At 63.8% G+C, this 57,671-nt stretch carries 40 protein-coding genes, 2 pseudogenes and 2 riboswitches (2 of these 44 cut by a window edge); of the genes and pseudogenes, 22 read left to right on the forward strand and 20 right to left on the reverse strand.

The features are described 5' to 3' along the window. Window positions 1-113: the 5' portion of a TrmH family RNA methyltransferase gene (locus CGZ88_RS02925; RefSeq protein WP_101671028.1), read on the reverse strand. It extends 757 nt beyond the left edge of the window; the window shows 113 of its 870 coding nt (coding positions 1-113); it begins with the start codon at window positions 111-113; its stop codon lies off the left edge, out of view. A 1,074-nt stretch (window positions 114-1,187) separates the two neighbouring features. Here CGZ88_RS02925 and CGZ88_RS02930 point away from each other — a divergent pair. Both CGZ88_RS02930 and CGZ88_RS02935 read left to right on the forward strand, forming a co-directional pair. Then, complete coding sequence (locus CGZ88_RS02930; RefSeq protein WP_101671029.1) at window positions 1,188-2,927, forward strand: ABC transporter permease; 1,740 nt, start codon at window positions 1,188-1,190, stop codon at window positions 2,925-2,927. Between the two features lie 231 nt (window positions 2,928-3,158). Then, entirely contained in the window at window positions 3,159-3,908 is a 750-nt protein-coding gene (locus CGZ88_RS02935; RefSeq protein WP_051198397.1) for an ABC transporter ATP-binding protein, read from the forward strand. A gap of 285 nt (window positions 3,909-4,193) precedes the next feature. On the opposite strand, the gene CGZ88_RS09080 is transcribed toward CGZ88_RS02935, so the two are convergent. Both CGZ88_RS09080 and CGZ88_RS02950 read right to left on the reverse strand, forming a co-directional pair. After that, the gene (locus CGZ88_RS09080; RefSeq protein WP_243390053.1) at window positions 4,194-7,070 is read right to left on the reverse strand and encodes an ATP-binding cassette domain-containing protein; all 2,877 of its coding nucleotides are present in this window, start codon (window positions 7,068-7,070) and stop codon (window positions 4,194-4,196) included. 825 nt (window positions 7,071-7,895) lie between these two features. Next, a complete protein-coding gene (locus CGZ88_RS02950; protein ID WP_026644383.1) occupies window positions 7,896-8,531 on the reverse strand; it encodes an ECF transporter S component in 636 nt (211 codons plus the stop codon). A 493-nt stretch (window positions 8,532-9,024) separates the two neighbouring features. Between CGZ88_RS02950 and CGZ88_RS02955 the strand changes: the two genes are divergently transcribed. Further along, window positions 9,025-9,669 carry a LuxR C-terminal-related transcriptional regulator gene (locus CGZ88_RS02955; protein ID WP_026644384.1) on the forward strand — a complete coding sequence of 215 codons (645 nt, stop codon included), beginning with the start codon at window positions 9,025-9,027 and terminating at the stop codon, window positions 9,667-9,669. A 376-nt stretch (window positions 9,670-10,045) separates the two neighbouring features. On the opposite strand, the gene CGZ88_RS02960 is transcribed toward CGZ88_RS02955, so the two are convergent. The 3 genes from CGZ88_RS02960 to CGZ88_RS02975 are packed head-to-tail and all read right to left on the reverse strand — an operon-like array spanning window position 10,046 to window position 12,851. Further along, window positions 10,046-11,134 (reverse strand): hypothetical protein, encoded by a 1,089-nt coding sequence (locus CGZ88_RS02960; protein ID WP_026644385.1) that lies wholly within the window; start codon window positions 11,132-11,134, stop codon window positions 10,046-10,048. Further along, window positions 11,131-11,763: an ATP-binding cassette domain-containing protein gene (locus CGZ88_RS02965; protein ID WP_034523286.1), complete on the reverse strand. Its 633-nt coding sequence runs from the start codon at window positions 11,761-11,763 to the stop codon at window positions 11,131-11,133. The genes CGZ88_RS02960 and CGZ88_RS02965 overlap by 4 nt, the downstream gene beginning before the upstream one ends. A 2-nt stretch (window positions 11,764-11,765) precedes the next feature. Continuing rightward, a complete protein-coding gene (locus CGZ88_RS02975) occupies window positions 11,766-12,851 on the reverse strand; it encodes a hypothetical protein (protein WP_243390039.1) in 1,086 nt (361 codons plus the stop codon). 209 nt (window positions 12,852-13,060) lie between these two features. Here CGZ88_RS02975 and CGZ88_RS08825 point away from each other — a divergent pair, with 209 nt between their 5' ends. From CGZ88_RS08825 to CGZ88_RS02995, 4 genes are all read left to right on the forward strand, one after another. Then, window positions 13,061-13,243, forward strand: a complete 183-nt coding sequence (locus tag CGZ88_RS08825; protein ID WP_133120879.1) for a hypothetical protein — start codon at window positions 13,061-13,063, stop codon at window positions 13,241-13,243. A gap of 311 nt (window positions 13,244-13,554) precedes the next feature. Continuing rightward, window positions 13,555-14,346: a hypothetical protein gene (locus tag CGZ88_RS02985; RefSeq protein WP_101671031.1), complete on the forward strand. Its 792-nt coding sequence runs from the start codon at window positions 13,555-13,557 to the stop codon at window positions 14,344-14,346. A gap of 89 nt (window positions 14,347-14,435) precedes the next feature. Further along, window positions 14,436-15,221, forward strand: coding sequence for a ribonuclease H family protein (locus CGZ88_RS02990; protein ID WP_133120880.1), 786 nt, complete (start codon window positions 14,436-14,438; stop codon window positions 15,219-15,221). A 174-nt stretch (window positions 15,222-15,395) separates the two neighbouring features. Further along, window positions 15,396-16,028 carry a response regulator gene (locus tag CGZ88_RS02995; protein WP_165778694.1) on the forward strand — a complete coding sequence of 211 codons (633 nt, stop codon included), beginning with the start codon at window positions 15,396-15,398 and terminating at the stop codon, window positions 16,026-16,028. Here CGZ88_RS02995 and CGZ88_RS03000 read toward each other — a convergent pair. From CGZ88_RS03000 to CGZ88_RS03005, 3 genes are read right to left on the reverse strand one after another with little or no spacing between them, the layout of a single operon-like run. Then, window positions 16,003-17,202 (reverse strand): sensor histidine kinase, encoded by a 1,200-nt coding sequence (locus CGZ88_RS03000; protein ID WP_101671032.1) that lies wholly within the window; start codon window positions 17,200-17,202, stop codon window positions 16,003-16,005. The two genes, CGZ88_RS02995 and CGZ88_RS03000, sit on opposite strands and share 26 nt — an antisense overlap. A gap of 17 nt (window positions 17,203-17,219) precedes the next feature. Next, a complete protein-coding gene (locus CGZ88_RS08935) occupies window positions 17,220-17,384 on the reverse strand; it encodes a hypothetical protein (RefSeq protein WP_155802698.1) in 165 nt (54 codons plus the stop codon). Between the two features lie 51 nt (window positions 17,385-17,435). Then, window positions 17,436-18,803, reverse strand: a complete 1,368-nt coding sequence (locus tag CGZ88_RS03005) for a dipeptidase (protein ID WP_026644391.1) — start codon at window positions 18,801-18,803, stop codon at window positions 17,436-17,438. A 322-nt stretch (window positions 18,804-19,125) separates the two neighbouring features. Between CGZ88_RS03005 and CGZ88_RS03010 the strand changes: the two genes are divergently transcribed. The 7 genes and pseudogenes from CGZ88_RS03010 to CGZ88_RS03040 form a co-directional block, all read left to right on the forward strand. Further along, window positions 19,126-19,764: a DUF3043 domain-containing protein gene (locus tag CGZ88_RS03010; protein WP_026644392.1), complete on the forward strand. Its 639-nt coding sequence runs from the start codon at window positions 19,126-19,128 to the stop codon at window positions 19,762-19,764. Window positions 19,765-20,606: 842 nt separating this feature from the next. Then, the gene (locus CGZ88_RS03015) at window positions 20,607-22,088 is read left to right on the forward strand and encodes a dihydrolipoyl dehydrogenase family protein (protein WP_026644393.1); all 1,482 of its coding nucleotides are present in this window, start codon (window positions 20,607-20,609) and stop codon (window positions 22,086-22,088) included. 425 nt (window positions 22,089-22,513) lie between these two features. Beyond that, a complete protein-coding gene (locus CGZ88_RS03020; RefSeq protein ID WP_026644394.1) occupies window positions 22,514-23,302 on the forward strand; it encodes a DUF4191 domain-containing protein in 789 nt (262 codons plus the stop codon). Between the two features lie 800 nt (window positions 23,303-24,102). Beyond that, a complete protein-coding gene (glnA, locus tag CGZ88_RS03025) occupies window positions 24,103-25,539 on the forward strand; it encodes a type I glutamate--ammonia ligase (protein WP_026644395.1) in 1,437 nt (478 codons plus the stop codon). A gap of 363 nt (window positions 25,540-25,902) precedes the next feature. Beyond that, window positions 25,903-26,010, forward strand: a riboswitch (TPP riboswitch). 48 nt (window positions 26,011-26,058) lie between these two features. Continuing rightward, window positions 26,059-26,664 carry an ECF transporter S component gene (locus tag CGZ88_RS03030; protein WP_051198265.1) on the forward strand — a complete coding sequence of 202 codons (606 nt, stop codon included), beginning with the start codon at window positions 26,059-26,061 and terminating at the stop codon, window positions 26,662-26,664. A 265-nt stretch (window positions 26,665-26,929) separates the two neighbouring features. After that, a pseudogene (locus tag CGZ88_RS09230) lies at window positions 26,930-27,034 on the forward strand (iron-sulfur cluster assembly protein); the annotation flags it as partial. 354 nt (window positions 27,035-27,388) lie between these two features. Then, window positions 27,389-28,396 (forward strand): annotated as a pseudogene (locus tag CGZ88_RS03040) (Mrp/NBP35 family ATP-binding protein); the annotation flags it as partial. Between the two features lie 260 nt (window positions 28,397-28,656). Here the strand turns inward: CGZ88_RS03040 and ligA are convergent. Then, window positions 28,657-31,254 (reverse strand): NAD-dependent DNA ligase LigA, encoded by a 2,598-nt coding sequence (gene ligA, locus CGZ88_RS03045; protein ID WP_243390041.1) that lies wholly within the window; start codon window positions 31,252-31,254, stop codon window positions 28,657-28,659. 118 nt (window positions 31,255-31,372) lie between these two features. Further along, window positions 31,373-34,891, reverse strand: coding sequence for a tetratricopeptide repeat protein (locus CGZ88_RS03050; protein WP_133120881.1), 3,519 nt, complete (start codon window positions 34,889-34,891; stop codon window positions 31,373-31,375). Window positions 34,892-34,946: 55 nt separating this feature from the next. Between CGZ88_RS03050 and CGZ88_RS03055 the strand changes: the two genes are divergently transcribed. Continuing rightward, window positions 34,947-37,115, forward strand: coding sequence for a hypothetical protein (locus CGZ88_RS03055; protein ID WP_133120882.1), 2,169 nt, complete (start codon window positions 34,947-34,949; stop codon window positions 37,113-37,115). Window positions 37,116-37,736: 621 nt separating this feature from the next. Continuing rightward, entirely contained in the window at window positions 37,737-38,543 is an 807-nt protein-coding gene (locus CGZ88_RS03060) for an ATP-binding cassette domain-containing protein (protein WP_026644398.1), read from the forward strand. On the opposite strand, the gene CGZ88_RS03065 is transcribed toward CGZ88_RS03060, so the two are convergent. After that, the gene (locus CGZ88_RS03065; RefSeq protein WP_034523290.1) at window positions 38,522-39,952 is read right to left on the reverse strand and encodes a pyridoxal phosphate-dependent aminotransferase; all 1,431 of its coding nucleotides are present in this window, start codon (window positions 39,950-39,952) and stop codon (window positions 38,522-38,524) included. The two genes, CGZ88_RS03060 and CGZ88_RS03065, sit on opposite strands and share 22 nt — an antisense overlap. A gap of 484 nt (window positions 39,953-40,436) precedes the next feature. Beyond that, the gene (gene ppgK, locus CGZ88_RS03075; RefSeq protein WP_026644400.1) at window positions 40,437-41,216 is read right to left on the reverse strand and encodes a polyphosphate--glucose phosphotransferase; all 780 of its coding nucleotides are present in this window, start codon (window positions 41,214-41,216) and stop codon (window positions 40,437-40,439) included. Between the two features lie 330 nt (window positions 41,217-41,546). Next, a riboswitch (FMN riboswitch) is annotated at window positions 41,547-41,692 on the forward strand. Between the two features lie 420 nt (window positions 41,693-42,112). Here ppgK and CGZ88_RS09085 point away from each other — a divergent pair. The 4 genes from CGZ88_RS09085 to CGZ88_RS03105 all read left to right on the forward strand — a co-directional run bounded on the left by CGZ88_RS09085 (window position 42,113) and on the right by CGZ88_RS03105 (window position 47,501). After that, window positions 42,113-42,691, forward strand: coding sequence for an ECF transporter S component (locus CGZ88_RS09085; protein ID WP_026644401.1), 579 nt, complete (start codon window positions 42,113-42,115; stop codon window positions 42,689-42,691). Window positions 42,692-42,717: 26 nt separating this feature from the next. Beyond that, window positions 42,718-45,498 carry an energy-coupling factor transporter ATPase gene (locus tag CGZ88_RS09090; protein WP_243390054.1) on the forward strand — a complete coding sequence of 927 codons (2,781 nt, stop codon included), beginning with the start codon at window positions 42,718-42,720 and terminating at the stop codon, window positions 45,496-45,498. Window positions 45,499-46,249: 751 nt separating this feature from the next. After that, window positions 46,250-47,080, forward strand: a complete 831-nt coding sequence (locus tag CGZ88_RS03100) for an aldo/keto reductase (RefSeq protein WP_243390042.1) — start codon at window positions 46,250-46,252, stop codon at window positions 47,078-47,080. Between the two features lie 115 nt (window positions 47,081-47,195). Then, window positions 47,196-47,501 (forward strand): YhbY family RNA-binding protein, encoded by a 306-nt coding sequence (locus tag CGZ88_RS03105; RefSeq protein WP_026644403.1) that lies wholly within the window; start codon window positions 47,196-47,198, stop codon window positions 47,499-47,501. Window positions 47,502-47,808: 307 nt separating this feature from the next. On the opposite strand, the gene tenA is transcribed toward CGZ88_RS03105, so the two are convergent. Further along, window positions 47,809-48,558: a thiaminase II gene (tenA, locus tag CGZ88_RS03110; RefSeq protein WP_026644404.1), complete on the reverse strand. Its 750-nt coding sequence runs from the start codon at window positions 48,556-48,558 to the stop codon at window positions 47,809-47,811. 769 nt (window positions 48,559-49,327) lie between these two features. Between tenA and CGZ88_RS03115 the strand changes: the two genes are divergently transcribed. Next, window positions 49,328-49,687, forward strand: coding sequence for a YccF domain-containing protein (locus tag CGZ88_RS03115; protein WP_026644405.1), 360 nt, complete (start codon window positions 49,328-49,330; stop codon window positions 49,685-49,687). A gap of 131 nt (window positions 49,688-49,818) precedes the next feature. Here CGZ88_RS03115 and CGZ88_RS03120 read toward each other — a convergent pair whose 3' ends face one another. The 4 genes from CGZ88_RS03120 to CGZ88_RS03135 form a co-directional block, all read right to left on the reverse strand. Continuing rightward, window positions 49,819-50,187, reverse strand: a complete 369-nt coding sequence (locus CGZ88_RS03120) for a metallopeptidase family protein (protein WP_026644406.1) — start codon at window positions 50,185-50,187, stop codon at window positions 49,819-49,821. Then, window positions 50,174-50,959 carry a MazG nucleotide pyrophosphohydrolase domain-containing protein gene (locus CGZ88_RS03125; RefSeq protein ID WP_051198280.1) on the reverse strand — a complete coding sequence of 262 codons (786 nt, stop codon included), beginning with the start codon at window positions 50,957-50,959 and terminating at the stop codon, window positions 50,174-50,176. Before CGZ88_RS03125 ends, CGZ88_RS03120 begins: the two co-directional genes overlap by 14 nt. 3 nt (window positions 50,960-50,962) lie before the next feature. After that, complete coding sequence (locus CGZ88_RS03130) at window positions 50,963-51,685, reverse strand: GNAT family N-acetyltransferase (RefSeq protein ID WP_026644407.1); 723 nt, start codon at window positions 51,683-51,685, stop codon at window positions 50,963-50,965. 106 nt (window positions 51,686-51,791) lie between these two features. After that, the gene (locus CGZ88_RS03135; RefSeq protein WP_026644408.1) at window positions 51,792-53,357 is read right to left on the reverse strand and encodes a DUF6508 domain-containing protein; all 1,566 of its coding nucleotides are present in this window, start codon (window positions 53,355-53,357) and stop codon (window positions 51,792-51,794) included. Between the two features lie 307 nt (window positions 53,358-53,664). Here CGZ88_RS03135 and CGZ88_RS03140 point away from each other — a divergent pair, with 307 nt between their 5' ends. Continuing rightward, window positions 53,665-55,542 carry an AMP-dependent synthetase/ligase gene (locus tag CGZ88_RS03140; protein WP_101671038.1) on the forward strand — a complete coding sequence of 626 codons (1,878 nt, stop codon included), beginning with the start codon at window positions 53,665-53,667 and terminating at the stop codon, window positions 55,540-55,542. A gap of 103 nt (window positions 55,543-55,645) precedes the next feature. Here CGZ88_RS03140 and CGZ88_RS03145 read toward each other — a convergent pair whose 3' ends face one another. Further along, window positions 55,646-57,079, reverse strand: coding sequence for an MFS transporter (locus CGZ88_RS03145; RefSeq protein ID WP_026644410.1), 1,434 nt, complete (start codon window positions 57,077-57,079; stop codon window positions 55,646-55,648). A gap of 244 nt (window positions 57,080-57,323) precedes the next feature. After that, window positions 57,324-57,671, reverse strand: the final stretch of a protein-coding gene (locus tag CGZ88_RS03150; RefSeq protein ID WP_101671039.1) for a replication-associated recombination protein A. It continues 1,068 nt past the right edge of the window; the window shows 348 of its 1,416 coding nt (coding positions 1,069-1,416); its start codon lies off the right edge, out of view — the gene reads right to left on this strand; it ends in the stop codon at window positions 57,324-57,326.

The following is a 57,671-nucleotide window of genomic DNA, read 5'->3' on the forward strand; positions in this document are numbered from 1 at the left end:
CCTTCGATGATGAACCGTCCGCTTCGTTCCCTATGCTTACGGGATGCAAGCTCGACGAGCCTGCGCACGCGTTCTGACTTCGTGTTCGTGATTACATGGTTGTCGATCGGCATACCCGCCACCCTACCGCGATACCCAGTCCTGCCCGTAGGCTTCCCACCACCGTCTCCACCTGCGAATCCTTACGGGCAGCATCTCCACGTACGTCTCCTTACGGGCAGCGTTCTCCTATACACGATTCCCTATGGGCAGCATCGGTATCGGTATTGCTTACGGGCAGTCCCCTCTTATGCTTATGCAGACGTCATCCATGACATGCACGATTGCTTACGGGCAGCACGTTCCCCTTTGCCGATATCGGTCTCTATTTACGCGCGGCATCAGCACTTGCGCAATCTTACGGGAAGCATCAGCGTTCCTTACGGGCAGCACGTCCCTCTTATCGCACTATCGGCCGTCCTCTTCCTTGATGGGCTGTGTTTTACAGGTAGCTGTCATCTCTCTTTCTCGTGGAGAGCCGCGATCACGATAATGCGTCTGCGCATACGAACGAATGTCCCTCTCCCTCTTGCGAGCATGTTCGGAGATCGTTCTTCAGGAGATTGTTCTTCAAGGGTGTGTCACCGCCGATATCCAGGAAGTCGCCGAATCGTCGACGTCTTTGCGCTGCTTCCCGTAGCTTTCCATACCGTTCCCCGAGGATGCGCGACTGCTACCGGTAAGGCATCCGCAGCCATCCCGCGAGAGCCACCCGTAACGAATGAGTACCTCACGCACGATTGCCGCCGGTAACGCACGAGCGTCACCGGCAATGTGCGACACCACCCGTAGCGCGCGATGCCACCCGTAACGTAACGACGTGACGGTAAGACGCCTCTCGATAACCGAGACGCCACCGCTAACGCACGACACCACCCATAGCGCGAGACACCCCGATAACCGAAACACCACCGGTAACGCGACGGCAGCGCACATCCGCCGACCATCCGCGAATCGGCGATCTCCGCGTCGGCGACGTTATCAGTTGAGTCACAGTCGGCTTTCAGGAAACCGTCGGCGATGATTCGGCGTCGTTCCAGCGATTCCCACGACCGGCCCCAACTTCGGACTTTACGCTGGCGGCGTACGGCAACCGTCGGCACCACCAATACCAACCATACAGACCAATGAATCTTCGAAGGACGACCATGTTCATCATCACCAACGCGCTGAGGAACATCACCCGCAACAAAGGGCGCAGCGCGCTCATGATCATCATCGTCGCGATCGTCACCGCGGCGGCCACCATCGGACTCGCCATCGTACAGGCGGCACAGCGGGCGCGCACGGATGCGCTCGCGAACACGACGCTCTGTGCGCAGATCACGCTCGACCGCGGCTCGTTGATGGACAAGTCGCGCTCAAACGGCGCCGGCGACGGCAAGCCGGACATGGACGCGATGCGCGAGGCCGTCGCCGGCAAGACGCTGACGCTCGCCGACTACGAGCAATACGCCAAGACGTCGTACGGCGTCGCGTCGTCGTATTACATCGAGACGGCGTCCGTCGCCTCTGCAAACGATGGCATCGAAGCGGTCGACACGAACGGCGGCACCATCAAGGAGAACGCGGACACGAAACAGTCGACGCAGTCAGACGAGACGAACAACAACGCGCAATCGAACAAAGCAAACGACGGCGCGCAGTCGAATCCGCCGCAGATGCCCGATGCGGGCACCCCTCCGGAAGGCAGCGGCGCGCAGATGACGGTCGGCGACTTCTCACTCGTCGGATTCTCCAGCGACGAGGCCATCGCGAACGCTCCGAACGGCTCCTTCACGATGGACAGCGGCCAGGTCTTCGGCTATGACACCGATGACGATAACGATGTCATCATCTCCGACACGCTCGCCGCTGCGAACGACGTCGAGGTCGGCGACTCGATCGTCGTCGCGAACGTCGCCAACGAGGACACGACGTACACGTTCAAAGTCGTGGGCATCTACAGCAACACGAACGATTCGTCGGCGCCGATGGGCGGCCCGATGTCGTCGAACGCGAGCGACCCGGCGAACGCGATCTACACGTCCGCGTCCACGCTCGACAAGCTCGGGCTTACCGCCGATAAGACGATCAACGTGACTGACGCGCACGGCGACACGCGCGCGATGCAGGCGGCGACGCTCAGCTATACCTATGTGTTCGACGGCAAATCCAAATACGATGAATTCGTCCGCAGCGTAAAGGCTGCGGGTCTCGGCGACGAATACACGGTCACTTCGCAGGACGTGCAGCAATATGAAGCGAGTCTGCTGCCGATAGAGAACCTCGCGAAGTTCGCGAGGACGCTGCTCATCGTGGTGCTGGCGGTGGGCGCCGTGATACTCGTCGTGATGACGATATTCAACATCCGCGAACGCAAGTACGAGATCGGCGTGCTCACGGCGATCGGCGTGCGCAAAGCCAAGGTCGCGGCGCAATACGCGGTGGAGCTGCTCGTCGTGACGCTCATCGGCCTCGCCGTGGGCGTGGGCGTCGGCGCGGGCGCATCGGTGCCGGTGTCGAACGCGCTGCTTTCATCCCAGATCGAGGCGCAGCACACGCAGCTCGCCCAGCAGCGCGAACAGTTCGGCCGCGACATGCAGCCCGGCGGAGGTCCACGTCCGGACGCCGACGCTACGGGCAGCAGCGGCACCGACGCTACGGGTGGTAACTCTACGGGTGGCACCGACGACGTCCCGAGCAACGGGCAGCAGCTTGGCAACGACGTGCGTGACGGCTTCGGCAGGACGTCGCAGGCGATCGCGAAACTCAACGCGACCGTCAATTGGGCCACGCTCGGATGGATGCTGCTCGTCGGACTCGGTCTGACGTTACTGGCGGCATTCGTCGCCGCGGTGTTCGTCATGCGATACGAGCCGCTGCAGATCCTGGCCGATCGTTCATGACACGCCGTGCCGCCATCGTCGTTGCGATCGCCTATGCCCTCGCCGCTCAGCGCGTGACCGCCGTACGATCGGCGGCGCGCGCCCGACCGACGACTTCGCGCACATCGTTACGGGAGGCACGAGCCATCACCCGTCGTCATCGACGACACGCCGCACACAGACACCACAAATAATCATCAAATAATCAGGCATCTATCGATTTCAAAGGAGCACATCATGACGAAGACACCCATGCCGCAGACAGATACAGTGCACGACGAGGACGTCGCCCGTAAGTCGGTGCTTGTTCTGGACGACGTGAGCTACGCCTATGCGAAAAACGGACGGAACGTCATCAGCCACGTCAGCACATCGTTCCGCAGCGGCGAAGTGACGGCAATCGTCGGTCCGTCGGGCGCCGGAAAGACGACGCTGCTGTCGCTGATCAGCGGCCTGACCACACCGACCGCGGGCGCCGTGCTCTTCGACGACCGCGATCTGGCGACGATGGACCGCTACCGGTACCGCAGTCGCGACATCGGCGTCATCTTCCAGAGTTTCAACCTGCTGCCGCAGCTCACCGTCCTGGAGAATATCATGTTGACGATGGATGCTTCCGGTAAGCGTTTCGACCGCCCGAAAAAGGACATCGCGCTCGATCTGCTCAAGCAGGTGCATCTGCCCGAACGATACGCAAACGAACGCATCCTGCATCTGTCCGGCGGCGAACAGCAGCGCGTGGCGATCGCCCGCGCGCTGAGCGACGACCCGCGCGTCATCATTGCCGACGAGCCCACCGGCAACCTTGACGGCGCGACGCAGGCGGACATCATGCGAATCTTCACCGATCTGGCACACAAGGACGGCCGCTGCGTCATCATCGTCACGCACAGTCCGCAGATCGCCGAGCAATCGGACACGGTGTTCAGGCTGAATCCGCGCCCGCTACCGGCGACGTGTGCTACCGGTAGTGGGCGCCGTTCGCCGCATCGCAGTCGATAACCATTACGGGCGGCAATCACTACGGGCAGTAATCACTACCGGTAGTAGTCACTACGGGCAGTAGTCACTACGGGCAGCGCATCCGTTATCGGCGCCACACGTGCTACCGATAACGGCGTACGCACTACCGGTAGCAACAACTACCGGTAGCACTGCACGCGCTACCGATAACGACAACCACCGATAACGACGCGCGGTGTCGACGCGGCTTGCCGCCGTATCGACACCGCGCGTCCTCTCCATTCGCCCACGCCGCACACTGCACACGACGCATGCGGCGAGCTCTCAGTTGCCCATGAACGAGAACGTCCCGACGAACGCGGCGCTCACCAATGCGATCGTCGGCAGCGCGGCGCAACCGATAAGGAACCACCAATCGCGCGCATGCACTTCGCTCACACGCGCGTGGCTGCGCGGGGCGACGCCGCCGAAACCACGCGCCTGCATCGCCGTCGCCAGCGTCGTCGATCTGCGGATGGACAGCACAAGCAACGCGAACGCCTGAGGGAAGAACGCAGCGACCTTGTTGTCGTCGCCGAGTCCGCGCGAGCGCCGCGACGCCGTGAGCGCCGTCCAATCATCCTGAAGCACCGAGAACAGCCGCATTCCCGCCAATCCGCCGTAGACGAAACGATCGGGCAGATGGAGCAGCTCGCTGAATCCGTCGGCCAGGTCGGTCGCGTCGATGCCGAGCACGGCGATGATCGCCGGAATGCCGATTGCGAGGATGCGCAGCGCCGTAGCGAGCGCCAGCTGCGCGGAACGGTCGGTGACGGCGATCCACCCCCACTGCCACCAGACGTCGCCGCCCTGCTTGCCGTACAGCAGCACCGCGAGCGCCGATCCCGGCGCACCAATGAAGATCGGCCATGTCGATTTGATCACCCGCCACGGCGTGAAACCGATGATCATCAGCACGAGGAATTCCGCCGCAAGCGCAACGGTGGCGGAGACCCAATCGAGGCTGAGCAGAAGCGGCAGCGACGCCAGGAACGCGCCGCCGAGCCGGAACACCGGGTTGAGCGACGCCAGATACGGCGAACGACTCGCCGGCTTGATGCGATCGTGCCGTTCGTTGACGGCGCTCACCTGCACGATCTGCTCGCCGTGCATCGCCGCATCCGTCGTCTTCGAGGTCGATGACGCCGCCGACGCCGCCACGACGTCGACATTTTCATCATCATCGTCGACACGCCCACGCTTACGGGTGGCACGTTCATCATCGTCGACACATCCACGCTTACGGGTGGCACTCCCTATGCCGTCCGTAGCAGCATCGGCATCGTCGATGCCGACGACGGCGCGCTTCGGCGCGACACGACTACCCGTAACCGCGTCGACGTTATCAGCAGCACCGCTGGCAGCGCCACCCCTAACACCGCTACCCGTAACGACACAACTACCCGTAACGACACAACTACCCGTAACGACACGGTCGTCCGAATCATCGTCATCCGCAGCATCGTTGTCGCTACCGGCAGCGCCGCCACCCGTAACATCGCTACCGGCAGCACTACCCATAACATCGCTACCGGCAGCACTGCGCGCACCGCCCGTAACGCGACAGCCGCCCGCTTCGGCGGCGACGAGTTCGACGACCCTCGCGCCGAGCGCGGTCACCAGCTCGCGGTCGTGCGTCACGACGATGATGCTCACGCCGTCGCCGCGCAGACTCAGGATGAGCCGCACGATCTGCATCCAGGTGCGCCGGTCCTGCCCGAAGGTCGGCTCGTCGAGGATGAGCACCTTCGGCGCGGCGGCGAGCGCGGCGGCCACGGTGAGCCGTCGTTTCTCGCCACCCGAAAGCGTGTACGGGTTCACATCCGCGTACTGCGCGAGATGGAAACGCGCGAGCAGCTCCTGCGCGCGCGCACGCGCCGTCTCCTCGTCGATGCCGGTGCGTCGCGGCCCGAGCATGACCTCATCGAGGACGCTCGAGCACGCGAACTGATGCTCCGGATTCTGGAACACGTACGAGATGCGCGACGCGAGCTCCGTCGAACTCCAGTCGATCGGCCATGCGCCGTGCGTCCCTTCGGCGAGCGATGCTCCGGCCACGACACGCCCGACGACCGGCTCGAGCAGTCCCGCGAGCGTGAGCGACAACGTCGATTTGCCGGCGCCGTTCGCGCCCACGAGCGCCGTGATCTGCCCGGGGCGGAACGACACGCCGATGTGTTTGGCGATGGCGTCGCCGTTCCTGCCGATGCCGAGGTCGTCGGTGCTCAGCACGATGTCGCCGCGGCCGCGCGCGGGGTCGCAGTCGGGCTCGCCGTCGACGTGCATCCGCGTGATCTCGTCGCCCTGCCGCCGGTAGCGTTGGGGCACCCAGATGCCGAGTTCGGCGAAGTCGATCGTCTCGTCGCCGAAGACCTCGTCCGGCGTGCCGTCCGCGATGACGACGGTGTTGCGAAAGCCGTCGCGCGCGATCTCGTCGTCGTATCCCTGCTGGCTGACGGCGCGTTCGTCGTCGTTTTTTTCGAGGCCGAGCACGACGACGCGGTCGATGAGGTCGATCCAGCGGTCGGCGCGGTGTTCGACGAGCACCATCGTGCATCCCGTACGTTCGAGCACGTCGCGTACGGCGCCGACGATCTGCACGACGCCGTCGGGATCGAGGTTCGCCGTCGGCTCGTCGAGCAGCAGCACCTTCGGTTCCATCGCAAGCGCGCCGGCGAGCGCGAGACGCTGCATCTGTCCCCCCGACAGATGCATGACGGAGCGGTCGAGCTGCAGTCCTCCGAGTCCGACTGCGTTCAGCGACGCGTCGACGCGCTCCCATATCTCTTTGCGTGGCACGTCGAGGTTCTCCGGACCGAACGCCACGTTGTCGCCGATGCGCTGGAAGATCGCCTGCGCGTCCGGATCCTGGAGCACGAGTCCGACGGCGCCGCGCGCGCGGTGCACTTCGACGCCATCGATGTCGATGACGCCTTCGGTGACGCCGCCGTCCGCGTCCATGACGGGCTCGTCGCCGTCGTGTTCGGCGAGCGTGGCTGCGTCCTCGTCGCCGAGCAGTCCCGCAGCTCCTTCGAGGATCGTCGATTTGCCGATTCCCGACGCCCCGAGCAGCAGCACATGCTCGCCCGCATCGATCGTCAGGTCGAGGCCGCGCACGGCAAATCGTTCGCGTGACGCGTGGCGGTATCCCCATTTGCGCATGCGCAGCGTACCGCCACGGCGCACTTCGTGTTCCTCTCCGTTCGCGCGATCGGCCACACGCGTCGCCGACGTGGTCGTGTGTTCGTTTGTCTGAGGCACTCGAATCGTTTCCTTTGCTTGAACTCGTTGCGCATTCGCCGCCGACCTGCGCCGGCAGGTGCCGCCCCTAACGTTACCGGTGGCACCCGTCGGCGAACCGCCCGTCACTTTCACCGCTACCGGTAGCGTTCCGTTACAGGTAGCACCACTGTTACGAGCAGTCCTATCGTTATGGGCAGTACCTCCGTTATGGGCAGCGCTTCCGCTATGGGTAGCGTTCCGTTACGGGCAGCACCACTGCTACGGGCAGCATCCCGCCGACGCGTCGTCCACCATCCGTTACGGGCGCCACCCTGCGATGTGCCACCCGTAGGATCTGCGGAAAGGCGACGTGCACCTTCCGCATCGCACCGCCACATCCGCATCGCGTCATGCATCGTTCGCTTCCGTGGTCTTACGGGCGACATCCCCCGATGCACTGCCCGTAAGCGTCGACCACAGTCGAAAACGACGTGTCCCATGGCGCTACCCGTACGCGTCGGCGGTACCCTCCGATGTACCACCCGTAGCGACGGATGCAGATGACGGCTGCGACTCGCGGCCCTGTACGGCGAATCCGACAGCGGCGACGATCGTCGAACACTGCCACCCGTAGCGATGAATTCGCCGATGCCGACGATTGCCCGTAGCACGACAGCTGCCAGTAACGGCGAAGATCGCTACCCGTTTCTCCTGAGTACACTGACCTCCGCCACCGCGACCGTCGTCCCGCGACGCCCACGTCCGCTACCTGCCGAGCGCCGTCTTCTTCGCTCGACGGATCCGGCGTCCCGATTCGAAATCGTCGAGGGCACCCGTCTTCGCGATCGCGATGTAGAGGTACCACATCGCGACGCCGGCAATCAGCGCACCGGAGGCGACGGTCGCCAGCAGATAGACGACGCCGTACGTCTTTCCAACATCGATCGCCTGCAGGTTCGTGAAGAATGAGTACGCCCAGCAGCCGACGCCGCTCAACGCGCCCGAAAGCACCGTCGTGCCGAGGTTCCATTTGCGGTACAGGAACACCGCGAAGCCGATTTCGGCGCCCAGACCCTGGGCGAAGGCGATGAGGAAGGTGCTCACGCCGCCCCACATGTTGCCCATGAGCGCCTCAAGCACGCCGGCGACGAGCTCCGCGTAGAGCGCCGCACCCGGCTTGCGCACGATGATCGCCGCCAAAGGGCCGGCGAACAGCCACAATCCGTTGATGATGCCGGCGAGCCCCGGTACGACGGCCTCGAGAAACCCCCACGGGGCCGCGGAGAAGAAGGCGACCAGCCAGTAGATCAGCGCGGACGCGACGCCCACGACGGAAGCCACGGCAATGTCGACGACACGCCATTTCATATTCGGTTTCGCTTCGATGATGGAAGCAGACATAACTTGTGCCTTTCTTGTCTCGCCATGGCGACGAATCGCCATGGATGTTCAGGCACGGGAAATCTACGACGTCCGTGCGCCGGCATTGTCCGGATTCACGTTCAATCGGTCGAGGTACGCCCTCTCTCAGCCGGCGTCCGCACGATGCGTCATCGTGCGGACGTCAGCCCCCGTGTCGCCCAAAAGTCTATGACGACCCGCCGACCGTGGACGACGTCGCCGCCGCGCCGAGCGACACCGTCCGCGCAACGTCCGCGCAACGTCACTCGACGTCCCTGTTCGGGATCTGTTCGACATTCGTGCAACGCCCGCGCAACGTCCCCGCATCGCCCACGCATCGCCCACGCATCGTCCACGCATCGTCCACGTGATGTTCACGTGATGTTCACGCGACGCCGACAATCGCCACGGCGACTATAGTCATGCTCAGTATCGTATGATCTTATGGGCGGCAGGACGTGCAGCCGCATGCCGCACCTAACGGAAGGCCGATATGCAGTTCATCATCGTGGACAACGACCCGCGCGCCGCGGACAGCGTCGCAGGATTCATCAGATCCGCCTATCCCCAGGCGATCATCCATCAGCTGCGCGGCACCGAGCAGAACATCATCGAGGAATGCGACGTCGCCGACCTCGTTGTGATGGACATGCAGCTGTTGAACGAATCAGGCCCCGAGCTGTGCGCGAGGCTGCGCAGAACCAATGGACGCACGCCCGTGCTCGGCATGACCTGCTTCCCGAAGGCCTACTATGACAAGCAGTTCCGCGCTGCGGGCGGTCAGGGGCTCGCGCACAAGGAGGAGCTCAGCAAGTTGCTGACGATGGTCAAACTCTTGCTGCGCGGCGGCGCCGAGCCGGGATATCTGCCCCCGGAAGCCGCGCAGCGTGCCGTGCTTGAGCGCGACGCCCGCGCGGAGGCGACGGGCGACGAGGATCGGCTCAACACGCTGACGCCGACCGAACGCACCGTGTACCGTCTCATGAGCGAATACGGCAACGATCCGTCGCGGATCGCCGAGCAGCTCGGCGTCAAACCTTCGACGGTGCGCACCCACATCCGTGCGATCCGCTGCAAACTCAATCTGCCGACGACGAAGGACCTCATGCGTCTGCTGCTGCGACGTCGCAAGCGGTAGCGTCCGCGCATCACCGTCCGCCGCTGTCGATGTCGACGAATCGACTGATGGAAACGTGCCGATATTCGCGACAACGACTGCCGCTTATACGCGACCTCGTATGCGCGCATGCATTGCTCGCGTACGTCATCCGCGCATTGTCCCTGTCATCTGATAGGCGATGCGACGCTTCCGCGCCGCCGCCCGTGGTATCGTCGACGCCGCATGCACCGACCCCTCCGACCCGTGCCACCCGTAGGATTTCACGACAGCCGCCCGTAACGATGCGCTTGTGCTACCCGTAAGATTCCGCGACTGCTACCCGTAAGACTAGGGCGGCGCACGCGCTGCCCATAAGAGCAACGCACGCGCCGCCCATAGCGATGCTTTTGGGGGGTCAACGATGCTTGAACAGTTTGAAGAGCTGCGACTGGCGCACCGTGAGACCGGTGACCACGGCCGCGATGATCACCGCGGCGGCCGTCGCCAACGGCGCCCTGCATGCGGTCTGGATGACCGTCTGCGCATCGGACGGCGCCATCCGCACGCAGTAGGCGCATATCAGCGCGCAGGCGCTCACGGCACCCAGCGCCGACCAGACGAACGCCTCCACCCCTATGCCCAACAGCTGCGCGCCTTTGGACTGGCCTGAATGCAGCGCGCCGGCATATTCCAGACGTCTGCGTTGCACGGCATAGACGCCGATCGCCACGCCGCACAACGCGGCGAGCACCGGCACCCATCGGGTGGCGCGCGCGACATACGTCCTGTACGGGTCGTATTGCGCGTCGAATCCCTTGTTCACGCCGATGACTGCCGCCTGCATGCTGCGGCCGTCGGCGATCAGCGTGGAGTACATCAGGTCACTCGCCTCCTGCGAATGCGGCCATTGCCTCACCCAGCATTCGTTGAACCGCTCCCCCGAAGCCTGCCGCGGAATCAGGAACGTGTATGAGAACCGGGTGTCGCGTCCGTCATTGGGCCACGCATACACCTGTGCGACTTCCATGACGCCCTGACTGGTCTGTACACGGCTTCCTTCACTCAGGCCGAAGTCACGTGCCACGTCTTCGGGAATCCACACGCCGGAGGTATCCACCTTCGTGATGTGCGCATCATTGGATGCGATGAGCTCGAGCATGCCCGGACTGACTTCGAACGACTGCAGCGCCTTGCCCGGCGTGGACAGCAACGCAATCTCCGCGCCGGCATCCACGGCGCCCGCATGCATGCCAGCGCTTGCGGTACCCTCCGGCAGCCCATCGCATGCCACGCCGTCCACACCGCCGTCCGTGGCGATCATGTCGGCGTCGGCCAGCGCATTCACGCGCGTCTGCACCTCCTGCTGCATCGTGATGATGTCGTATGCCTCATAGCCGCCGAACAATACGCCGCACAGCAGCACGGCGAGGCACAGGACGACGGCGTGCGCCGTACCGGAGTCGATGTTGCGCATGGCTTCGGAGAACACCGAACGGATCTTCATGGCTGCTGCACCTCCTCGTCTTCCCGTGGCGCATAGTGCGCCAGATCGATGATGCGCCCGCAGGCGTCCCGCGTATCGGGGTCATGTGTGGCCACGAGCACGATCATGCCCTGTCCGGCCAGATTGCCGAGCACATGACTCACCGAGTGCGCGGTGCGCGTGTCCAATTGGGCGGTGGGCTCGTCCACAAGCAGCATGTCCGGATGCGAGCACACGGCCCGTGCGAGCATGAGCCGCTGCGCCTCGCCGCCGGACAGGTCACTGAACCGCCTGTCGGCGGCGTATTCAAGATCGAACATCCCCATGGCTTCCAACGCCTGCGGTTCGGCCTGTCGGCGGGTCATCCCCTTGGCGAGCAACGGGAACACCGCATGGTCCAGCGCGCTGCGGTTGGCCACGCCATACGGGTTCTGGAACACCCAACCGGTGCGCGTGATTTCCTCACGTCTGACCGAGCCGGCGTACGGCTTCTCCCACCCGGCCAGAATGGACAGCAACGTGGACTTGCCGCAGCCGGACGGCCCGCATATGGCCACGGTACTGCCAGGTTGCACAGTGAAGCTCAGATGTTCGAACAACAGATCGGTGCCGGCGAAACGATGCGCCAAATCCTCCACAACCAACTGCATGATCACTCGCAATGCAACGTGTTGAGCTGCGGCCCGATCACTACGGTCTTGATCTGGCCGACGTTCCCGTTGACCGGTTGCACGAGGCTCGCGCCGAGCTCGCTGCTGATGATCTGCACAGGCATCGCGGAGACGTCATCGGAGTTGCGCACGGCGATGCACGCGGCCGTGCCATCGACGTCGAACACCGCGGCCGCCGGCACACGTAATACCTGGATGGTGTTGGCGAACGTCACCTGGGCGTCTATGCTCGCCGCACGTTCCTCCGGCGTCTTGCTGGCGTAGGCTTCCGTCTGCGCGATCTGCCGCAGTGTCTCGGCGTCAGTGATCTCCACGCTGCCTGCCGGCAACGCCGAGGTCACGCCGCACACGGTGATGCTGCGTTCCTGATCCGACGGCCGGCCGCCACGGATCGTGAGCTTCGTCAACGTGCCGGGAACCGTGCCGATCGCGGTCGCCGCGCTGACCGTGGCGCCCTGCTGTGCGCTCCAGTTGCGCACATTGACCACGTCTGCGGGAATCCACATCGTATCGGCGAGGCTCAGCTCCTCGGTGCCGGCGTTGCCCGAGTCGATCATCAGCTGTCTCCAACCGTTGCCGGTATTCCAATTGAACACATCCGAACCGGGCACCGAATCGTATCCCAACCTGCTCAGTTCGTCATTGAGCGAGCGCACGTCCTCGCCCTTGTCGCCGGTCTTGAGATCCCGGAACAGCGGCGTGTCCGTATGCAGCGCCACGACCACTCTGTCGTTGACCTGGTAGACGCGCGTGCCCGAGCGAATCTCATCATCCGTCCAGTTTTCCGTCACGATGCCGGACGCATTGCCGAGCAGTTCCTTGTCCGCGGAGATGGTGGGCACCACGTTGACCTGTTGCGCGCCGGAGTAGTCCTGTACGCTGGCACCCGCCGACGTCAGCGTCCTCGCGGCGCCCAATGTGACCGGAGCCCTGTCCGGCAGCCATAACGCGCATGCGCATACGGTCAGTGCGGCCACGGTGGCCGCCGTGAGCAGCACCCACGTCCATGCCGCGACGCCATGTCTCATGTTACGCCGCTTGCGCTGCTTCGTTCCCTGATGAACCATAGGTCTTCCCCCTCCGACCGGCTTCCCTGCCGTTACGTTCCGTGTATTTATCGTTCAGTGATACAGGCGATAAACGCGCAATGCAACCAATCTACGCATTTTGCGCATATGGGTCCCCCGGCGTGTCGCATATACGCAAAACGCGCAAGTCGGTTGACGCCATCCGATATGCAATGCCATGCTGTACTCGACATCGATGCAGGGAATCGATGTACAACAATTGGACGAAGAAGTCCTACGAAGAAAGAAAGAAAGGAGAAGGAGTCATGAAAGTGAAATCCTTCGTCAAAGGTACGGTGTCCGCACTGCTGGCCGCCGGCGTCGCCCTCAGCTGCGCATCCGTGGCCAACGCGGCAAGTGCTACCTACTACCCGAGATCAGCAGTGGTGTGATCGAGAACGGTTACTACCGCGGCAGCTATACGGCCGCCGCCAAACGCTCGTACATTACGCTGAGTTCCATGTCACATACCACGAAATGCTACGCAAAGCAGGACGGGCATTCCACGGAGGCGTCCAGCGTCGGCAACCCCGGCATGGGGTGCAGCGCCGTCCAGACCGGCACCGATCTCACCGTCGGAGACTACGTCAGGTATGTAGTGTCCTGATTTGAATACCATCAATATTTCCGTCAGGTTGAATCAGAACATCAATCGATTCAACCTGACGGAATTCCAATTATTTATAGTAATGGATACCAGACGATGAATACCAAACGACTATATTGCGCGGTCCTGGCAGCAGGGCTCCTTATCCTCACCGGCTGCGGCACCGTCAACGCATCACCCCAACACGCACCCACTGGCTCATCCACTGAGGTGGCCTCCGCAAAAATCGCGTCATCGCTTTCCGAGCGCATTCAGAATCTTCTTGCGATGAATGATACGATGGCACAGCCGATGTCCGAGAAGCAAATAGCGATTCTCAAAAGAGCCCTTGACCATGACGGCAAAGTGTCCAGAACTGATTACGATCAAGCATGGAGCAACTACCAACAGTGCGTCATCGATAAAGGTTATGCGGCCCCTACCAGCACCATATATTCCGACGGGATCCGCGGCAGCACAACAGTGACCGACGCCGACGACCGAGGAGAAGACGCCCTGCATAAGGCCCAAGATGATTCAGATGCCTGCAGATTGAGCGAGTATCAGTCGGTGGATGAGATGTACCGATTGTCCTTAGGCAATCCACAGCTGTACGCCGACCGTGATGAAGGCTTCGTGGACTGCCTCAAACGCAAAGAACTGGTGGATCCCTCCTACACCGCACAACAGTTCAAGAAGGAATTCGAGCAAAGCGGTGAGGAGTACTCGGCAAACCCGGAACAGTATCCCCCCAAAGAAGCTTGGCAAAAGTCACAGGAGGTCTATTCCTTTGACTTTTACGACAGTCAGGTGCAATACTGCTTCGCCACCAATGGGCATGACGTGAAGACATGGGCGCCCGAATCGGATGAGGGTGTGTGGCATCCATTCCGCAACAACAACCAATAACGTCCACGCCATGATGAGGGAATCATGAAGGCATAACGGACGACACCCACACACTCCATCGGACGTCAACGCATGAAGAAGGTGAGATGATGAGGAACTCACATGGATGGAAGCTCGCGGTGCTCGCCATCGCGGTATTGGTCACGACGGCTTCATGCACGAACGGCCACAACCAGACCGACGTGGACGGCGCGACGACCGCACCACAATCCGACGTATCCGATGCAGGCGCCAACGCGAAGCTGGCCTCATCCTTCACGGAACGCATCAACACGTTGCTTGAGCTCGACGACCAAAGCGACGAGGCGGACCGCATGAGCCAGCAGCAGCGGGACATGCTGCAGCGGGCGCTCGCGCATGACGGCATCGTCAGCAAAGCGGATTACGAGCAGGCGTGGGAGAACTACAAACAGTGCCTCGTCGACAAGGGATACACCAAGCCCGATCTGCCTCGGTACGCCAACGGATTGTACAGTCCGATCAAATCCACCGACAGCTCGACGCTGACCGAGGAGGAACGCGACAAGCTGATGGCGGATATGCACGCATGCTCGAACCATTATGTCGCAGTGGACGAGATGTACCGCTACAGCATAGCCAATCCGGATATGCTCTCCAACAACGAGGAGGCGGCCGTCGACTGCCTGCACCGTAAACACGCCGCCGAATCCTCGTACACGGCTGCCGAATACCGCCGGGACAACGCCTCCTACGAAACATATCTATCGCAGCATTCCGAAGACCCCGACCGTTACGAGCAGGCGCGCAGACAGTACAGGCTGGATCTCGGCAACGGTGACGTCGTCACCTGTCTGGTCGCGAACGCCAATCAGATGTACACCGACGACACCAACCCATGGAAGCCGTTCGGCTGATGAATATCGGCTAATGAATATCAATAGATAGTAGAAATAGATAATAGATAGTGGAATCATCAAAAGCCATGGCGCAGACGGATCCGCCCGTCTGCGCCATGGCTGGCATGAGCACGCCGAAATCGGGATGGCATGAACATGCTTCATAGGAGGGAGGAAGACATGCATCTGATGATGGTGGAGAACGATCCGCGCGCCGCGGAGAACATCGCCAGCTATCTGAGGTTGCAATGTCCGAACATCAGCATCCACACCTTGCGCGGCAATGAACATGATGTGGTGACGCAGTGCGACGGATCGGATATCGTGCTCCTCGACATGCACCTCATTCCCCAGTCGGGTCCGGCAATTTGCAGACAGCTTCGCACCATCAACGACCACACCCCCGTGCTCGGCATGACATGCATCGCGATGGAGCATTATCTCGACGAGATCACGGCGGCGGGCGCGCAGGGACTGATGCAGAAGGAACAGCTGGCATACCTGCCCAAGCTCATCGAACTGCTTATTCAGGACGGTACGACGAGGGGATTCCGAACCGCCCGCGACGCGCATGCCGCAATCATGGAGGCGACCCGATCCGGCGAGGCCGACCACGGTACACTCCCCGCGCCGCGCAATCCACTCACGCCTCAGGAACAGGAGACCTTCGCGTTGATGCGGCAGTATGGCGCGGACAGTGCGACCATCGCCGCGCACATGGGGCTGAGCGCCTCCACCGTACGCGGCTATATGCGCAACATCGCCGCCAAATACGGCGTAGGCTCACCCAAGAACGTCGTCAGGCTGCTGCTGAACGGACGTTGACGACGGCATCCAGGTGTGGCACGCGGTCATCTCCGCTGATCGGCAGTTCGACGTAGCCTTTCCAAACGCCGTCCACCCGTTCATGGCTGAATGTACCACCCATCGACGTGATGAGCGAGCGCAGGACGCGGATGCCGTTGCCTCCCTGTATCTTCGCTTCGCTCGATTCGGCGATGTCGTTCTCGTAGACGATGCGTACATGGGCGGCGGTCTCCTCCATGCGCACCTGATATCGCCCCGCGGCGTCGCCGTGTTTGAGGATGTTGGCGTAGATCTCGTGGCAGATCAGCATGACCAGTCCGTCGATCTCCCGATCATGGACGTTCGCGTCGCGCATGACATCCACCTCGGTGTCGCCGGCGAATCCATGCCGATGCAGCAGTTCGTCGCCCGCTTTCCCCTGATTTTTCAGTACCGTGGCGATGTCCTCGTCCCGACTGTCGGACAACCGCAGCGACATCGAATCATCACGCAGCTGCATGATGATCCCACGCAGGTCGCCTAAGGCGTTGCTGGCGTATTCCCCGACGCGTTCCCACCGCTCGTCGTCCGATTTGCCCGGATCGGCGTTCCTCAGCTGTACCTCCATCGAGATGAGGGCGAGCTCCTGGGACAGGGCGTCATGCAGGTATGCGGCCAGATACTGGTTCGATTCCAGCTGCCTGACCTTGACTTCGAGCTCCACGGCTTTGCGCAGCTGTTCGTTGCGCCGGTCGTTCCAAGCCAGGAACCGGCCGACGACGACCATGGCGAGATACACCATGCAGAACGCCGTGCAGCCGTAGGGGGAGAAGGAGCCCAGCTTGACGTTCGTCTCTATGCATGTATATGCGGCCATGACGAACCACAGGGCCGCGGCGATCCTGGTCGATGTCTTATAACTGATCAGCACCACGGCGAGGAACAGGAAGTAGGCCGTGAACTGCCCGTAGCCGGGGATGGCGTATTCGCCGACGCCGTTGAGCAGCAGCACCGCGACGGACGCCCACACCGGGAACCAGTAGCAGCATACGACGATGGCCTGGGCCACCATCAGCCACACCATGGTGCCGGCGGAGGGCTTGGGCATCGCGTACACCCATACGTTCAGCTCATACAGCACCGAGAACACGATGATGAAGAAAGCGATGTATGGGTGCCGGATGCGCCTGATCCCGCGTCCTTTCGACGTCATTGCGCGTGCGCCCTGCCTCAGATCAGGCACAGGCCGAGCCAATGCAGGAACGCATTGCAGCCCCTGCCCGATTCGGCCGTGGTCGGCGCGGCGTCCATCGTGTCGACCTGCATGGAGGCGGCCGGCGCGGCCTGCATGGAGCATACCAGACCGATGGAGGCGATGATGGAGGCAATGGACATGATGATCTTCTCCTTTATTCGTGATGATCCCATTCGGGATCATCCGTGGTTTCAGTTCCTGCCAAGCTTATCAAGCAGCAGCGCCTCGGCGATGACGTCCTTCTCGAGTCCGGAGACGCTCACCGATTCGTTCGGACTGTGCGCGTTCGAGATCGGGTCCTCGGGGCCGGTGACGAGCACCTGCGCGTCGGGGAAGATCTTCTGCAATTCCGGGATGAACGGGATCGAACCGCCCTCACCCTTGTTCACCGGGGCGACGCCGAAGGCCTCCTCGAGCGCGGCGGCCGCGTCGGCGCTCGCCTCGCAGTCGGGATCCATCGCCCAGCCCATGCCGGCGTCGAGCGGCGTGACGTGCACGTCGGCGCCGAAGGGCGCGTTGCCTTCGAAGAACTCGACCATCGCGTTCATCGCGGCGTGCGGGTCCTGCAGCGGCGAGACGCGCAGACTCACACGGAACGTCGTCTCCGGGCTGATCACGTTGAACGAACCGTCGACCGGATGAGCGTCGAAGCCGATGACGGTCGCGCTCGGCTTCGTCCACAGCCGCGAGGCGAGCGAGCCGTCGCCGGCGAGCCGGTAGGAGTCGACGACGCCCGCCGCCGCGCGCATGTCCGTCTCCTCGACGTCGCGCTGCAGGCCGCCGATCGGGTCGCCGCCCTCGACGCCCGGGATTGCGAGCGCGCCGTCCTCGTCGTACATCTTCGCGATGAGCATCGCCGCGAGCGTGTTCGCGTCCAGGATCGGGCCGCCGTACTGGCCGGAGTGCACCGGATGCTCGAGCACCTTGACATGCACGTCGCAGGTCGCGTTGCCGCGCAGCGACGTCGTCAGCGACGGCACATCGGGCGCCCAGTTGCCCGAGTCGGCGACGATGATCACGTCGGAGTCGAATTCGTCGTGGTGTTCCTCGATGAAGGGGATGAAGCTCGCCGAGCCCATCTCCTCCTCGCCCTCGAAGAAGATCTTGATGTTGACGCCGAGGTCGTCGCCGAGCGCCTTGAGCGCGCCATAGTGGATCGCGATGCCGCCGGTGTCGTCGCAGGTGCCGCGTCCGTACAGGCGGTCGCCCACCTGCGTGACCTCGAAGGGGTCGGTGTCCCATTCGTCCGGGTCGGGTACGGGCTGCACATCGTGGTGTGCGTACAGCAGCACCGTCGGCGCGTCCGGATTCGTCTCGAGCGAGCCGATGACTTCCCATGCACCCGCGGATCCGTCGGGGTTGTGCGACTGCACGACGCGCGCGTCGACGCCGACCTCGCGCATGATCCGCGCGACGTACTGCGCGGACTCCTTCATATGATCGCCGGTGATGCCCTGTGCGGACACCGACCTGAGCGCCACCTTCTGCCGTACGACGTCCATGATGCCCTGCCAGTCCGCCGCCACGCGCGCGCGGATCTCCTGTGCCGATATCTCCATGTCGTTCCTTTCGTCATTGCCGCCCGTGCCGCGGCGCGGCCATCCGACCGTCGACCCGTCTGCGTCGTCTGCGCCGTGCGCATCCCGTACGTTGCGCGCATTGCGCATGTGCACGTCGTTCGTCGTGTGGATCGCACGGCGAACGACGAAGCGTCGCATGTGCCGCCCGTAACGTCGAAGCCGATCGCATCGACGCTCCTGACGCTTACGGGTCGTATGTTTCGATTGTCGATTGTAGGCGGCTTCACCGTTCCGCGCCATGTCCTGTGCCGAGGGCGGCGGCGTGGCCTCGGCGTCGATGTCTTCACGTACGCTCGGCTTCATGGCAGTGAACAAGAAGGACGAAGGCAACGAAGGACAGGTCGCGCGCAACGCGCACGGCGAGAACGCGCAGCTCAAGGATGAACAGGGCGGCAAGGGACGTCCGACGCCGAAACGCAAGGAGGCGCAGGCGAAGAACATCCGACCGCTCGTGCCGAAGGACAGCGCCGCACAGCGCAAGGCGGCGAAGCAACGCATGCGTGAACGCGAAAACCGCGAATACGAGGCGATGCGCACCGGCGACCTGCAGAACATGCCAAAGGCCGAACGCCTCCCCTGGCGCGTCTATGTGCGCGACTATGTGGACGCCCGATTCAACATCGGCGAGTTCTTCATCCCCGTCGCGCTCGTCATCCTCGTGCTGTCCGTCATCGTCACGGCCTTCGCCAGGCAGATCCCGTACAGCATCCAAATCACGCTGATCCTGATGACGCTCCTGTACGTGTATCTGTTCGCGATCATCATCGACGTCGTCGTGATGTGGCGCAAACTCAAGAAACTGCTCATCGCCAAATACGGCGAGCAGGCCGTCGCCAAGGGCATGCGCACCGGATCCTATGCGTGGAGCCGCGCGATCCAGCTGCGCCGCTGGCGTCTGCCGAAGCCGCGTTACAAGAAGCGCGGCCACTGGCCCAAGTAAATCGTACGCAAACGCGATGCGCGGGGCGGTAGGGAGTCAACGATTCCCCGCCACCCCGCGCATTTTGTTGTTCGGGTGGTCGCGTGACCGCGTCGTGTCGCGCGCTCTCGCTGCGTCGCATGTTACGGGCAGCACCGTTCTCTTACGGGCAGCTCTTTCGTTACGGGCAGCGTTCTTCGTTACGGGAGGCGCCCTCTTACGGGACGCATCATTCTTACGGGAAGCACCTTCGTTACGGGCGCCATCTCGTTACGGGCAGCATCTTCGTTAGCGGTAGCACTCGAACTCTGCCGTCACTCTCCTTCTCCTCGCAGGCCGCGTGCTCCCGCTTGATCGATATGGGAAGTATCCCTCCCGTACACATAATCATGACCTCCCGTAGCCACATCGACGATCGCGATCACGATGAGCGCGATCGCCACGACTGCCCATAAGCGCGACGCCTGCTTCGTGCGTCGGTGATGCTCTGCACATCGGAAACGTGGAATCAGTACAACGACTGCCTGTAAGCCCAAACGATCACCCTCAGAAACGAGGACTGCCCGTAACTACCCGTAACAACGACAGCTACCCGTAAGCGTGAACAGCGCCTACCTGTAACGAAACGGCCACCCATAACGATGATGCCTACCTGTAGCAACGACGACCACCCGTAAGCACGAACAACGATGACAGCTACCCGTAAGACAAGCACCTACCCGTAACGACGATGACAACAGCTACCCGTAACAACAGCCGCCGCCCGTACGCCGCAGGGCGTCGCAGCGCGGCGGCCTTTGCGTCGCATGCATTACAATGGTTGCCGGTCCATCGGTAGTACACCGCAGCTTTCTGGAGGCATCGTGGCATCCCAACATTTCGACATCGCAATCATCGGCGCCGGACCCGGCGGCTATTCCGCCGCCCTGCGCGCAGCCGAACTCGGCAAATCGGTCGTCATGATCGAACGTGACGAGACGCTCGGCGGCACCTGCCTCAACCGCGGATGCATCCCGTCGAAGGCGCTCATCACCGCCACCCGGACGCTCGACGCGCTCGCACACGGCGAGACGATGGGCATCGTCTCCAAACTCGAGGAGATCGATTTTGGACGCCTGCGCGACTATCGCGAACACACCGTCGCGACGCTCGTCGACGGACTGCGCGCGCTCATCGAATACCGCGGCATCACCGTCTACCGCGGCGACGCGTCGCTGGGCGCCGACCGCCATGTGCGCGTCGTACCCTCCGCCGGCCAGGAGCATGTGCGCAGATTCACGAAAAACGGCGGCTTCGACGAGATCACCGGCGACCTCGACATCACGGCCGACGACATCGTGCTCGCTACCGGCTCGCGCCCACGTGACCTTCCCGGCACGACATACCACGGCGCGATCGTCGATTCGACGGCCGCGTTGTCGCTCAACACGTTCCCCCACAGCGCGGTCATCATCGGCTCCGGCGCCGTCGCGCTCGAGTTCGCGTCGATTTGGAACAGCGCGGGCAGCGACGTGACGCTGCTCATCCGCAAGGACAACGTGCTGTCGAAAAGCGACCGCCGCGCCGCGCTCGCATTGTCACGCGAACTCAAACGACGCGGCATCAACATCATCCGCGATGCGCACGTTCGCAGTGTCGATACCGGCGTCAACCTCGGCGCGACCGTGCACTACACGCTCGGCGATGACGACGAGGAGCGTACGATCTGCGCGGAGATCGCACTCGGCGCGATCGGCCGCGCGCCGAACACGGATGAGCCGTGGTTCGCCGACTGCGGCGTCGCGCTCGACGACGCCGGCATGGTCGTCATCGATGAATACGGTCGCACGAACCTCGACCATGTCTGGGCGTTGGGTGACATCACCGCCGGCCACGCGCTCGCGCACCGCGCCTTCGCGCAGGGTCTCGTCATCGCCGAGACGATCGGCGGACTCAAGGCGCGGCCGGTGAACGAGGACGCGATCGCGAACATCGTGTTCAGCTCGCCGGAGTTCGCCACCGTCGGACTCACGCTACGGGATGCGCAGGCGGACGCACGCTACACCGACGTCAGGGAGACCGTGTTCCCGGTGATGTCGAATCCGCGCATGGTCATGAACGCCACCGGCGGCTCCTTCTCGATCGTCAGTGGCCGCGACACGTCCGGCGACGACACCGAGTATGTGCTCGGCGTACACATCGTGGCACCGGATGCGAGCGACATGATCGCCGAAGCCCAGCAGATCATCGCCAATCGCATTCCGCTGCACGAGGCGGCCGACGCGATCCATCCGCATCCGACCTTCAGCGAGATGCTCGGCGAGACGCTGCTCAAGGCCGACGGCCGCCCGCTGCACACCCGCTGACGCCGCAGTTTCTTCGATTTCCCAGCGGGGTGACGCCGTCCACACGACGACGTCACCCCCTTTTTTCGTAACTCTGTCGCGCCCGCGCATCCCTTACGGGTTGTACACGCTTACTCTTACGGGCAGCGCACTTCTTACGGGCGGCACCCTCCTACGGGCAGCACACACTTATGGGCAGCGCACTTCTTACGGGCAGCACATCTCCGTCCTCTCGCATCTCTTATCGGTAGCACGCCACACTTCTTACAGGCAGCGCACTCCCTCGCCGCCCACCGAACAATTCACGAGAACCGCGGTCACGCTTATCGGCGGCATCGATGTAACACAAGAGGGGATGGTCAACTGATAGAGTATGGAACCATTGCAACAGCACGCATCCGATAGCGTTCGAAAAATGTTCGCAAAGTAATTAGGAGAGGCGATACATGGCATCGAAGGACGAGCAGCCGAAGAAGAAAAAGCGCGGCATGTTCAGCCAGATCAAGCAGATCTACCAGTTCACGCATAGAGAGGACAAGGCGCTGCCGTGGATCGTCGGCGGCGTGTTCGCGGTTCCGATCGTCATCGGGCTGGTCTGCGGATTCGTGTTCCACTGGGGATGGTTCGGGTGGATCAGTTGGATGATCCTCGCCGCCGTCACCGGCTTGCTGTTCGCCACAATCGTGCTCACGCGCCGCGCGGACGCCGTCGGCTTCAAGCAGCTCGAGGGTCAGCCGGGCGCGGCAATCAGCGTCCTCGGCAACATGAAAAGGGCCGGCTATGACTTCCCGCAGGAACCGGTGTGGGTCGACCCGCGCTCGCATGACGCGATCTGGCGCGGCACCGGCTATCAGGGCATCTATCTGATCGGCGAGGGCGACTACGGCCGCGTCATGCGCGCGATGGACCGCCAGGAGAAGATGATCAAAGGCGTGACCGCCGGTTCGCAGATCCCGATCTACCGCATCTGCGTCGGCACCGGCCCCAAGCAGGTGCGTCTCAAGGATCTGCGCAACGTCATCCTTAAGAAGCGCACGTACATCCCGAACACGAGCTCCAACAAGCTCGTGCGCACGGTGAAGAAGCGCCGTCGTTTTGTGATGACGAAGGATCAGCTGATCACGCTTAACGAACGCCTGCATACGCTGCAGCGCAAGAGCAGCATGGGCGTTCCCAAGGGCATTGACCCGATGCGCATGCAGAAGGTCAGCAAGCGCGCGATGCGTGGACGCTGATTCTCGTCGTCTAAACTGTTCGGGACCGGTTTCGCCGGTCCCTTTTTCTTTGTCTATATTTTGTTCACCTGTATTTGTTCGCTGTGATTGATCCGTCCGCGAGCGCAGCCGACGTCATCTGCACGACTCTTCTGTGACCTTCCGCATCGTCATTGCATAGTCGATGCATAATCAACGATTGCGCAAAAGAGGGAGGCTGCCCGTAAGCAACGGGCGCCCGTAAAGAGACGACCCCCGTAAGGAGACGACAGTTCGTAGCAATTGCGGCACGTAAGCGATCGCTACCCATAACACTCGCTACCTGTAACGACTGTCTCCCGTAACGAACATTTTCCTTACGGGTAGCACCGAGGCATACGCCACCCGTAAGAGATCGATCACCGTATGCATGGACAACCGTCATCACTTCCGATGATCACGACCACCCGTAATGAAAATGAATAGTGTTGTCCGCACGAACAAGCCGACGACGACTGCCCGTAACGACTGCCACCCATATGAATGACCCCCGCAACAACCGCTACCCGTAACGATTGCGGCCCGTAGGAACGACCACCCGTAAGAAGAACGACCACTGCCCGTAAGAACGGCAACGGCATCACGATGTCCACATTGTGCGCAGGGGCATGATGGCGGCGGTGCGTCCTCCGTGACGCGGCATCGCCGTCGTTTCAACGTTTCCGACGTGCCGACGATTGCGCTCTTACCGCCCGAAACATATTCGTAACTCAAACTTCGAGTGAGCGAAACGCTGCGACCTATGCTGATACCCGTAACCACTTATTGAAAGGAGCGGTCCCGTGACCACACTCGAAACCAAGGAAGACGCCGAGGCCCTGATCAATCAGGAAGGCATTGAATATGTCTCCGTTCGCTTCACCGATCTGATTGGTGTTCAGCAGCACTTCACGGTCCCTGCCAGCGAATTCCTCAATGACGCATTCGACGAGGGCATGCCGTTCGACGGTTCCTCCATCGAAGGCTTCCAGGCCATCAACGAGTCCGATATGAAGCTCGTCCCGGACATCACGACCGCCTACGTCGATCCGTTCCGCAAGCACAAGACGCTCAACGTCGCGTTCTCGATCGTCGATCCGCTGACCGATGAGCCGTATTCGCGCGATCCGCGTCAGGTCGCGGCGAAGGCCGAGGCCTATCTGAAGTCGACTGGCATCGCCGACACCGCCTCCTTCGCTCCGGAAGCCGAGTTCTTCATCTTCGACAAGGTCCGTTTCGGCAACGACATGCGCGGCTCCTTCTACGAGGTCGACTCCATCGAAGCCCCGTGGAACTCCGGTCTCGACGTCGAAGAGGACGGCACGCCGAACATCGGCTTCAAGAACCGCGTCAAGCGCGGCTACTTCCCGGTCCCGCCGATCGACCACACGCAGGATCTGCGCGACGACATGGTCTCCAACCTGCAGAAGGTTGGCCTCATCCTCGAACGCGCGCATCATGAGGTCGCCGGCGCCGGCCAGCAGGAGATTAACTATCGCTTCAACTCGCTGCAGCACGCGGGCGACGACCTGATGAAGTACAAGTACGTCGTCCACGAGACGGCCGCGCTCGCCGGCAAGGCCGCGACCTTCATGCCGAAACCGATCGCGGGCGACAACGGTACCGGCATGCACTGCCATCAGTCGCTGTGGAAGGACGGCAAGCCGCTGTTCTACGATGAGAAGAACTACGGCGGACTGTCCGACATGGCCCGTTGGTACATCGGCGGCCTGATCAAGCACTCCTCGTCGGTGCTCGCGTTCACGAACCCGTCGCTCAACTCGTATCACCGTCTCGTCCCGGGCTTCGAGGCGCCGGTCAACCTCGTCTACTCCGCGCGCAACCGCTCCGCCGCGATCCGTATCCCGCTCGCGGGCACGTCGCCGGCCGCCAAGCGCATCGAGTTCCGTGCTCCGGATCCGTCGTGCAACCCGTTCCTCGCGTTCTCCGCGCAGCTCATGGCGGGCCTCGACGGCATCCTCAACCACATCGAGCCGCCGGAGCCGGTCGACAAGGATCTCTATGAGCTTCCTCCGGAGGAGCATGCCGGCATCAAGCAGGTGCCGTCGTCGCTCGCCGAGGCGCTCGACGCCCTCGAGGAGGATCACGACTTCCTGACCGCCGGCGACGTCTTCACCGAAGACCTCATCGAGACCTGGATCGACCTCAAGCGTGGCGAGATCGATCAGGCCCGCCTGCAGCCGACCCCGCTCGAGTACGAGCTCTACTTCCACATCTGATTCCTTAGGAATCCGATAAAAACGGATGGCATTCACGCAATGCCATCCGTTTTTTCATTGCCCTCCTCCGACGCCCCGCCCATCCCCATCGTCTCCCCATCCCTATCGTCTCGCCCGCCACCTCTTACGGGTAGTACATCCCCTTATGGGCGGTGCATCCCCTTACGGGCAGCACCTCCTTCTTATCTTATGGGCGGCACGTCCTTCTACAGGTGGTATGTCTCTTACAGGCAGCACTGCTTACCGGCAGCACTGCTTACAGGGTGCATCTCTCCTCCACTTTCCTCACTCTCCTAATCCGTCCACGCTGCATCATCGTCATCGCGTTATCGACCGACCAAAATACATGCCCTCTGCTTTACTGGATACTGACACGGGGGCTTGCCAGGCAGGCTGAGAGGAAGCGTGAGCTTCGACCGCATGAACGTGAATCGGGTAATGCCGACGCACGGACGTCTCTTTCCCCGTGCCTTCCACCATATGAATTTCCATATGACTATGACAAGGAAAGGCACTCCCATGACCGATACCGAAATCAATGCCTCCCGCATCCCGTACGCGTCACGCCGATGGCGCGTCGTCGATCTGGTGACCGCCACCGCCATCGCCGCCGCGTCCGGCCTCATCTTCTGGGTGTGGGATTTCGTCTGCACGGCACCGCTGGCGCTGTTCGGCGCGCTCACCCCCGGTTTCGAAGGCATCCTCAACGCGTTCTGGCTGTTCGCAGGCCCGCTTGCGGCCATCATCATCCGCAAACCTGGCGCAGCGTTGTATGCGGAGACCGTCGCGGCGATGCTCGAACTGCTGCTCGGCAACCAATGGGGAGCAGGCGGCTCCCTCGTCGTCGGCATCATGCAGGGGCTCGGCGCCGAACTCGGCTTCGCGCTGCTCGCCTACAGGGTGTGGAATCTGGCGAGCACGATGCTTTCCGGCGCTTTGGCCGGTCTCGGTTGCGGCATCTACTACTGGATCACGAATCCAGGCTGGGGCACGCTGCGCGCGAGCGTCTATCTGGGCACGTCGGTGGTCTCCGGCGCGCTCATCGCGGGCGGCTTGGGCTGGGCGCTCTACCGAATGCTGCTGAAGACCGGCGCGCTCGACCATTTCGTATCCGGACGTCGATGACAATCGACTGCAACCCGTAGTCGTCGGGCGCATGTGCCTGCGATGCTTACGGGTTGCATATCGGTGACGCGTCCCTTCTTCGAAACCGAAATGATGCGTCTGCGCGGGCGTTGCGATCCGCCGTTTCCGGATCGCGACGCCCGTTGCCGTTTCGTTCGCCTCTGGCGCGCCGCCTGCGCATGCAATACAGTGGGTCGTTGTTCGACCCTGACGACAATTTGCCTCGGGTCCTTTTCCCATTCATGCAGAAAGGCATCGAAATCGAATGAGCGATGAGACGACGATCATTGAACACGCCGTGCTGGAACGTTTGGATCACGTCATCGACCCCGAATTGGGTCGTTCCGTGACGCAATTGGGAATGATCGCCAACATCACCGTCATTCCGACTTCCGGCGCCGCGTCCCCCGACGCTACCGATGACGTTTCCCCCCATGCTACCGGTAGCGCCTCCTCCATGCTTACGGGCGGCACTCCCAACGCCGCTGCCCGTAACGCCGCCGACACCGACGTTGATCTTACGGGTAGCACCGACGACCCTGCCACCCGTAACGACGCTGCCCGTAGTAGTAGTGCCACCCGTAACGATGTCGACGATGCTGCTACCGGTAGCAGTGCTACCCGTAACGATGACGATGACGATGCTACCGGTAGCAGTGCCGCCCGTAGTGATGTCGACGATGCTACCCATAGCGGTGACGACACCGCCGCACGCGGGCGCGCGTATGACGTGGTCGTCGAGGTCGAGTTGACGGTGCCTGGCTGCCCGTTGTCCGAGCAGATCGCCGCGCAGATCGAGCAGGCGGTGCGCAGCTACCCGTACGCACGGCTCACGCCACGCATCAACGTCGGCACGATGGCCGACGAAAAACTGCAAGCGCTCGTCAGCGACCTCAAGGCCGCACGCCGCGAGAACCCGTTCAACAAACCCGGCATCAAGACGCGCATCTTCGCGATTGCCTCCGGCAAGGGCGGCGTCGGCAAATCGTCGATCTCAGCGAATCTCGCAGCCACCTTCGCCGCACTTGGCTATGACACTGCGGCGATCGACGCCGACATCTACGGCTTCTCGCTGCCGCGCCTCTTCGGCGTGCACAGCCAGCCGACGAATCTCAACGGCATGCTGATGCCGGTCACGTCGTGGGGCGTCAAACTCATGTCGATCGGCATGTTCGCTGGCTCCGACCGCGCGATCCTGTGGCGCGGCCCCCGCCTGCAGCGTTCCCTCGAACAGTTTCTCGCCGACGTGTGGTGGGGCGAGCCGGACGTGCTCATCCTCGATCTGGCGCCCGGTACCGGCGACATGGCGATCTCCGTCGCGCAGGCGCTGCCGAACGCCGAACTCGTCGTCGTCACGACGCCGCAGCCTTCCGCCTCCGACATCGCCGTGCGATCCGGACTCGTCGCGCTGCAGGTGCCGATGCACGTGCGCGGCGTCGTCGAGAACATGAGCTATTTCGACTATGCCGGCGAACGTCTCGAAATCTTCGGCGCCGGCGGCGGTGAACGCGTCAGCGAACAGCTGTCACGCGCACTCGGCCACGACGTGCCGCTGCTCGCACGGCTGCCACTCGATCCACGCATCCGCGAGATCGGCGAAAGCGAAGGACGCCCCGCCGTGCTCAACGAGGACGGCACGCTGCGCGACGACGACTTCGGCGACACCTTCGTCCGCCTCGCGCGCACACTCATCGACGACGTACCACCGACGTCGGCCGCCGATAAGCGCTGACGTTTCCTCGATGTTGTGACAGTGTCATGTCGTCGTCGACGTCGTCACAATCTGCGCTAACGTCATCGTGACGTGATGACGCCATCTTCATGATGATGTCGCGTCGTCACGACTCTCGTCAGCGGCGTCGTGACGTCACGACGTCATCATGACACCATCATAACGCCGCCACATCGCCGCCAATCCGCGCTGATGTTTCCGCGACCCTCACTGCCACAGTCACCACGCCACAGTCACCGTGCCGCCGTCGCCAATCCGCGTCACGCCTCGGCGGACACGCTGCGTTCGTTGGCGTGCGTCTGCTTGACGCCCGCGACGGTGCCGGTGGCGAGCAGTTCGTCGAACTGCCGTTCGTCGATCATCGGAATGCCGAGCGCCTCGGCCTTGGCCGCCTTCGAACCCGCATTCGCGCCGACAACGACCCAATCCGTCTTCTTGCTGACCGATCCAGCGGCGCGACCGCCGCGTTCCATGATCGCCTCCTTCGCCGAATCGCGCGAATAGGTCTCCAACGAGCCGGTCACGACGACGGTCTGTCCGGCGAGCGTCTGCGGCAGGTCGCTCCTATCCGCCTCCATGCCGACGCCGGCCTTCTTCCATGCGGCGAGCACCTTGCCGCGCCAGCTCGTAGGATCCTTCGCCTGGGCGAACCAGTCGACGACCGATTCGGCGATCTCGGGGCCGATGCCGTCGATCTGCATGAGCTCGTCGGCGGTCGCGTCGCCGATCGCGTCGAGTGTGCCGAAATGCTGTGCGATGAGACGCGCGGTCGGCGGTCCGAGCCGGCGGATCGACAATGCGACGAGCACGCGGTCGAGGTCGGTGTGCTTGGCCTTGTCGACCTCGTCGAGCATCTTGCGGGTCGTCTCCGTCGGGCAGATGTAGATGTCGCGGCCGCTGCGCTCGTCGACGCCGACGACGACGCCGTCGGAGGGCACGGGCTTCGCGTCGCTCGCCTTCGTCGGCGTCGTCCAGAACGCCGGCACGCGGTGCCACAATCCCGATCCTCCGATGCGTTTGCGCACCTTGCGCCGCCTGCCGTCCTCGATTTTCTCGCTCACCTCGATGATCGGCGCCTCGCGCCACACGAACACGTCCTTGAGATGGCGCGCGTCGAGGTCGAACACATCCGCCTCGCTCGACAGCACCGGCTGCTGCACCTGAGGCAATCCTAGCCCTTCGGGGGCTATGTACGGCTCGGGCTCCTCGCCCGGCCGCACGCGCAGTTCCATGACGTTGGGCGCGTACGCCTCGATCGAGGCCGGTCGGTTGTCCTCCGGGTTCGTCAGCGAGATCGCGCTCTGCTCGCCCAGATGCTCGATGTCGAAGGCCTTGCGCGAGGCGAGGTTGATGATGCGTTCCGTCAGCTGCGCCGGGCACGATTCGGCGTTCGGGCACCGCAGGTCCTTGTCGCCCTCTTTCATCGGACGCAGCAACGTGCCGCACGACGGGCAGTGCGTCGGCATGTGGAACTCGCGCAGCTGCCCTTCGCGTCCCTTGCGGCGCGCGAGCACGGGGCCGACGAGTTCGGGGATGACGTCGCCCGCCTTGCGCACGACGACGACGTCGCCGATCAGGATGCCCTTGCGCTTGACCTCATAGCCGTTGTGCAGCGTCGTGCGCGAGACCGTCGAACCGGCCACGTAGACGGGTTTGAGGATCGCGACCGGCGTGACGCGGCCGGTTCGTCCGACCTGCACGACGATGTCGAGCAGCTCGGTGTTCACCTCCTCGGGCGGGTACTTGTAGGCGATCGCCCAGCGCGGCGCGCGCGACGTGGCGCCCAGACGCCGCTGCAGGGCGAGGTCGTCGACCTTGACGACGATGCCGTCGAGCGCATGTTCGATGTCGTAGCGGTGCTCGCCGTAGTATTCGATCATCTCGATGATCTCGTCGAAGTTCGTCACCTCGCGTGTGTGCGGCGAGACCGGCACGCCCCACCGCTGATACAGCGCGTACGCCTCGGACTGGTCGTGCACTTCGTCGGCGACGTCGACAGGCTTGCCCGGCCCCCAGACGAGTTCGCCCAGGCCATGCGCGTAGAAGCTTAGATGCCTGCTCGCCGTGATGCGCGGATCCTTCTGGCGCAGCGAACCGGCTGCGGCGTTGCGCGGATTGGCGAACGGCGCCTTGCCTTCGTCCTCCTGGCGTTCGTTGAGCGCATGGAAGTCGTCCCAGCGCATGAACACCTCGCCGCGGATCTCCACGAGTTCGGGGATGTCGCCTTCGGGGCCGCCGAGCGTCGCGGGGATTGTCTGGAACGTGCGCACGTTCATCGTGATGTCCTCGCCGGTCACGCCGTCGCCGCGCGTCAGGCCCTGCGTGAGCACGCCGTTGCGGTAGATGAGGTTGAGCGCGAGCCCGTCGATCTTGATCTCGCAGGTCATCGGCAGCGGCTTGCCCTCGGGCCAGTCGAGCGCCGCGCGCACGCCGTCGTACCAGGCGCGCAGCTCCTCGTAGGAGAACACGTCGTCGAGGCTCATCATGCGCGACGGATGGCGCACCGAGGCGAACTCGTTCGAGAACGTGCCGCCCACGCGCCGCGTCGGCGAGGACGGTGAATCAAGCTGCGGGAACGCCGCCTCGAGCCGCTGCAGGCAGCGCATGCGCGCGTCGTAGGCGGCGTCGGAGGACACCGGCGCGTCGTCCACGTAGTAGGCCATCTGGTCGGTTTCCACCCATGCTGCGAGCCGCGCCCACAGCCGCGCCGCCTGTTCGGCGCTCAGGGCGTCCACGTCGAGGTCGTCGAGGTCCATCGCGTCGTTGTCGTCGTATCGAAGCGCGTCGATCCACTCGTCCGAGCCGATGACGTCCTTCGCCTCCTTCGCGTCCTCGCCGCCGCCAACTGCTGCCTGCATGTGCCGCACCTTTCCGTCCATGTCTTCCGGCCGTCCGCGCCCGGCGCGCCGAACCGTCCGGCCCTTTCCCAATATATCGGCCGCACGACGCCGACCCGCCGCCGATGCGGCGAAAACCTTACGCGTTGAGCGAGCGCAGGAACTGTATCTGCACGATGTCCGTGTCGTCGCCGACGAGACGCATCGCGGCCACGGCGAGCGTGCGCGCCGGGACGAACATCGCACGGTCGACGCACATGCGCGCCGCGTCGAGCACGATTGGCACGACCTCGGTGCGCGGCCACACCGGCACGTCGTGTGCCTCGAGCGTGTCCATCGCCTCCTGCAGCGTCAACGGCAGGCGGATGCACTGCGACTGCGCGCGCGCCCTCACCTCGTTCATCTCGGTCGTCCGCGTCGCCGTGTCGTCGCCGATCGCCCCGCTGAGCATGTATGCGGCGTAGGCGACGTCGAACTCGTCGTGCATCCACGCGGCCTGCGCGAGACGGTAGTAGGCGTAGGCGGCGTCGGATCGGTCGAGCGAGACGCGCAGCACGTTCAGGCATGCCGCCCTCGCCGAATCCCAGTCCTCGTTCTGCGCGAGCTGCACGGCGAGCTTGAGATGCGTGAGCGCGTAGGACGGTGCATAGGCGACGAGCGCGTTGAGATGCCTGAGCGCGGCGCCGGGCCCGTCGAACTGTGCGAGCGCGTCGGCGAGTTCGAGATGCGCGTAGAACAACGTGTCCGGAATGAGCACGGTGCGTTCGTCCGGCAGCGCGAACAGACGGTTGTAGACGACGCGATCGGCGTACGAGTTGAAGTAGCGCGGCACGCCGTCGATGTCGCGATACACGTCGTCGAGGGCGTCGACGACGCGTTCGACGCCCTCGAGCGCCTGCTTGGGCTGTCCGGCGAAGAAGAGGTCGCGCGCCTTAAGCCGCGCGTCATCGAGGTCCTTCAGCAGCGTCGACGTGAAGTCGGGCGTGTCGTCGCCGTCGATGAGCGCGGACGTGATGTCGGTGGCGTGCGCAAGCAGTTCGGGGTCGCCGATCCGTTCGATGACGTCCATCGCCTGCTGCGCCTTCGTCGCCGACGACATGCTCGTGTCGGCGGCGAGCGTGTGGAAGCGGCCCAGCGCGTTGCTGATGAGATCGTCGCGTTGGATCGCCAGACCGAAGGTGTCGTCGGCGCCGAGCACGTGCGCCGCGCCCGGGTCGAGCCTCCTGTCGTGCTCCTCGGGGGCGTCCTGCGCGCCCTGCTGCGAGAAGCGCGCGTCCGAGATCGAGAATCCCGGATCCACCGTCCTCAGTCCCCCGTCGTCGTCGAACGCGAGCGCCGCGTCGAACATCCGATAAGTGCCGACCGGATCGGCCAAGCCGTCCTTCTCCAGTCGTTCGAGGAACGCGGCGCGCGTGAAGACGACCGTCGTCAGCGTGCGCATCGTCGGCCCCTGCCGCAGTCTTTCGATCGCGTCGTCGCCAAAGCCCGCGCCCGCGCCCGCGGACGTCGCGGTGCACGCGCCGCCGGAGCCGTCCGCCGTCTGCGCCGTCTCCTCGTGCTCGTCGTGTGCATTGTGCGCTGCGTCGTGCGTCGCGTCGAAAGGCGGCGCGTCGTCGGCGTGTTCGTCGTGATTGATGTCGTCGAAGGCGAAGGCGACCTCGTCGATGCCGCCGCCGCGCATCAGCGCGTCGAAGTCCTCGTCGCCGTCGCTGCCCCCATTTTCGTCGCGCGCGACGTCCATCGACGGCACGGCGGGCGGCGTCATGATGCGCGTCGGATTGCCGTGGCGGTCGCCGTCCTTCGGCCCCGACTTGCCGCCGAAATGGTCGGCGTCGGCGTCGCCGAGGCGTTCGAATGCGCTGAGCGCGTCGTTGATCGTCGAATGGATGACGTCGTCCTGTTCGGCGATCGCCTCCTCGAGGCCGGGCGACTCGATGCGTATCGCCACCTCGTCGATTCGCGCGTCAACGCCGAACATGAGTGCCGCGAGCATGACACCGACGCGCAGGTTGTAGCGTGCGCTCATCCGTGCGCGCCACGCGTCGTCGGTCGGCGTCCAGCACCGACGTGTCGCGTCGTAGACGCCGCGCGGCATGAGCGCCGGACCGGCCACCGTGAACGCGAGCGCGGCGGTGCTGCCTTCGAGGTTGAGTCTGAAGTCGCAGTCGAAACGATACGGCAGCCGCATCGAACGGATGAGCCGTGCGAGCGACTGACGCACGACCCATTCGCCGTGCCGACCGTCGCCGATGCCGTCTGCATGCGCGACGTCGTCATCAATATTGACATCATCGATATCGATGCCAGCGCCGCCGACGTCAGCAGCGTCATCATCGTCGTCGTTCGCGTCGCGCAGATCCTCGGCGAACAACGCGCCGGCGGCCGCGCGCCGTTCGCGCACCGGGTCCGGATGCTGCATCGCGATCGCCTGCGCCGTCAGCTCGGCGAGGGCGACGAAGTCGTTCACGACGCCGAAGTCGGCGTCGTCAGGGTCGATGTCACGCGACGAGTCGAAGGCGATAAGCGCCGGATTCTCAAGGAACGTGCGGTCGACGAGCGCGACCTGCGCCGCCGTCGCCGTGTCCTCGGTCGGCCGCGAGCCGCGCGCCGCGTTCCCGTCGAGCCATGCACGCAAAGCGGCGACGCGGTTGAGCGCGCCTTCGATCTTGAGCGACGTGAGCGCGGCGTCGAAAGGCATCGGCATGTCCCACGTCAGGAAATAGTTGCCCGAGTACGGCGAACGCAGCGTGTGCATCGGCTCGGCGCCGTGGTCGGGCAGCAGTCCCGGCACGTCGTCGAGCGCGCCGGATTCGCGCATGAGCCTCATCGCGTACTCCTCGAGTCCCGACACACGCATGCCGAGCATCCTCGTTTCCTCCTCGTCGCGCACGCTCATGCGGATCGCGCTCAATGGTGCCTGCCGCGACAGACGCCACGCCAGGTCGGCGGCGCCGAAGGGGATGAGACGGCCGCGCAGCCGCGGCTGCAGATAATCGGCGAAGAAGGCGACGGTCACGGCGTCGCGGTAGCCGAGCCCGGTGCGCAGCGCGTCGGGCAGGTCGGCGCGCATCGATTCGAGCGTGTAGCCGGCGGAGGCCTTCGTCCATCGTCCCACGGCGACGCCGTCGGGCTCATCGAACGCGACGACGACGCCGCGACGCACGCCGCCGCGACGCACGGACGCGTCGTCCGCTTCGAGCACGAGTCGCGGTTCGAGCGACTGCAGGTCGGCGCGCGGCTCGCCGGTCGCGAACACGCGACCGCGGTCGTCGGCGAGCGCGAGCTGCACGAAACGGTCATGACGGACGAACAATCCGATAGCGAAGGTGCGCGTGCCGGGGATCTGCAGCCAGCCGGGCGTCGCGTCGTGACGTTCCATCGGGAATCCGTCGAACATGCGGCGGCGTGCGAAGGCGCCGACGCGGTAGGTCTGCGCGTCCGGCGGCACATCGTCGCTCCAGCGGAACATCGTGCGCAGCGACCTCAGCGCGCGTGCGAGCGACGGCGGCAGCACGTCGCCGTCCGCGCCGGCATGCGCATGCGCGCGTGTGCGGGTGTGCGCGTCGTCCGTCGCCGTCGTCTCGATGGGTGCCGTGTCCCCGCGGCCGCGGCCTTCCATCCGTCCCCGTCCTGTGCGCGCTGCGTGCCGTTGTCTCATACGACTAATGTACAACGTGCCCACCGATACCCATGGTGCCGTTAGAATAATGGCTGTGATTTCCCGCTGTCTCCCCCGGCCGCGCCGATGGCGCATCCTGCGTTCGGCGCTCGTCGCGCTCGCGCTCATCCTCATCGCCGAATGCGTCGTGTGCAATCTCGCGCATTGGCGTTCGATCGGCGCGTCCACCGACTCCGCGTCCGCCTCCAACGCGCTCGGGCAGGGACTGTCGCGCACCGCGCAGGGACTGCTCGAAGTGCGCGACCCCGCCGGCGCCTACGTCGAGGTGAAGGCGGACGGCAGCAGCGACTACTGGCGCGCCGACGCGACGCCGGCGACGCATGTGCAGGCGGTGCGCGACGGCGCACGCGGCGACGACGTCGTCTCCACCGTCCATCTGCGGCTGGCGACGCGCGCCGGCGACGGCTGGGACATGGACTCCCCCGGCGTCGTCGTCTCGCCGGCGACACCGTCGGCGCTGCTGTTCCGCGCACCGGCGCGTGGACTCGTGCGCGTCTGGATCGAGGAGCCGCGAGGCACGCTCGTCCCGATCGAGAACTTCCGCGCGAACGTGCGCGTCCCCTTCGTCTTCGACTGGGCGCGCGTCGCGACGATGGCCGTGGCGGCCGCGCTCGTCATCCTGCTGCTGCCGTCGACCGGCCTGTGGAGCATCGCGCTGGATGTCTCGAACCGACGGCAGCGGCTCGTCTTCGCGTTCGCCGCCGGCGCGCTCGGCGTCTACGTCGTCGCGCGCAGCGTCATGATCATCGGCTACGCGCATCCGCTCGTCTTCCACAGGGACGGCGGCTACACCTTCGACTTCGATCAGTACGGACACCTCGCCGACGCGCTGCTGCACGGACGCGGCTCGCTCGACCTTCCCGTCCCCGACGCGCTCGCCCGCGCCGACGACCCCTACGACGCCGGCGCACGCGCGCGCATGCTCACCGACGGCGTGACGCCAATCTACTGGGACTACGCGTTCCACGATGGCCGATGGTACTCCTATTTCGGCGTGCTGCCCGCGCTCGTGCTGTTCGCGCCGTTTCGCATCGTCACCTCGTGGTTCACGCCGGGCGGCCTCATGCTGCCAACGACCTGCGCGCAGCTGTGGCTGATGGCCGGCGTCACCATCGTCGCCTGCCTGCTCGTCATCCGCCTGCTCACGCTCGTCGCGCCACGCACGTCGCTCGCCGCCGTCATGCTGCTGTGCGTCGCGACGATGCTCGGCGCGAACCTGCCGTATCTGTGGTTCCGCACGAACTTCTACTCGATCCCCTTCTCCTCGGGTCTGCTGCTCGCGATGCTCGGCCTGTGGCTGTGGCTCGGCGCCGTACGCGTGCGTGACGACGGTGGTGACGACAGCGACGGCAGCGCTGGCGGTAGCGGCAGCGCCGGGCGCACGCTGCGGATCGTTTCGATGCCACATGTCGCGTGGGGCGCGCTGTGCATCGCGGCGACGATCGGCTGCCGTCCGACCTTCACGTTCACGGCGCTGTTCGCGCTGCCGCTGTTCCTGCCCGAACTGCGGCGCGCGGTGCGAACGCGAGCGCGCGGACGCATCGCGCGTCTCGCCGCCGCGCTGCTGCTGCCCGCGATCGTCGCGGCGACGCCGATCCTCGTCTACAACCAGCTGCGCTTCACGTCTCCCTTCGACTTCGGCAACGCCTACCAGCTCACCGTCACCGACATGACGCGTTTTCACACGCCCGCCGGCAACATGCCGCTGACGGTCCTGTATTATCTGTTCCTGCCGCCGCGTTTCACCGGCACGTTCCCGTTCCTCGCGTTGTCGCCGACGCCGCTGCCGAGCTGGTCGTTCACCGAGCCGTGCGTCGCCGGCCTGTTCGCGCTGATGCCGCTTGCGCTGTGTGCGTTCGCGTTGCCGTGGCCGGCGGTGCGTCGCCGATGTGGCGTCTGGTGGCCGACGCTCGTCACGGCGCTCGCGCTCGCGATTGCCCTCGTCGTCTTCGATGCCTTCGTCGGAGGCCTCGGTTGGCGTTACATCGCCGATTTCGGATGGCTGTTCATGGTGGCCGCCGTGCCCGTCGTCGCCTTGACGATGCGTCGATGGCCGTGGACGCGCGCACTCGTCACAATCGTCGTGTGTGCGTCGCTCCTGCTCGCCGTAGCATCCTGCTTCGTCATCGGCCGCGACGACATGCTCCTTACCAACGACCCAGCCCTCTTCCACCAAGTGCGCACCTGGTTCCCCCTCCTGTAAGCCCGTACTCCTGTAATCCCCGCTACCGGTAGCCCCCACTGTTACGGGCAGCACCTTGTTACGGGCAGCACCACTTGTTACGGGTAGCACCACTTGTTACGGTTAGCACTCGGCGCTATAGGCAGCATCACTTGTTACAGGCAGCACCACTCTGCCACCGGTAGCGGTAGCGCTACCGGTACGGGCAGCATTCGTCGTTACCGGCAGCACTCATCTCTATAGGCAGCATCTATCGTTACGAGTAGTACCTATTGCTATGGGTCGCATCACTGTTACAGGCAGCACCACTGCCGCAGTTCGGCACTCGCGTTACCGACGCACCCGCATTACGGGCGACATCGTCACTGCCAGTAACAAACAGCGCCTGCTACCGGTAGCAGGCCCTACGGGCAGCACTTCTTCGTCACCGGTGGCGCTTCATGCCGCTACCCGTAAGGACGTTCGCTGCCCATAAGATCATCCACTGCCCATAAGACCACCTGCTACCTGTAAGAACGTCCACTACCCGTACAATCACTCGCTACTGATACGACCATCCGCTACCCGTACACGAATGTGCTGCCCGTAAACGCCGGCAGACGGATATGCTGGCACATGGAGGCGCATGGATACAATGGCCCTATGAGCGTTTTCGATTCGTTGTTCCACTCCCGCCGCCACCAGACACCGGCCACGACCGTCGACATCGCGATGCACGGCGCCGGCTACGTCTACTCGGACGGCGCCGTCGGCTGCGAACCCACCGACCTGCGCATCGCGCACGACGGCGGCAACGTGGCCGTCATCGGACTCAATGGCGCCGGCAAATCGACGCTCATCCGAATGATCGGCGCACAGGAGTCGCCGACGTCCGGCGTCGTCGACTACATCATCGACGGCGAGCCGCGCGACCTGTCACGGCGTGCGGACCGTCCGGTCATCGCCTCGGCGGTCGGCTATGTCGACCTCGAGCATGTGCGCAGCCATTTTCAACGTGCGAAATCACTCGAGGACGCGCTCGACGGCTATCTCGAACGCCACCATGTGCCGCCGGCCGAACGCGCCGCCCGCATCGGCGACCTGCTCGCCGCCTTCGATCTGAGCGAAGTGCGCCATATGCATCTCGACACGCTCGACGGCGAACGTCTGCATCTGCTCGCGATGGCCGTCGCCTGCTGCCATCTGCCGGCGATGCTCGTCGCCGACGAACCGACGCGCGGCCTCGACGAAATCAGTTCGGCGCATGTCGCGCAACGGCTGTTCCGCTACGGCAAGCCGGTCGTGTTCACGACGCACGACGTCGAACTCATCGCCGACGAACGCTATGAAATACGGCGCGTGCTCGTCATGGACGAGGCGCACATCGTGTTCGACGGCGACCCGAAGCACGCGACCGATTTCTACACGCAGCTCATCCGCAGCAAATATCAGTCGATGTCGAGCCGCTGACGCACCGCGTCGAGCACGGTCGCGACGTTGCACGCGAACTGCGGCGCTTCAGGCAGCAGCGAAATCGCAAGGTAGCCGTTCGACGTCATATCGAAGAAATACCCCGGCTGTCCGCTTGTGCACATGTTGTCGATCATCGACAGAACGAGATCGTTCTCATCGATGACGCCGGGAAAACGCAGCAGCACGTTCCAGCCGCCCTCGGCGCGCAGCACGTCGACAACACCGAGATCGTCCTCGTCGAGCATCCGGTGCAACGTCGCCAGGTTCGCACGAATGCGCGCGCCGACGGCGTCGAGTTGCTGCGGCGCCTCGCGCAGCATCGCCGGTATGCGGTTGGCGACGATCTCGCTCATCGGCAGGAAATCATCGGCGATGATGTCGAGTCGCCGCCGTGCCTCGCGCACATCGTCCGCGGGGCCGGACACGCGAATCCATCCCACCTTCGCGTGCGGCGCGGCCAACGTCTTCGAAAAACCGTCGAGCGCAAACGTGAGCACGCGCGGCTCGCCGGAAAGTCGACGGTTGCCGTCGAACGGCTCCAACGGGTAGTCGAAGAACACCTCGTCGGCGATGATCGCGATTCCGTACCGGATGCACAACGCGACGAGCGCCTCACGCTCGGCCGGCTTGATGTACGATCCGGTCGGATTGTTCGGGTTGATGACGACAATCGCACGGATGCGCCGTTCGGTATCCTCGGCGAGCATCCGTTTGATCTGCGGGATGTCGATGAACCACGAGCCGTCGAAGCGCAGCTGGTAGAAGCGCGCCTCGACGCATTCGAGCCGGGCGATCGATTCGATGAGCGGATACCCTGGCTTCGGCGCGAGCACTGCGTCGCCGGCGTCGCACAACAGTTTCATCAGCCACGCATACGCCTGCGACGTCGAACTGAGCAGATAGACATCATCAGCCTCCGCCGTGCCGTTATCGGCAGCAGCGTCGTTACTGGCGGCACTCACCCGCATATCGTTATCGGCAGCAGCATTCGCGCTCACGTTATCGGCAGCAGCATTGTTATCGGCAGCGCCATCGCTACGGGCAGCACCCCCGATTCCCTCTCCTCTATATATAAGGTCATCCGCATGCGCATGCGTACGGGTGGCACTCTCGACGGTGCCGCCCATAGCGACGTGCGCGGCGACCGATTCGTCGGAGGCGTCAGCCGCATCCGGAACGTAAGGCTCGACGGTCGCGTTGATGTACTCGGCGATCGCCTCACGCGCGTAGCGCTGTCCGCGCGGCTCGGCGGCATAGACCGCCGATAGCGACGACGGCGCCAGGCCATGCCTCGTCGGATTCGAATCATTGAGCGCGAGCGGCCGTATCCCCTGCGCCTTCAACGCGGCTTCGGCCTTCGCGATCGGATTTGGCTCGTCGATGTCTACTCTCTGGGAAAAACGCACGTCTCCAATCTACGCGCACCTCCACATCTTCGTATCTTTGTTCGATTTCCAACGACCTTACGCAAGCAGCAGCCATCCGCCGCCCGTAGCGACTGCCACCCGTAATGACTGCCCGTAAGAGACGACTGCTCGTAACGACTGCCCGTAAGCAACGACTACCCGTAGGCAACAACTACCCGTAACAACGAGATCACGCTCACTACGTCTCTGCAACAACGACTACCCATAACGATGACTGCCTGTAAAAAACAACGTCCCGTACCAACGGGCGTTCACAACAACGACCGCCCGTAAGCAACGACGACCGATCGCACTAACGATCGCTCGCGAAGAGACGACTACCCGTAAGCGACAACCACCCGTAACCACCATCATCATTGATATCGGGTCGCCCATGACGAAGGGCGGCCGTCGGAGTGTTCGCTCCGGCGACCGCCCTCATGACGGTTCGGCGTCGTGTGCGACGCCTCACGCGCATGCCGAATCAGTCAGCGTTCTTCTGCATCTTCGTGCTCGCGTAGTACGCGGCGCCGATGATGCCGGCCTCGTTGTGCAGCTTCGCGGCGACGATCGGCGTCTTGATATCGATATACGGCAGGAACTTCTCCGAGACGCGGCTCACGCCACCACCGACAACGAACAGCTGCGGGCTGAAGTACAGCTCCATCAGGCTGTAGTACTTCGTCAGGCGCTTCGCCCACTTCTTGTAACCCATGTCGAGCTTTTCGCGCACCGAGGAAGCCGCGTACTTCTCGGCGTCACCCTTGCCCTTCGGCAACTGGATGTGGCCGAGCTCGGTGTTCGGGATGAGCACGCCGTCGTAGATGAGCGCGGTGCCGATGCCGGTGCCGAGCGTCGTCGCGATGACGAGACCCTCCTGGCCGGCCGCCGCGCCGAAGCGCTGCTCGGCGACGCCGGCGGCGTCCGCGTCGTTGACGACGGTCACCGGACGGCCGCAGGCCTCCGAGAAGACCTCGGTGACGTCGACGCCGATCCACGACTGGTCGAGATTGGCCATGTAGTCGAGCTTCTGTCCAGGCTTGACCGGCGCCGGGAACGCGATGCCGACCGGAACATCCTCGGGCACCTCGAAGTGCTCGAGCTGCTGGCGGACGATGTCGCCGACCGCCTTCGGGGTCGAATGTTCCGGAGTGAGAATCTTCAGACGCGGCTCCGCGAATTCGCCCTTCTCCAGATTGACCGGCGCAGCCTTGATGCCCGATCCTCCAATGTCCACGCCGAACGCCTGTGCGGTCTCAATCATCGTCAACCTTCCTTACCGTTTCCAGGGGTGTCACCCAGTGATTCACCATCTCGGGCCCGTCCGCGGATGCGTCATGCGTCCGTGGATGACGGCCTTACTACATGATATATTAGTTCAACCAGTAAACATTCGTGTTTTGCAAACTATCCACATTATGAAACGGTGTTTTCTGATAACGATTGCCATGTTGCGTTTCCTCGCGCTCCCGCATCGCACAAGGGTTTCCCTGACCATCGTTTTCCCGATGACGTCCCGTCCGACGCCGTTTTCAGACGCGTCCGTCACCGCCGACGACGTCCGTTTATCCCGACCTGCGTATACAGATAGAGAACGTAGTTTCAGGGAAGGTGCAATTCCTTACTGGCGGTAGCGCCGCGCATCCGATGCGCCCACGGCGAAGCCCGCAACCCGCGAAAGCGGTGGATTCGGTCGGATTCCGAAGCCAACGGTGACAGTCCGGATGGAAGAAACGGAGCTCTGCGATGAGCACGATCAACGATGCCCTCATGCCCGCATCCAACCAGCCGACCGACGGTGAACACCCAGCAACCGACGGCGCCACGAATCCAACGTCCCCCACTGCTACCGGTAGCGCATCCGCTACGGGCAGCACTGCGACCGCTACCGGTAACGCTGCCACTACCGATAAGGCATCTGCTACCGGTAGTGCCATCTCTGCCGATACCGCCGACGCCAACATCACTCCTATCGGCAGCACCTCCGACGCCGCTGCCGATAACACGTCTGTTACCGGTAGCGCTGCGACTACCGATAAGGCATCTGCTACCGGTAGCACAGTAAGCGATGTATCTGCCACCGGTAGTGACACCTCTGCCAACGCCAACGTCACCGCTACCGGCAGCACCACCGCGTTCTCCACGCATTCCACGCGCGCGTTGCGCGATCATCGTCCCGACGACGCGCATTCGACCGGCGTCGGCGACGCAGGACGCTGGTCCACACGCCGCATCGCGATGTACGCGCTGTTCGTCGCGCTTGCGATGGCCGTCAGCTTCCTCGAATTCCCGCTCATGCCCGCGGCTCCATGGCTCAAATACGACCCCTCCGGCGTCGTCTGCCTCGTCGCCGGTTTCGCCTTCGGCCCATCGGCGGCCGCGATCGTGAGCGTTCTCGGTTTCCTCCCCCACCTCTTCACGAATCCGTGGGGCACTCTGATGGCGGTGCTCGTCGCCCTCGCCCTTTCGGTGCCCGCCGCCCTCATCTACCGTCGCCGTCGCACGCGCGCGTCGGCGCTCGTCGGCATCCTCGTCGGCGCACTGATCGCGCTCGCAGTCGCAATCGGCGCGAATCTTGTCATCACGCCGATGTACGCGTACATGTCGATGGCCGACGTCGCGAAGCTCATCGTTCCGGTGCTGCTGCCGTTCAACCTCATCAAGTTCGCGCTCAACGGCGTCATCACGTTCCTGATCTACAAGCCGATCTCCACGCTGCTCAACCGGGGTCAGCGGTGACGGCCGCCCCTCGCACCGTCGTCGACATGCGCGACGTGCGGTTCAGCTACGACAGCGGCGCGACCTGGACGCTCAACGGCGTCGATCTTCAGGTGCGCGAAGGCGAACGCGTCGCCCTCGTCGGATCGAACGGCTCGGGCAAGTCGACGCTGTCGCTGCTCACCGCAGGACTCGCCGCCCCCGACGGCGGCACCGTGAAACTCGCCGGCGAATCCGTCTTCGACGATGACGGCGGCGCGCACGCGGACGCGTACCGCCGCGCGCGCCGCGACATCGGCATCGTCTTTCAGAATCCGGAAGATCAGATCGTCACGACCGTCGTAAGCGAAGACGTCGCGTTCGGTCCAGAGAATCTCGCGACGCCGCGCGAGCAGATCGGCGAACGTGTGCATGACGCGCTCGCGACGGTCGGCATGACCACGTTCGCCGAGGCGAACCCGGTGGATCTTTCGGGCGGTCAGCAGCAGCGCGTCGCGATCGCCGGGATGCTCGCGATGCGTTCGCGACTGCTCATCCTCGATGAACCGACGGCGATGCTCGATTCCGAGGCGCGCGCCGACGTGCTCGCCGCGCTCGACGATATCCAGGCGCGCGGCACCGCGATCATCATCGTGACCCACGACGCCACCGAGCTCGTGCACGCGACGCGCACGCTACGTCTGGAACACGGCCGTCTGCATCCGGTAACCGAATCCGCCCATCCACTGCCCGTAGTTTCCCCCTCGTCCTCCCCGACCCCGATGTCACTACCGGTAGCAACGTCCGATTCCCTATCGGCAGCGCCATCCAACTCGCTGCCGGCAGCGTCCTCTCCCGCCGATCTCTTATCGGGTGCACGTTCGGCGTCGGCTGCATCCTCTTCCGACTCTGATTCCTTACCGGATGCACCCTCCACGCATCGTCATGGGGTGCCGCCCGTAACATCGACGCCGGCGGTCATCTTCGACCATGTGACCTTCCGCTACCCCGGCTGCGCCAACGCGGTACTCGACGACTTCTCGCTACGGGTGACGTCCGGCTCGACGCTCGCGGTCGTCGGCAGGAACGGCTCGGGCAAGACGACCTTCGCGAAACTGTTGTGCGCCCTGCTGAAACCCGAGGCAGGATCGATTCGCGTCGCCGACATCGAACTCGTCCACGCGAATCGCAAGGAACGCGCGGCGCTGCGTCGCGGGCTCGGTTTCATCATGCAGCATCCCGAACGTCAGCTGTTCGCGAAGACGGTCGCGCAGGATGTGGCGTACGGTCCACACAACCAGGGGCTTTCCGACGCCGACGTGCAGGAGAGGGTGGACGAGGCGCTGCGGCTTGTCGGCGCCGAACATCTGTCGGCGCGCGACCCCTTCACGCTTTCGGGCGGCCAGCAGCGGCTCGTCGCGATCGCCGGCGTGCTCGCATGCCACCCGAAAGTGCTCGTCATGGACGAACCCACCGCGTCGCTCGACGACACGGCGCGCGCACGCATCCGCGACATCATCCGCAATCTGCGCATGCGCGGCGTCACGATCATCATGATTACGCACGATCTCGCGATGGCGCATGCGCTCGCGGACGCCATCGTCGATTTCCCGCCGTCGAACATCGCGACAGCGCGCGCCGACACCTCCGATGCTACGGGCGGCACGACGAACATCGCGAAAAACGACGCGCGCGTCCCCGTTTCCGAAGGCGCCGGCGACGTCTCCGCCACCGCTACCGGCAGCACTGCCGATAACGCTACCGGTAGTGAAACTGCCACCGGTAGCACTGCCGATAACGACGTCACTACCGGTAGCGGCAGCTCTGCCGATAACACCGCCGGCAACATTATCGGCAGCAGCGACGCTACCGGTAGCGGTCACACTACCAATAGCAACGCTGCCACCACTAACGGCAGCACGAGCCCTAGCGGCAGCACCACCGTTAACATCGCCACCACCCATACCGCGCACCCGCACGTCGCTACCGGTAGCGACACCGCGCACGCCGCCGACACCGCGCACGCCCGCGATCGATCATCGCGAGACACGCCGCCGGAAACGATTTCCATGAGTGACCCCGACTATTCCTGGATATCCTCCCTCGACCCGCGCGCGAAGATGCTCGGCGTCCTTGCGCTCATGTTCACGGCTTTCGCGATGTCGACGTGGCCGCAGCTCGCCGTCGGATTCGTCGCGACCACCGCGATCACGCTCGCGAGCCGTGTCGGTCTGCATCGTCTGCTTGCGTCGGTGCGCGTCTTCCTGATGCTGTTCGCCGTGAGCGGCCTGCTCAACCTCGCCGTCGTCCGCGACGGCACGCCGCTACTGCACATCGGCGGATGGACGATCACCACGGGAGGCGTATACGTCGCGCTCCTTTATATTTTGCGTTTCGCGTTTGTCATCATCCTCGGTGCCGTCGTGTTGCTCACGACCACGCCGACGGCGATGTCGAACGCCTTCGAACGACTGCTGCATCCGCTGCGCCGATGGATCCACGTGCAGGAGATCTGTCTGGTGCTCTCGCTCGCGCTGCGGTTCCTCCCCACGCTTGTGCACGAAACCGTCTCGATTCGCGACGCGCAGGCTGCGCGCGGCGGCTCGATCGAATCAGGCGGCATAATCAAACGGATGCATGCGATGTGCGCAATAGTCATCCCCGTGTTCGCCGGCGCGATACGACACGCCGACAACCTCGCACTCGCACTGGATGCCCGCTGCTATCAGGAAGGCGTACGACGCACACAGTGGCATCCGCTGACGATGCGTACGCGCGACTGGCTGTTCTGCGGCGGCGTTGCAATCGTCATCGCGCTGGTCATTCTGGCACATGTGTTCAATATGTGAACAAAACGCGTGAGGCAGGTCACAATATGCCATGATGTCTTTCAGCGACAAGCGAACAAGTGATGACACAATCTTCATCTGTTCGCAAAACAGAGACGAATCAACGTCAACGGAGCGGAAATCATCGCCCACGGTTCCCACAAGGAACAAGCCGTGTACGAATTCCCTTCGCGAGTCGTATATGTGCGGCCGTCCGGCAACCACGGACAGCCGCACATCTTTTTTCGCGTCCGACGATCGTCAATCCGCTGATGTCGCGTCGCACGCCGTGACATCGCTGCCCGTAAGCGCGCACGTCCCGTAAGCAATGCGCCGCCCGTAAGCGAGACCTTCCCGTGAACGATGCACTACCCGTACGCGAGACATCCTCTGTACCAACGCTGCCCGTAAGCGAGACCCTCCCGTAGAGCGTTGTGCCATCTGTAGACACGTGCTCCCCGTAAGCACAACACACTTCCCGTAAGCATGTGCTACCCGTAAGCACACACTCCCGTAAGCACACACTCCCGTAAGCGAGACGTTGCGCAACAGGGTGCGGCGAGCGCGCGTTCCTCGCATCGCTGATTACGGCGCGCGTCAGGCGCTCCCCTTCTACGATGGGACGCACAGGAACAAGTCCTTTCGATCTCGGCGCCGTCATTCCGCGGTGCACAACGCGCACAACGCGCACAACGCGCACACAGCGCACACAGCGCACGCGGCGCGCAGACGGATCGGAGGGATGTCACAGCGAACGAGGAATCGAGGAATCGTGAAGCCCACAGCACATGACGTCATACTCAACAACGACGTGCTCATCCCACAGGTCGGTCTCGGCGTCTTCCGGACGCCCGACGGCCCGACGACCGTCGACGCCGTGCACGCGGCACTCGAATGCGGCTACCGTCACATCGACACGGCGAGCATCTACGGCAACGAGGAGTCGGTCGGCGAGGCCGTCGCCACGAGCGGCGTGCCACGCGAGGACGTGTTCATCACGACGAAGCTGTGGAACGAAGACATCCGCAAGCACCGCACGATGGACGCGTTCCAGGAGAGCCTCAACCGTCTCGGCACCGACTACGTCGACCTCTACCTCATCCATTGGCCGGCGGAAGGCTGGCAGGACGCGTGGGACGCGATGCAGGAGATCTACCGCAGCGGCCGCGCACGCGCCATCGGCGTAAGCAACTTCGCGAAGAACCACCTCGATGAGCTGCTGGCGAACACCGACGTCAAGCCGGCGGTCAACCAGATCGAATCGTCGCCGACCTTCCCGAATCAGGACATGGTCGGCTACTGCCGCAAGCTGGGCATCGCCGTCGAAGCGTGGAGCCCACTCGGAGGCACCGGCAGCGATCTGCTCAAGGACGAACGACTCATCGAAATCGGTGAAAAGTACGGCAAGTCGTCGGCGCAGGTCGTCATCCGTTGGCATCTGCAGCGTGACGTCATCGCGCTGCCGAAGTCGGTGCACAGCACGCGCATCCAGCAGAACATCAACGTCTTCGATTTCGAACTCGACGACGAGGACATGCGCAAGATCAGCGCGATGGACACCGGCAAGCGCAACGGCGCCGACCCGAACGACTTCGACTTCTGACGCCACGCGCCGGCGTCGTCTTCGCTGGTGCGTCGATCGGGTGCGTCGGATATGATGGTGCGGTTACGCACTTGATGAATCGATGAATCACGTCACAAGAAGGAAGACGACACCCATGGCATTGACGAAGAAGCAGACGAAGCAGCTGCGCGCGATGGCGAACCAGCTCAAGCCGCTCGTGTACATCGGCAAGAATGACCTGAGCGAATCCGCGATCAGGCAGGCGGACGAGACGATTGAGAAGCGCGAACTGATCAAGGGACAGGTCCAGGACGGCTCCGGCATGGATGCGCGCGAGGCCGCCGAACGTCTCGCCGACGCACTCGGCGCCGACGTCGTGCAGGTCATCGGCAACCGTTTCATCCTGTTCCGCGTCTCGAAGCGCGACGACGTCGAGCACATCCGCCTCGTGCGCGAGTGAGACTGCGCGCGAACAAGATTGTGCGCATGTGAGACTGCGCGAGTGAGTCACCGTCGATTGAACGACGACGCAAACGAAGAATGATGTGGGGATGGATTCCGCAGCTGTTGGCGGAATCCATCCCCACATCGTTTTCATCGCACGCCCGCGGCCAACCTACGGGTGGCACGCCATAATCGCTTACGGGCAGCACTGCTTACGGGCAGCACATCGCAATCCCTTACGGGCAGCACTGCTTACGGGCAGCACTCTGTGATTCTTACGGGCGGCACATCGCAATCCCTTATGGGCGGCACATCCCGTCGATTCACTGCGCGTCGATCGCCGCCCATTGCGGCTTCCAGCTCATCTGTTCGTCGTATGCGCTCGCCCAGAACATGTATTCGTTCTCGACGCCGTGGATGAACAGTTCGACGAGCCGCTCGCGTTTCTCTTCGTCGGCGTGCGCGACGAGTCGTTCGATGTGCGCGAGCAGCCACGCCGACGACTGCCAGAACTCGTCGGTCTTGTAGGTGTCGATCCAACTCTTGTACGGGTTGTCGTCGAGCGTGTCGGCGAATTCGGCCGCGAGCCGCTGCCCGTAGTCGGCGTACACCCAGGCGCACGGCAGCACGGCGACGAGCACGTCGAGCAGGTCGCCGCCGTACGCGACCGACAGCATGTGCGTCGTGTACGCGCGTGCGAACGCCGACTGTTTCGCGTGCGCCATCTCCTCGGGCGTAATGCCGTACGACGCCAGATAGTCGCTGTGCAACGATTTCTCGACATCGAAGATCGCGCGCTGCACGTCGACCATGAACTTCATGATCTCCGCATCGTCGGTCTTCGTGAGCGCGAGCGCATGCACCTTCGCGTAATCGTTGAGATACAGCTCGTCCTGCTTGAGATAGAACGCGAACTTGCGTGTCGGCAACGTGCCCGCGCCGAGTTCGCGAATGAACGGTTGCCTGTAGCCTTCCTCCCATACCAGATTCGCCGCGTCGCGCATCCGCTGTGCAAACGGCGGCAGATTCGTCAGCGTGATGGCGGATGCGTTGCCGGATTCGGCTGTAGTCATAATCGTCTCCCTACGATGGTGTCAACCAACAGGTTCAAAGGGTCAGACCGAAGTCTTCTCAACCCCTGACGTACTCACGCGGATCGCGTAATCGCTTCGGGGTTCCCCTGCGTGTGTGTCGCGCATGACGCGCGCCCCCAGTATGTCAGCATTCCCCGACGACCCCGCGCATACGGGCAGCCGTTGAGATTACGGGTGGTCGTCGTTCTTACGGGTAGCCTCACTCTGTACGGGTTGCAGTCATTTCTTCGTTACGGGTGGCCGGCGTTGTTACGGGTGGTCGTTCTCTTGCGGACAGTCGCATGGCTTACGGGGTAGCGGCCTGCCGATCGCGTACGGGCGGCGGCTTCTTCTTACGGGCAGCCTTGCCTCCGCCCGCACGACGACCACCCATAAGAGAGCGACCACCCGTAAGAACGATGATCGCCCGCAGCAGTGATGGCACCCCGTAAGCGAACGATCATGTGCTGGCGCAACGACTACCCATAAGAGAACAGCTACCCGTAAGAGAACAACTACCCGCAACGGCGATAGCTACCCGTAACGACAGCAGCTACCCATAACAGTGATGACTGCCAGCAACGACGACTACCCGTAAGAAATCCGCCGCCCGTAAGAACGACGGCTGCCCGTCAGAGAAGAGCAGCTGCCCGTAGATGACTACCCGTAAGAGAACAGCTGCCCGTAACGGCGACGACTACCCGTAGGAACGCCGACCGTCCGTAGACGATTTGCCGCTGGCATGCGGGGGATTTCGTATACTACTGGTATGAGATTGATCGGCAATATTCTGTGGCTCATCCTTGGCGGTCTGGAGATCGCGTTCGCGTGGCTCGTTGTCGCTCTTGTGCTGTGCATCACGATCGTCGGCATTCCACTCGGGGTCCAGGCGTTCAAGATGGCGAAGCTGACGCTGACGCCCTTCGGCACGCATGTCGTCTACGGCGGCGGTGCCGGATCGCTGCTGCTCAACATCATCTGGGTCGTGCTCGTCGGTCTGTGGATGGCGATCGGCTACTGCGTCGCCGGCCTGGTCAACTGCATCACGATCATCGGCGTGCCCTTCGGCATCCAGAGCTTCAAGATGGCCAAGCTGGCGCTGTGGCCCTTCGGCTCACAGATCATCTGAGACAGCCCAACCACATCCAACAGCGCAGGGGCGGCCCGCATCCCGTCATCGAGAAGCGGTCCGCCCCTGACCTTTTCCCCCGTCCGACCTTCCCCGCGCGTCACTCACCCGCGCCGACCGTCGACCGCCGATCAATAGCCGTGCGAATGCAGGTACGCGTCGTCGAATCCGAAGTAGTGCCCGATCTCGTGCAGCACCGTCTTCTGGATCTGCGTGATGAGTTCCTTGTGCGTGTGGCAGACGCGCTCGTGCGGGCCGCGGAAGATCGTGATGACGTCCGGCAGTTCGCCAGCGAAGCTGAACCCGCGTTTCGTGATCGGCGTGCCCTGATAGAGGCCGAGCAGTTCGCCGTGTTCGACGTGGGCCGACGCGAGCTGTTCCTTCGACGGTTCGTCGGCCGTCGTGATCGCGATGTTCTGCAGTGCATCCTTGAATTTCTGCGGCAGCCCCGCGATCGCCTCGCGCACGGCGGCGTCGAAGTCGCGCTTACTGATCTCCATCGTCGTCTCCTTCCATTCCCTGATATCCGCCGTCATCCTCGATGGCCGCGACCGCCGTCTCCACTTCGCGCAGTCGCACGCGCAGATCGCGTTCGATATCGACGCCGTCACGCCGTGCCTCGCGCACAATCCGCAGGATCCGGTCGGCGTAGTCGTCCGTAAGCGCGCTCGGCGCGTCGAAGGCGGCGTCCAACGCGTCCGCTCGCTCCGACTTGCCGATCCGCGAGACGACCTTCGCGGCGCGTGGCAGCGCTCCCTGCGCCTTCGAGATGCCGTCGAGCACCGATGCGCGCCGCTTCTCGCGTTGTTTCATCCGCTCCCACAGCGCAAGCGTGCCGTCGGCGTCGAGCGGCTGCGCCGTCTCGTCGTCGGGCGCAAACACCTGCGGATGACGTGTGATCAGCTTGTCGACGAGCCTGTCGCACACCTCGTCGAGGTCGAAGGGGTCGTCCGGATCCTCGGAGCACACCTGTGCCTGGAACACCGACTGCAGCAGCACGTCGCCGAGTTCCTCGCGCATGTTGTCGCGATCATCGGTTTCGACGGCGTCGACGTACTCGTAGGTCTCCTCGAGCAGCGGCTTGAGCAGCGACTCGTTCGTCTGCGCACCGTCCCACGGACAGCCGTCGGGACCGTGCAGGATTGCGACGAGCGCGCGCACGCGTCCGAACGCGTCCGGCGCGTCGCGCACGGGGTCGAGTTTCGAGCATCGTTCGTAGCCTTCCGGCAGCCGGTAGCCGCCGCCGGCGTCCTGATTGCGCGTATCCGCCATCGTTCAGTCGCGTCCGAGCGGGTTGACGCCCTCGTTCGCCGGCGACGTCTCGTTGTCGTAGACGAAGGCGTGCAAATGGTCGTCGAGCGCGTCGTCTTCGGCGTGCACTTCGGCGTCCTCCTTCGGCGTATGCGGCTCGTTGTCGAGCACGATCGACTCCGCGCGCCGCGTGAGTCCCGCCTTGTCGTAGAACGAGTAGTCGCATGCGCTGTCGGTGAACAGGAAGTAGCGTTCAACGCCTGCCTGATGGAAACGGTCGGTCATCCATTTAAACAGATGGGCGCCGACGCCCTTGCCGCGCATGTCCGGGCGCACAAGCAGCAACACGAGCTCGCCCTGATAGGCGTGGCCGTCCTTCTTCGCCTCGGCGATCATCCTCAGATTCGTGTCCTCGTAGCGTTTCATGTCGCGCAGCGCCTTGCGTCCGCGCGCCGACGTGAGCAGCGACGCGAGCAGCCGCATGTTGTGCACATGGTGGTCGTTGAGTCCGTTGCGGGTCTCATGCGAATCGATCCTGCCGAGCACGACGCCGACGATCTGCCCGTCGCTGACGGCCACCTGTGCGGCCGTCGCGCGGCCGAGGCAGTGCTCCAGATCGATTTCGGCGAGCTTCATCTCGAGTGCGTGATCCATCGTCGGATCGGTGTGCCATGCGTCGCACAGCATCTGCGTGATCGCCGGGTAATCCTCGCGGCGCAGCGTCCTATACGTGATTGCTTCGTTCATACCTCACATGCTACGCGCCGCACGCGCCGCCACGCCGTGATTCACCTTCCGGCGTGCGCGACATTGTCCGTCAGCACCCGCGTGCACGCTGTTGTCGCCGTCGACGTCACACGAGACGTCCGCAGGCGCCGTCGATGTCCCGCAGACGCCTGAGCAGACGGATGAGGACGCCGCTTTCGAGGCATTCGGCGAGGTATCCCTCGTTGCGGCGCTCGCGGTAGACGATCATCGTGACGAGCGCGTCGATGAGTTCGGCGTCGAGTGTGGAGACGTTGAGGATCGGGATTGACACGTCCTTGTCGAGCCCGTACCGGCGCAGTGTGCGCACGTAGTCGTGGTCACCCTGGTTGATGACGATGTCGATGAAGCTCAGGACGACCTCGTTGTAGACGCAGTATCCGACGTTGTGCATCGCGAGCGGCCCCTCGGTGAGGAACTCGACGTGGTAGAGCGGCTCCGACGGAGTCTCGAAGGGTTCGATGTACGAGGTGAGCCAGTCGTAACGTGGCCCGTCGGGCTCGTCCTCGCGTATCACGTCGATCACATCCGCGTAGTGGCCGAACCTGGCGCGGTCGATGTCCGCCGCGTCCGCCGTGCGCGTCATTGCACTGCCCTTGAGCTCCGTCGGGCTCGGCAGCGTGATGCGGAAGCGGTAGCGGCGCGCGATCTCGAGCACCATCGCGACGATGTGCGCGCACACGTGACGCGAGCGCGCGACATCGCAGGTGCAGACGACCTTCGCGACGACGTCGTGCCGCATGAGCAGATCCACCCGTTCCTCGTGTCCTCCGTCGCGCACGACGGCATGCCGTATGCCGAAGGACGTGTCGACGAGGTCGACGACGGCGTCCTCATCGAACAGCCGTGCGCCCGCCGCGAGCGCCTCCGGGCTCGACCATGACGCGAGTTCGCGCATGCCGCGGCCGATGATAATGCCCGATTCAATGAGACGCAGACGCGACTGGTTGCCGATGCGCAGCGTGGCGCGGCGTTCGTCGGGGATCTCAAGTTCGCGTTCGGCGGCCATTTCGATTGTGTCGTGCGCGTCATGGCGCCGGGGGTCGGCGTTGAGTTCGTTGATGCGCACGATGTCGGAGTTCTTGATCGCTGTGCCGGGGATGCGGTGCCAGGCACTGACGATCTGCAGCACCTTGGAGTCCTCGTACAGCACGATGAAGTTGCGTCCGATCGACGCGTACCACCATTCGTCGAGCGCGTTGTTGGCGACGTCCATCATCGCGTCCTTGGCGACCTTCCAGCTGGGCATGTGCCGCTCGTCGGTGTGGAACAGCTCGGCGAGGTTGGTGCGGAACGCCTGCGAGTACATGACGCCGCCGGTGACGCCAGAGGACATGAGCGCGCGGAACGACCGGTAGGTCACGGGCACCGACGCGATGTCGCACTGTTCGTAGACGGTGCCGGGTCCGTAGGTGATGAGCGGGTCGTCGCCGCGCAGCGAGCCGTCGAGCGTCGGGTATTCGCACAGCGTCATCGCGCCGCATTGCATGCACTGTTCGAAGACGCGGCCGCCGGGCAGCGTGACACCGGTGTCGAACTCGCAGTCGTAGTTGTAGTGGGCGAGCGACGACGATGGGATGAACCCGAACATCTGCGGACCTTGCGTGTCGAGTCCGTGCAGCGGCGCTCCACATACGCACTGTCTCCTGACCAAGCCTACCTCCTTCACCGGCCGACGACCGTAGGGGCATTATCCCTGTGACCCGCCTTTTGAGAAAATGATTATCAGCCTCCAGCAGAACAGGGAGCTCAATAGTCATCTTTTGCCATCTGTGATGGGTTTAGTATAGCATTCTGTTCTCTGATAGCGAACTGCACACGTTGATCGCGACACGCTCGCGACGGCGTCCGCAGGCGTGCTGCAGACGCTTACGTAACCGTAGGAAGCACGGTCGTGCGACGGCTACGGCAGGGCGCATCGCGCATGGTTTTTGTATCAGCGACCGAGTAATCGTATATCTATGAGCGAAGACAACATCAAGCGCGTCGGACGCGCCGACGACGAAGTCACGAACGCGACGACGATCGTCAAGGAATATACGACCCCGCTGCACGAACCGATCGATCCGGACATCAACCTGTTCGATTTCCTCGCCCGTCGCGCCGAGCGCGACGCGGACGGCTCGATGGTGTGCTATAAGGACGACGCCGGCGCTTGGCAGACGTTCTCGGCCGCCGAGTTCCGCGACAAGGTCATCCAGATCGCGAAGGGACTCATCGGATGGGGCGCGCGCCCGGGCGAATCAATCGCGATCATCGCGCACACCCGCTGGGAATGGGTCGCGCTCGACCTGGCGATCATGGCGATCGGCTGCGTGACAGTCCCCGTCTACGAGACGAACTCCCCCGCGCAGATCCGCACCGTCTTCAACGACGCGTCGGTCGTGCTCGCGTTCGCCGAGGACGACGGCCAGCGCGACAAGGTCGAGTCCATCAACGCCGACGTCGCATCGCTGCGCGCGACCTACATCATCGAATCTGACGCCGTCGACGCAATCATCGCCTTCGGCGCGCATGTCGGCGACGACGAATTCGAGAAGCGGCGTAAGGCTGCGCATGGCGAGACGCTCGCGACGATCATCTACACCTCCGGATCGACCGGCACGCCCAAGGGCATTGAGATCAGCCACCGCGGCATGGCCGCCGAATGCATGCATGCGCTGCAGTACATGCCGCGCGCGATCGACATCCCCGACCGCCGTCTGCTGCTGTTCCTGCCGATGTCGCACGTCTTCGCGCGATTCATGACGATCGTCGCCTTCGCCGGCACGCTCACGCTCGGCCTGAGCAGCAACATGAAGACGATCATCAAGGACTTCGAATCCTTCGGCCCGACGCTGCTGCTCGCCGTGCCACGTGTGTTCGAGAAGGTGTACAACGCCGCCTCGCAGCGCGCCGGCAGCGGCTTCGCCGGACGCATGTTCCTGCGCGGCGTCAAGGCGGCGCAGAACTGGTCGTCCTACGAGCAGTCGGGCGAGAAGATGCCGCTGTCGGTCAGGATGAGGCACGCGTTCTACGATCGTGTCGTCTACAGGAAGATCCGCACCGTCTTCGGCCCGAATGCCGACTTCGCGATCACCGGCGGCGCGCCGATGGATCCCGACCTCGCGCACTTCTACAACGGCATCGGCATGCCGCTGCTCGAGGGCTACGGCATGACCGAGACCTGCGGACCGGTGAGCGTGAGCCTGCCGGAGAACAACCACATCGGCACGATCGGCCAGCCGCTGTGCGGAACGACGGTCGGCATCGCCGAGGACGGCGAGCTGTGCTTCCGCGGCGCGAGCGTGTGCATGGGCTACCACAACCAACCGGAGGTCACCGCGCAGCAGATCACCGACGGATGGCTGCACACCGGCGATCTCGGCGACGTCGACGAGGACGGCTTCATCACGCTCACCGGACGCAAGAAGGACCTCATCATCACCGCCGGCGGCAAGAACGTCTCCCCCGGCCAGCTCGAGACGACGGTCATGACGTCGCCGGTCGTCGCGCAGTGCCTCGTCATCGGCGACCGCAAGCCGTTCATCGCCGCACTTATCACGCTCGACCTCGACGACGCGAACGCATGGCTCACGTCGCAGGGCGCCGCGCCGGCCGCCTCCCTCGAGGAGCTGTCGAAGAACCCGATCGTCTACGCCGAGGTCGAACGCATCGTCAACAAGGCGAATGAAGGCGTCTCGCGCGCCGAATCGATCCGCAAGTTCGAGATTCTGCCCGACGAGTTCACGCAGGACAACGGCATGATCACGGCGAGCCTCAAGACGCGCCGCAAGCAGATCATCGACCACTACCGCAAGCTCATCGACACGGTCATCTACGTGCCGCGCAAGAAGTAAGCGCGCAGGCGACATCCGCTTGTCGTCGACGCCATATGCGAAGGCGCGCGGGTCCAGATGGGCCCGCGCGCCTTCGCATATGTGTAGCTGCAGACGCCGACGGTCAGCGGCGGAGCATGCGCTGCGAGCGGCGGCGGAAGGCGGCGAACAGCATGCACCACGAGGCCACGACGATAAGCAGCATGAGCGCGAAGGTCCACATGCCGCCGACCGCAGTCGCATGGGCGAAGCGCGGCGTGCCCTGAACACCCTCCCCCGCCTGCGCAATCGCGAACACCGTCGAGAAGAGCGTCGTGCCGGCGGCGCCGCCGAACTGCAGCGACGTGTTGAACACGGCGTTGCCGTCGGGGGAGAATTCGGGCGCGACGTCGTGCAACGCCGAGGTTAGGATGTTCGAATAGCCGAGCGCGTAGCCCACGCCGAACACGAAATACAGTCCGGCGAGCAGCGCTGGCGTCATATGCATCGAGCATGCGAGCATGAGCGCGAGCGCCACGATGCATGCGGCGAACGCGCACAGGATCGGCCGCGTCGCGCCGTAGCGGTCGTAGAACATGCCGCCGACCGGCGCGAAGAACGCGCCGATGAGCGCGCCCGGCAGCACGAGCAGGCCGGCGACGAGCGCCGTCGTGCCGAGCGAGAGCTGCGCGAGGTTCGTGATGACGTAGCCGAAGCCGATGCCGACCATGGGCATGAGCAGGTAGGCGGCCAGATGGAACAGGACGACGCGGTCGCGCATCCACCCCAGACGGATGAGCGGCGAATACGAGCGCCGCGTCGACCACACGAAGAACACGAGGGACGCGACGCCGACGACGAGCGCGACCGACGCGACGATGATGGTGGAGACGACGCGCCTGCCGGACACGGCGTCGCTGACGGCGACGCCCGCCTGATTGATCGCGAGGATGAGCGACGCCAGTCCGACGACGATCGCGAGGAACTGCAACGGGTTGAGTTTGACTTCCTCGAGCGGCCTGCGCTGGCGGATGCAGATCAGGCCGATCGGCAGCGAGACGAGCAGCACGACGGGGATGACGAAGACGAAGATGCTGCGCCACGGCAGCACGCTCGTCACGGCGCCGCCGACCGTCGGGCCGATCGCCGGCGCGACGGTGATGACGAGGGAGCCGACGCCCATGAGTCTGCCGACCTTCGCGCGTGGCGACTGCTGCAGGATGATGTTCATCATCAGCGGCGTCGCGACGCCCGATCCGACGCCCTGGATGACGCGCGCGAGCAGGATGACGGCGAAATTAGACGTGAAGATCATGATCGCCGAGCCGACGACGGCGAGGACGACGGCGGCCACGAAGGTCGAACGCATCGTGAAACGGCGGTTGAGGTACGAGGACAGCGGCATCGTGACGCCGACCGACAGCAGGTAGATCGTCGTGATCCACTGCACGGTCGCCATGTCGACGCCGAATTCCTCCATGAGCTGCGGGAACAGCACCGTCATGACCGTTTCGGTGAGGATGCCGATGAACGCGAGCGAACCCACCGCCACGATCGAGCCGATGAGGCGGCGCGGGATACGTTCGTCGGCCGCGTTCGGGGTGGTGCGGACGGCCTCTTGCGCTGCGGTGGTGGCGACGTTCGGGTTCCCTTCGCGCTCGGCGGTGTCGGTGAGTTTCGTCTGTTTCACGCTCAAAACGGGCATGCTCCTTCCCGTTTCTGCGCACCCCGCGACGGGGAACGCAGAAACGCCTCTGTCTGTGTTGCTGTTGCTGATCGCCGACAATGTCTGTCGATCGCCGGCGATGTCGCAGTCGTGACGACTATCGATGATCGGCCGTGCCATCGCGCATCGGCGACGCGCCCGGTGCGCCCGCCCTGTGCAGGATCGAGCGGATGGCCTCGAGACGCGGCCCGAGCTCGTGCTCGTAGCCTCTGTCATTGGGATGATAGTACTCGCGTCCCACCAGTTCGTCAGGCATGTACTGCTGCGCGGCGACGGCGCCGGGGGCGTCGTGCGCGTACTGGTAGCCGCGGTGATTGCCCCAGCTCTCCATCAGCTTCGTCGGCGCGTTGCGCAGATGCAGCGGCACCTGCCCGATGCGGCCGGCATCGACGTCCGCGAGCGCCGCGTCGATCGCCAGATAGCTCGCGTTCGACTTCGGCGCCGT

The organism is Bifidobacterium anseris (genome assembly GCF_002860345.1).
Classification (GTDB): Bacteria; Actinomycetota; Actinomycetes; order Actinomycetales; family Bifidobacteriaceae; genus Bifidobacterium; species Bifidobacterium anseris.

Excerpts from the sequence above, each read along its gene's own strand:
- CGZ88_RS02930 (WP_101671029.1), top strand. The coding sequence starts at position 1,188 with ATGTTCATCATCACCAACGCGCTGAGGAACATCACCCGCAACAAAGGG.
- CGZ88_RS02935 (WP_051198397.1), top strand. The coding sequence starts at position 3,159 with ATGCCGCAGACAGATACAGTGCACGACGAGGACGTCGCCCGTAAGTCG.
- CGZ88_RS09080 (WP_243390053.1), bottom strand. The coding sequence starts at position 7,070 with ATGCGCAAATGGGGATACCGCCACGCGTCACGCGAACGATTTGCCGTG.
- CGZ88_RS02950 (WP_026644383.1), bottom strand. The coding sequence starts at position 8,531 with ATGTCTGCTTCCATCATCGAAGCGAAACCGAATATGAAATGGCGTGTC.
- CGZ88_RS02955 (WP_026644384.1), top strand. The coding sequence starts at position 9,025 with ATGCAGTTCATCATCGTGGACAACGACCCGCGCGCCGCGGACAGCGTC.
- CGZ88_RS02960 (WP_026644385.1), bottom strand. The coding sequence starts at position 11,134 with ATGAAGATCCGTTCGGTGTTCTCCGAAGCCATGCGCAACATCGACTCC.
- CGZ88_RS02965 (WP_034523286.1), bottom strand. The coding sequence starts at position 11,763 with ATGCAGTTGGTTGTGGAGGATTTGGCGCATCGTTTCGCCGGCACCGAT.
- CGZ88_RS02975 (WP_243390039.1), bottom strand. The coding sequence starts at position 12,851 with ATGGTTCATCAGGGAACGAAGCAGCGCAAGCGGCGTAACATGAGACAT.
- CGZ88_RS08825 (WP_133120879.1), top strand. The coding sequence starts at position 13,061 with ATGTACAACAATTGGACGAAGAAGTCCTACGAAGAAAGAAAGAAAGGA.
- CGZ88_RS02985 (WP_101671031.1), top strand. The coding sequence starts at position 13,555 with ATGAATACCAAACGACTATATTGCGCGGTCCTGGCAGCAGGGCTCCTT.
- CGZ88_RS02990 (WP_133120880.1), top strand. The coding sequence starts at position 14,436 with ATGAGGAACTCACATGGATGGAAGCTCGCGGTGCTCGCCATCGCGGTA.
- CGZ88_RS02995 (WP_165778694.1), top strand. The coding sequence starts at position 15,396 with ATGGTGGAGAACGATCCGCGCGCCGCGGAGAACATCGCCAGCTATCTG.
- CGZ88_RS03000 (WP_101671032.1), bottom strand. The coding sequence starts at position 17,202 with ATGACGTCGAAAGGACGCGGGATCAGGCGCATCCGGCACCCATACATC.
- CGZ88_RS08935 (WP_155802698.1), bottom strand. The coding sequence starts at position 17,384 with ATGTCCATTGCCTCCATCATCGCCTCCATCGGTCTGGTATGCTCCATG.
- CGZ88_RS03005 (WP_026644391.1), bottom strand. The coding sequence starts at position 18,803 with ATGGAGATATCGGCACAGGAGATCCGCGCGCGCGTGGCGGCGGACTGG.
- CGZ88_RS03010 (WP_026644392.1), top strand. The coding sequence starts at position 19,126 with ATGGCAGTGAACAAGAAGGACGAAGGCAACGAAGGACAGGTCGCGCGC.
- CGZ88_RS03020 (WP_026644394.1), top strand. The coding sequence starts at position 22,514 with ATGGCATCGAAGGACGAGCAGCCGAAGAAGAAAAAGCGCGGCATGTTC.
- CGZ88_RS03030 (WP_051198265.1), top strand. The coding sequence starts at position 26,059 with ATGACCGATACCGAAATCAATGCCTCCCGCATCCCGTACGCGTCACGC.
- ligA (WP_243390041.1), bottom strand. The coding sequence starts at position 31,254 with ATGCAGGCAGCAGTTGGCGGCGGCGAGGACGCGAAGGAGGCGAAGGAC.
- CGZ88_RS03050 (WP_133120881.1), bottom strand. The coding sequence starts at position 34,891 with ATGAGACAACGGCACGCAGCGCGCACAGGACGGGGACGGATGGAAGGC.
- CGZ88_RS03060 (WP_026644398.1), top strand. The coding sequence starts at position 37,737 with ATGAGCGTTTTCGATTCGTTGTTCCACTCCCGCCGCCACCAGACACCG.
- ppgK (WP_026644400.1), bottom strand. The coding sequence starts at position 41,216 with ATGATTGAGACCGCACAGGCGTTCGGCGTGGACATTGGAGGATCGGGC.
- CGZ88_RS09090 (WP_243390054.1), top strand. The coding sequence starts at position 42,718 with ATGCGCGACGTGCGGTTCAGCTACGACAGCGGCGCGACCTGGACGCTC.
- CGZ88_RS03105 (WP_026644403.1), top strand. The coding sequence starts at position 47,196 with ATGGCATTGACGAAGAAGCAGACGAAGCAGCTGCGCGCGATGGCGAAC.
- tenA (WP_026644404.1), bottom strand. The coding sequence starts at position 48,558 with ATGACTACAGCCGAATCCGGCAACGCATCCGCCATCACGCTGACGAAT.
- CGZ88_RS03115 (WP_026644405.1), top strand. The coding sequence starts at position 49,328 with ATGAGATTGATCGGCAATATTCTGTGGCTCATCCTTGGCGGTCTGGAG.
- CGZ88_RS03120 (WP_026644406.1), bottom strand. The coding sequence starts at position 50,187 with ATGGAGATCAGTAAGCGCGACTTCGACGCCGCCGTGCGCGAGGCGATC.
- CGZ88_RS03125 (WP_051198280.1), bottom strand. The coding sequence starts at position 50,959 with ATGGCGGATACGCGCAATCAGGACGCCGGCGGCGGCTACCGGCTGCCG.
- CGZ88_RS03130 (WP_026644407.1), bottom strand. The coding sequence starts at position 51,685 with ATGAACGAAGCAATCACGTATAGGACGCTGCGCCGCGAGGATTACCCG.
- CGZ88_RS03140 (WP_101671038.1), top strand. The coding sequence starts at position 53,665 with ATGAGCGAAGACAACATCAAGCGCGTCGGACGCGCCGACGACGAAGTC.